The sequence below is a fragment of the Bradyrhizobium daqingense genome (genome assembly GCF_021044685.1).
In the GTDB taxonomy this organism is placed as follows: Bacteria; Pseudomonadota; Alphaproteobacteria; order Rhizobiales; family Xanthobacteraceae; genus Bradyrhizobium; species Bradyrhizobium daqingense.
This window is the reverse complement of sequence record NZ_CP088014.1, coordinates 4623241-4679671: the sequence shown is the minus strand read 5'-3', so window position 1 is coordinate 4679671 and position 56431 is coordinate 4623241. Positions and strand designations below refer to the sequence as shown.

General features: G+C 64.5%; 48 protein-coding genes and 2 pseudogenes (2 of these 50 running past the window's edge). 18 read left to right on the top strand and 32 right to left on the bottom strand.

What is annotated here, in order from left to right; genetic code table 11:
* A protein-coding gene (locus LPJ38_RS21985) for a metallophosphoesterase family protein (protein ID WP_145641076.1) crosses the window boundary here: on the top strand, nt 1-362 show its end. Its footprint begins 481 nt before the window's first position; only the last 362 of its 843 coding nucleotides appear in the window; the start codon falls outside the window, past its left edge; its stop codon occupies nt 360-362.
* A 1-nt stretch (nt 363) separates the two neighbouring features.
* Here LPJ38_RS21985 and LPJ38_RS21980 read toward each other — a convergent pair whose 3' ends face one another.
* From LPJ38_RS21980 to guaB, 3 genes are all read right to left on the bottom strand, one after another.
* Nucleotides 364-660, bottom strand: coding sequence for a hypothetical protein (locus tag LPJ38_RS21980; protein ID WP_145641079.1), 297 nt, complete (start codon nt 658-660; stop codon nt 364-366).
* A gap of 164 nt (nt 661-824) precedes the next feature.
* On the bottom strand, nt 825-1847 hold the full coding sequence (locus LPJ38_RS21975; RefSeq protein WP_145641081.1) for an NADP-dependent oxidoreductase: 1023 nt from the start codon (nt 1845-1847) through the stop codon (nt 825-827).
* A gap of 252 nt (nt 1848-2099) precedes the next feature.
* Nucleotides 2100-3593 (bottom strand): IMP dehydrogenase, encoded by a 1494-nt coding sequence (gene guaB / locus LPJ38_RS21970; RefSeq protein ID WP_145641083.1) that lies wholly within the window; start codon nt 3591-3593, stop codon nt 2100-2102.
* Between the two features lie 468 nt (nt 3594-4061).
* Here guaB and LPJ38_RS21965 point away from each other — a divergent pair, with 468 nt between their 5' ends.
* On the top strand, nt 4062-5552 hold the full coding sequence (locus LPJ38_RS21965; protein WP_145641085.1) for an MDR family MFS transporter: 1491 nt from the start codon (nt 4062-4064) through the stop codon (nt 5550-5552).
* Nucleotides 5553-5917: 365 nt separating this feature from the next.
* On the top strand, nt 5918-7531 hold the full coding sequence (locus tag LPJ38_RS21960; RefSeq protein ID WP_158644800.1) for a calcium-binding protein: 1614 nt from the start codon (nt 5918-5920) through the stop codon (nt 7529-7531).
* 252 nt (nt 7532-7783) lie between these two features.
* On the opposite strand, the gene LPJ38_RS21955 is transcribed toward LPJ38_RS21960, so the two are convergent.
* A complete protein-coding gene (locus tag LPJ38_RS21955) occupies nt 7784-8497 on the bottom strand; it encodes an RlmE family RNA methyltransferase (protein WP_145641089.1) in 714 nt (237 codons plus the stop codon).
* 1 nt (nt 8498) lies between these two features.
* Nucleotides 8499-9572 (bottom strand): Ppx/GppA phosphatase family protein, encoded by a 1074-nt coding sequence (locus tag LPJ38_RS21950; RefSeq protein ID WP_145641092.1) that lies wholly within the window; start codon nt 9570-9572, stop codon nt 8499-8501.
* A 208-nt stretch (nt 9573-9780) separates the two neighbouring features.
* Here LPJ38_RS21950 and LPJ38_RS21945 point away from each other — a divergent pair, with 208 nt between their 5' ends.
* On the top strand, nt 9781-12153 hold the full coding sequence (locus LPJ38_RS21945) for a xanthine dehydrogenase family protein molybdopterin-binding subunit (protein ID WP_145641094.1): 2373 nt from the start codon (nt 9781-9783) through the stop codon (nt 12151-12153).
* Nucleotides 12154-12305: 152 nt separating this feature from the next.
* On the opposite strand, the gene LPJ38_RS21940 is transcribed toward LPJ38_RS21945, so the two are convergent.
* Nucleotides 12306-13106 (bottom strand): hotdog family protein, encoded by an 801-nt coding sequence (locus LPJ38_RS21940; RefSeq protein ID WP_145641096.1) that lies wholly within the window; start codon nt 13104-13106, stop codon nt 12306-12308.
* Nucleotides 13107-13213: 107 nt separating this feature from the next.
* Here LPJ38_RS21940 and LPJ38_RS21935 point away from each other — a divergent pair, with 107 nt between their 5' ends.
* The 3 genes from LPJ38_RS21935 to LPJ38_RS21925 are packed head-to-tail and all read left to right on the top strand — an operon-like array spanning nt 13214 to nt 16605.
* The gene (locus tag LPJ38_RS21935) at nt 13214-13705 is read left to right on the top strand and encodes a YaiI/YqxD family protein (protein ID WP_145641099.1); all 492 of its coding nucleotides are present in this window, start codon (nt 13214-13216) and stop codon (nt 13703-13705) included.
* A 2-nt stretch (nt 13706-13707) separates the two neighbouring features.
* On the top strand, nt 13708-15522 hold the full coding sequence (locus LPJ38_RS21930) for an ABC-F family ATP-binding cassette domain-containing protein (RefSeq protein ID WP_145641101.1): 1815 nt from the start codon (nt 13708-13710) through the stop codon (nt 15520-15522).
* Nucleotides 15523-15525: 3 nt separating this feature from the next.
* The gene (locus LPJ38_RS21925) at nt 15526-16605 is read left to right on the top strand and encodes a D-TA family PLP-dependent enzyme (RefSeq protein WP_145641102.1); all 1080 of its coding nucleotides are present in this window, start codon (nt 15526-15528) and stop codon (nt 16603-16605) included.
* 107 nt (nt 16606-16712) lie between these two features.
* Here the strand turns inward: LPJ38_RS21925 and LPJ38_RS21920 are convergent, their stop codons facing one another.
* The 8 genes from LPJ38_RS21920 to LPJ38_RS21885 form a co-directional block, all read right to left on the bottom strand.
* Complete coding sequence (locus LPJ38_RS21920; RefSeq protein ID WP_404438521.1) at nt 16713-17888, bottom strand: BaiN/RdsA family NAD(P)/FAD-dependent oxidoreductase; 1176 nt, start codon at nt 17886-17888, stop codon at nt 16713-16715.
* A 207-nt stretch (nt 17889-18095) separates the two neighbouring features.
* The gene (locus LPJ38_RS21915) at nt 18096-19013 is read right to left on the bottom strand and encodes an SDR family NAD(P)-dependent oxidoreductase (RefSeq protein ID WP_145641107.1); all 918 of its coding nucleotides are present in this window, start codon (nt 19011-19013) and stop codon (nt 18096-18098) included.
* A gap of 116 nt (nt 19014-19129) precedes the next feature.
* Entirely contained in the window at nt 19130-19609 is a 480-nt protein-coding gene (locus LPJ38_RS21910) for a MaoC family dehydratase (RefSeq protein WP_145641109.1), read from the bottom strand.
* Entirely contained in the window at nt 19610-21328 is a 1719-nt protein-coding gene (locus LPJ38_RS21905; protein WP_145641111.1) for an AMP-binding protein, read from the bottom strand.
* Entirely contained in the window at nt 21328-22218 is an 891-nt protein-coding gene (mmsB, locus tag LPJ38_RS21900) for a 3-hydroxyisobutyrate dehydrogenase (protein WP_145641113.1), read from the bottom strand. The genes LPJ38_RS21905 and mmsB overlap by 1 nt, the downstream gene beginning before the upstream one ends.
* Before the next feature lie 25 nt (nt 22219-22243).
* Nucleotides 22244-23311: an enoyl-CoA hydratase/isomerase family protein gene (locus tag LPJ38_RS21895; protein ID WP_145641115.1), complete on the bottom strand. Its 1068-nt coding sequence runs from the start codon at nt 23309-23311 to the stop codon at nt 22244-22246.
* Entirely contained in the window at nt 23308-24453 is a 1146-nt protein-coding gene (locus tag LPJ38_RS21890; RefSeq protein WP_145641117.1) for an isobutyryl-CoA dehydrogenase, read from the bottom strand. Before LPJ38_RS21890 ends, LPJ38_RS21895 begins: the two co-directional genes overlap by 4 nt.
* 152 nt (nt 24454-24605) lie before the next feature.
* Nucleotides 24606-26102, bottom strand: coding sequence for a CoA-acylating methylmalonate-semialdehyde dehydrogenase (locus tag LPJ38_RS21885; RefSeq protein ID WP_145641119.1), 1497 nt, complete (start codon nt 26100-26102; stop codon nt 24606-24608).
* Nucleotides 26103-26204: 102 nt separating this feature from the next.
* On the opposite strand from LPJ38_RS21885, the gene LPJ38_RS21880 reads away from it, so the two are divergent.
* Nucleotides 26205-27113: a LysR family transcriptional regulator gene (locus LPJ38_RS21880; RefSeq protein ID WP_145641121.1), complete on the top strand. Its 909-nt coding sequence runs from the start codon at nt 26205-26207 to the stop codon at nt 27111-27113.
* A gap of 110 nt (nt 27114-27223) precedes the next feature.
* On the opposite strand, the gene LPJ38_RS21875 is transcribed toward LPJ38_RS21880, so the two are convergent.
* Both LPJ38_RS21875 and LPJ38_RS21870 read right to left on the bottom strand, forming a co-directional pair.
* Entirely contained in the window at nt 27224-27838 is a 615-nt protein-coding gene (locus tag LPJ38_RS21875; RefSeq protein WP_145641123.1) for a TetR/AcrR family transcriptional regulator, read from the bottom strand.
* Between the two features lie 69 nt (nt 27839-27907).
* On the bottom strand, nt 27908-28435 hold the full coding sequence (locus LPJ38_RS21870) for a PaaI family thioesterase (protein ID WP_145641125.1): 528 nt from the start codon (nt 28433-28435) through the stop codon (nt 27908-27910).
* Between the two features lie 155 nt (nt 28436-28590).
* Here LPJ38_RS21870 and LPJ38_RS21865 point away from each other — a divergent pair, with 155 nt between their 5' ends.
* The 3 genes from LPJ38_RS21865 (at nt 28591) to LPJ38_RS21855 (ending at nt 32285) form a co-directional block, all read left to right on the top strand.
* On the top strand, nt 28591-29361 hold the full coding sequence (locus LPJ38_RS21865; RefSeq protein ID WP_145641127.1) for an enoyl-CoA hydratase: 771 nt from the start codon (nt 28591-28593) through the stop codon (nt 29359-29361).
* A 320-nt stretch (nt 29362-29681) separates the two neighbouring features.
* Nucleotides 29682-30878 (top strand): acetyl-CoA C-acyltransferase, encoded by a 1197-nt coding sequence (locus LPJ38_RS21860; protein ID WP_145641130.1) that lies wholly within the window; start codon nt 29682-29684, stop codon nt 30876-30878.
* Nucleotides 30879-30989: 111 nt separating this feature from the next.
* The gene (locus tag LPJ38_RS21855) at nt 30990-32285 is read left to right on the top strand and encodes an MFS transporter (protein ID WP_145641133.1); all 1296 of its coding nucleotides are present in this window, start codon (nt 30990-30992) and stop codon (nt 32283-32285) included.
* A gap of 353 nt (nt 32286-32638) precedes the next feature.
* Here the strand turns inward: LPJ38_RS21855 and LPJ38_RS21850 are convergent, their stop codons facing one another.
* Genes LPJ38_RS21850 through LPJ38_RS21840 form a run of 3 tightly spaced genes read right to left on the bottom strand, consistent with a single transcriptional unit; the run spans nt 32639 to nt 35860 of the window.
* Entirely contained in the window at nt 32639-33634 is a 996-nt protein-coding gene (locus LPJ38_RS21850; protein WP_158644801.1) for a Bug family tripartite tricarboxylate transporter substrate binding protein, read from the bottom strand.
* Nucleotides 33635-33689: 55 nt separating this feature from the next.
* Nucleotides 33690-34904, bottom strand: coding sequence for a CaiB/BaiF CoA transferase family protein (locus LPJ38_RS21845; RefSeq protein WP_145641137.1), 1215 nt, complete (start codon nt 34902-34904; stop codon nt 33690-33692).
* Complete coding sequence (locus LPJ38_RS21840; RefSeq protein WP_145641139.1) at nt 34901-35860, bottom strand: hydroxymethylglutaryl-CoA lyase; 960 nt, start codon at nt 35858-35860, stop codon at nt 34901-34903. The genes LPJ38_RS21845 and LPJ38_RS21840 overlap by 4 nt, the downstream gene beginning before the upstream one ends.
* Before the next feature lie 126 nt (nt 35861-35986).
* Here LPJ38_RS21840 and LPJ38_RS21835 point away from each other — a divergent pair, with 126 nt between their 5' ends.
* Together LPJ38_RS21835 and LPJ38_RS21830 are read left to right on the top strand one after the other, a co-directional pair.
* Complete coding sequence (locus tag LPJ38_RS21835; protein WP_145641141.1) at nt 35987-36949, top strand: LysR family transcriptional regulator; 963 nt, start codon at nt 35987-35989, stop codon at nt 36947-36949.
* A gap of 156 nt (nt 36950-37105) precedes the next feature.
* Nucleotides 37106-38575, top strand: coding sequence for an FAD-binding oxidoreductase (locus LPJ38_RS21830; RefSeq protein ID WP_145641143.1), 1470 nt, complete (start codon nt 37106-37108; stop codon nt 38573-38575).
* Between the two features lie 7 nt (nt 38576-38582).
* On the opposite strand, the gene LPJ38_RS21825 is transcribed toward LPJ38_RS21830, so the two are convergent.
* From LPJ38_RS21825 to LPJ38_RS21815, 3 genes are read right to left on the bottom strand one after another with little or no spacing between them, the layout of a single operon-like run.
* Nucleotides 38583-39236 (bottom strand): TadE/TadG family type IV pilus assembly protein, encoded by a 654-nt coding sequence (locus tag LPJ38_RS21825; protein WP_145641179.1) that lies wholly within the window; start codon nt 39234-39236, stop codon nt 38583-38585.
* Entirely contained in the window at nt 39236-39787 is a 552-nt protein-coding gene (locus LPJ38_RS21820; protein ID WP_061848484.1) for a TadE/TadG family type IV pilus assembly protein, read from the bottom strand. The genes LPJ38_RS21825 and LPJ38_RS21820 overlap by 1 nt, the downstream gene beginning before the upstream one ends.
* A gap of 12 nt (nt 39788-39799) precedes the next feature.
* Nucleotides 39800-41209, bottom strand: coding sequence for a TadE/TadG family type IV pilus assembly protein (locus tag LPJ38_RS21815; protein ID WP_145641145.1), 1410 nt, complete (start codon nt 41207-41209; stop codon nt 39800-39802).
* Between LPJ38_RS21815 and LPJ38_RS37970 the strand changes: the two genes are divergently transcribed.
* Entirely contained in the window at nt 41208-41339 is a 132-nt protein-coding gene (locus LPJ38_RS37970) for a hypothetical protein (protein WP_283811495.1), read from the top strand. The genes LPJ38_RS21815 and LPJ38_RS37970 overlap by 2 nt on opposite strands.
* 234 nt (nt 41340-41573) lie before the next feature.
* Here the strand turns inward: LPJ38_RS37970 and LPJ38_RS21810 are convergent, their stop codons facing one another.
* The 3 genes from LPJ38_RS21810 to LPJ38_RS21800 all read right to left on the bottom strand — a co-directional run bounded on the left by LPJ38_RS21810 (nt 41574) and on the right by LPJ38_RS21800 (nt 45839).
* The gene (locus tag LPJ38_RS21810) at nt 41574-43268 is read right to left on the bottom strand and encodes a GMC family oxidoreductase (protein ID WP_145641147.1); all 1695 of its coding nucleotides are present in this window, start codon (nt 43266-43268) and stop codon (nt 41574-41576) included.
* Between the two features lie 107 nt (nt 43269-43375).
* Nucleotides 43376-44935 (bottom strand): acyl-CoA carboxylase subunit beta, encoded by a 1560-nt coding sequence (locus tag LPJ38_RS21805; RefSeq protein WP_145641150.1) that lies wholly within the window; start codon nt 44933-44935, stop codon nt 43376-43378.
* Nucleotides 44865-45839 carry an IclR family transcriptional regulator gene (locus tag LPJ38_RS21800; protein ID WP_145641152.1) on the bottom strand — a complete coding sequence of 325 codons (975 nt, stop codon included), beginning with the start codon at nt 45837-45839 and terminating at the stop codon, nt 44865-44867. The genes LPJ38_RS21805 and LPJ38_RS21800 overlap by 71 nt, the downstream gene beginning before the upstream one ends.
* A 94-nt stretch (nt 45840-45933) precedes the next feature.
* Here LPJ38_RS21800 and LPJ38_RS21795 point away from each other — a divergent pair, with 94 nt between their 5' ends.
* The 4 genes from LPJ38_RS21795 to glsA all read left to right on the top strand — a co-directional run bounded on the left by LPJ38_RS21795 (nt 45934) and on the right by glsA (nt 51570).
* A complete protein-coding gene (locus LPJ38_RS21795; RefSeq protein ID WP_145641155.1) occupies nt 45934-46155 on the top strand; it encodes an acyl-CoA carboxylase biotin carboxyl carrier protein subunit in 222 nt (73 codons plus the stop codon).
* 167 nt (nt 46156-46322) lie between these two features.
* A complete protein-coding gene (locus LPJ38_RS21790; protein ID WP_145641157.1) occupies nt 46323-47489 on the top strand; it encodes a TAXI family TRAP transporter solute-binding subunit in 1167 nt (388 codons plus the stop codon).
* A gap of 139 nt (nt 47490-47628) precedes the next feature.
* Nucleotides 47629-49701 (top strand): TRAP transporter permease, encoded by a 2073-nt coding sequence (locus LPJ38_RS21785; protein WP_145641160.1) that lies wholly within the window; start codon nt 47629-47631, stop codon nt 49699-49701.
* Nucleotides 49702-49722: 21 nt separating this feature from the next.
* Nucleotides 49723-51570, top strand: a complete 1848-nt coding sequence (gene glsA / locus LPJ38_RS21780) for a glutaminase A (protein ID WP_145641163.1) — start codon at nt 49723-49725, stop codon at nt 51568-51570.
* 95 nt (nt 51571-51665) lie between these two features.
* Here the strand turns inward: glsA and LPJ38_RS21775 are convergent, their stop codons facing one another.
* The 7 genes and pseudogenes from LPJ38_RS21775 to LPJ38_RS21745 form a co-directional block, all read right to left on the bottom strand.
* On the bottom strand, nt 51666-51968 hold the full coding sequence (locus LPJ38_RS21775; RefSeq protein ID WP_167520722.1) for a nucleoside triphosphate pyrophosphohydrolase family protein: 303 nt from the start codon (nt 51966-51968) through the stop codon (nt 51666-51668).
* A gap of 25 nt (nt 51969-51993) precedes the next feature.
* On the bottom strand, nt 51994-52521 hold the full coding sequence (locus tag LPJ38_RS21770; RefSeq protein WP_008552346.1) for a carboxymuconolactone decarboxylase family protein: 528 nt from the start codon (nt 52519-52521) through the stop codon (nt 51994-51996).
* 484 nt (nt 52522-53005) lie between these two features.
* Nucleotides 53006-53365: a Zn-ribbon domain-containing OB-fold protein gene (locus LPJ38_RS21765; RefSeq protein ID WP_145641167.1), complete on the bottom strand. Its 360-nt coding sequence runs from the start codon at nt 53363-53365 to the stop codon at nt 53006-53008.
* Nucleotides 53362-54498 (bottom strand): thiolase family protein, encoded by a 1137-nt coding sequence (locus LPJ38_RS21760; protein ID WP_145641169.1) that lies wholly within the window; start codon nt 54496-54498, stop codon nt 53362-53364. The genes LPJ38_RS21765 and LPJ38_RS21760 overlap by 4 nt, the downstream gene beginning before the upstream one ends.
* A 143-nt stretch (nt 54499-54641) precedes the next feature.
* Nucleotides 54642-54836 (bottom strand): annotated as a pseudogene (locus tag LPJ38_RS21755) (CoA transferase); the annotation flags it as partial.
* A gap of 146 nt (nt 54837-54982) precedes the next feature.
* Nucleotides 54983-56112 (bottom strand): IS3-like element ISRj2 family transposase gene (locus LPJ38_RS21750; RefSeq protein WP_109866565.1). Its coding sequence is split into 2 segments (ribosomal slippage): nt 54983-55860 and nt 55860-56112, totalling 1131 coding nucleotides; the frame shifts between segments, so codons are not numbered across the junction.
* A gap of 85 nt (nt 56113-56197) precedes the next feature.
* Nucleotides 56198-56431, bottom strand: a pseudogene (locus LPJ38_RS21745) (CaiB/BaiF CoA transferase family protein) (its annotated part continues 777 nt past the right edge of the window); the annotation flags it as partial.

Below are 56431 nucleotides of genomic sequence, written 5' to 3'. Positions count from 1 at the left end.
AACCATTGTTTCTCAACCTGCCCGACGATCCCGAGACCCCGGAGACCTCGATCCGCTACGTGCCGCAGCCGGCGCGCGCGCGGCTGATCGAGATGTTTGCGCATGTCGACCTGCGCCTCATCGCCAGCGGCCATGTGCACCAGCGGCGCGACTTCACCTTCCGCCACACCCGGCACGTCTGGGCGCCATCGGCGGGCTTCGTCATCAACGATGCGCGGCAGGACCGGATCGCGATCAAGGAGACCGGCCTCGTCGAGTACCGCTTCCGGACCGACAGTCTCGAGGTCCGCCACGTCAGAGCAGCGGGCCAGCGCGATATCGATGTCGAGGAGATCCTCGCCCAGATGGGCGCCGAGTACTGACCTACGCGACGCTCTTGAGATCCTGCTGGATCGCGGCGAGCAGCGATTGCAGCGCGGCGCTGTTCACCGGCTTCGAGGGAGCGACGTCGGCAGGCGGTTGACCTGCAGGCTGCACAGCCTTCGCGCGCTTCGGGAACGGCGGCGGGGGTGCCGGCATCGAGGGGCGAGCAAAATCGCCCTCCTCCTCGGCGCGGACGAACTTGCCATGGATGACGTCGTCATGGCGACCCATGGCGAACATTGCCACCCAATAGCCGGCGGCCAGCAGAATGACGCAGAAAACACTGATCTCTAACATCGCTACACCTAAAATATGCGCGATGATTCAATGCCTTCACCTTGGCGTCAATGAACCGGCGGTCACACCTGCGGTTTTTGCGAACAGGTGTGGCCGATCGGTGACTCTTTGTTAACCATATCCGCCTCGGCCTTGTGGCCCAGGGTAGTCCCGATCCCGTCGCTCTAGGCCTTATCGGACCCGACCCGCACCAGCTGCTTGCCGAAATTGGCGCCCTTCAACAGGCCCATGAAGGCGCCGGGGGCGCTCTCCAGACCCTCGGTGACGAACTCCTTGTACTTGACCTTGCCCTCGCGGACCCAGCCGGACATGTCGCGCAGAAAATCGCCATGGCGGCCGGCGAAATCAGAGACGATGAAGCCGCGGAAGGTCAGCCGCTTGGTCAGGGTCGCGCGCATCATGGATGCGGCCCATTTCGGCGGCTTGGCCTCGGTGTCGTTGTAATGGGCGATGAGGCCGCAGACCGGCACGCGGGCAAAGGGATTGAGCAGCGGGAACACCGCCTCGAACACGGCGCCGCCGACGTTCTCGAAATAGACGTCGATGCCCTTGGGGCAGGCATCCTTCAGCTTGGCCGCAAGATCAAAATCGCGGTGATCGATGCAGGCATCGAAGCCCAGCTCCTTCACGACATAGTCGCACTTGTCCTTGCCGCCGGCGATGCCGACCGCACGCGCGCCCTTGATCTTGGCGATCTGGCCAACGGCCGAGCCGACCGCGCCCGAGGCACCTGCGACCACGACGGTCTCGCCTTGCTGCGGCTTGCCGATGTCGAGCAGGCCCGTATAGGCCGTCATGCCGGGCATGCCGAGCACGCCGATGGAGGTCGAGATCGGACCGAGCTTCGGGTCGACCTTGATCAGGCCCTTGCCGTTGGAGATCGCATGCGTCTGCCAGCCGGAGCGGATGCGCACGATGTCGCCGACCGCGAAATCAGGGTTGTTGGAGGCCGCGACCTCGCTGACCGCCTCGCCTTCCATCACCCCGCCGATCGGCACCGGCGCGGCATAGGACGGACCATCGCTCATGCGCCCGCGCATATAAGGATCGAGCGAGAGCCAGATCGTGCGCAGCAGCACCTCGCCTGCTCCAGGCGTCGGCACCGCGAATTCCTCCAGGCGAAAATCCGACGGCTTGGGCTCGCCAACGGGACGCGCGGCAAGAACGATGCGTTTTGCTTGGGACATGATGGCTTCCTCCGAATTGTGTTTCGGCGCAAACGGAAGCGGAGGCAGCGCGGCGCGTCAATACAAAAGCGCTGGAGCGGTCAGATGCGGCGCGTACGGCTCTCTTGTCCCGGGCGCGCCGCAACGCGAAAGGTTACTGCGCAGAGCCGGGACCCAGAAGGCAACACGACGAGATGCGAAGAGATGGGCCCCGGCTCTGCAGCGCATCACCAAGGGGTGCTGCGCTGTGTCCGGGGCACGAGGGCGGAGTTACTAACCCCCGCCCGGATAGTTCGGGGCTTCGCGGGTGATGGTGACGTCGTGGACGTGGCTTTCGCGCAGGCCGGCGCCGGTGATGCGGACGAACTGCGCCTTGCTGTGCAGCTCCTTCATGTCGTGCGCACCGACATAGCCCATCGCGGCGCGCAAGCCGCCGGCGAGCTGGTGCATGACGTTGCCGACCGGGCCCTTGTACGGTACCTGGCCCTCGATGCCTTCAGGGACCAGCTTGAGCGTGTCCTTGATGTCCTGCTGGAAGTAGCGATCGGCGGAGCCGCGCGCCATCGCGCCGACCGAGCCCATGCCGCGATAGGCCTTGTAGGAGCGGCCCTGCCACAGGAATACTTCGCCGGGCGTCTCGTCGGTGCCGGCGAGCAGCGACCCGACCATGGCGATATCCGCGCCGGCGGCGAGCGCCTTGGCGAGGTCGCCGGAGAATTTGATGCCGCCGTCGGCGATGACGGGAACGTCGGCCTTCTTCGCCGCTTCCACCGCGTCCATGATTGCGGTGAGCTGGGGAACGCCGACGCCGGCGACGATGCGCGTGGTGCAGATCGAGCCCGGCCCGATGCCGACCTTGATGCAATCCGCGCCGGAATCGATCAGCGCCTGCGCGCCTTCGGTGGTAGCGACGTTGCCGGCAACGACCTGCACCGAGTTGGACAGACGCTTGATGCGGTTGACCGCGTGCAGCACATGGCGGGAATGGCCGTGCGCGGTGTCGACGACGACGAGGTCGACGCCGGCATCGATCAGCCGCTCCGTGCGCTCGAAGCCGCTGTCGCCGACCGTGGTGGCGGCGGCGACGCGGAGACGCCCCTGCGCGTCCTTGCAGGCGAGCGGATGGGCGACCGCCTTCTCCATGTCCTTGACGGTGATGAGGCCGACGCAGCGATACTGATCGTCGACGACGAGCAGCTTCTCGATGCGATGCTGGTGCAGCATCCGCCGCGCCTCGTCCTGGCTGACATTCTCGCGCACCGTGACAAGGCCTTCATGCGTCATCAGCTCGGAGACTTTTTGACGGCGGTCGGTGGCAAAGCGAACGTCGCGGTTGGTGAGGATGCCGACCAGCTTGCCGGGGATGTTCTTGCCGGCGCCGGTGACGACGGGAATGCCGGAGATGCCGTGATCGCTCATCAGCTTGAGCGCATCGTCAAGCGTGGCATCGGGGCTGATGGTGAGCGGGTTCACCACCATGCCCGACTCGTAGCGCTTGACCTGCCGGACCTGGGCGGCCTGCCCCTCGGGATCGAAATTGCGATGGATGACGCCGAGGCCGCCGGCCTGCGCCATGGCGATCGCCATGCGCGCCTCGGTAACGGTGTCCATGGCGGAAGCCATGATCGGGATGTTGAGCGGAATGGCGCGGGTTACGCGGGAGCGAATGTCGACCTCGCCCGGCATGACGTCCGACAGGCCCGGCTTCAACAGCACGTCGTCGAACGTGAAGGCCTCGCGAATGCCTTGAAGTTGCACCGTGGCCATCTGCCAACTCCTTCCTGCGGCCCAGCCGCAAATGCTTATGGATGAGCGCCGCCCTCGGCGTACCTTGCGGCAACGCCTTGAGAATCGGAGCCCATCAGTGGGGTTGACGCGGGTCGATAGCACGCCTGCGTGACGAATCAAAGCAATTCGGACCGCCGGCCAGCCATGCACAGGCTTTTTGAGTAAATTCAGCGTGGATGGCCGGTTCAACGTAGATGGCTGGGCGACCCCACCCACCTTCATTCCGGGGCGCGACGAAGTCGCGAGCCCGGAATTCATCCGGCAGCGGTCTCTGCGGCCAATGGATTCCGGGCTTGCGCCAACGGGCGCGCCCCGGAATGACGAGCGAGCGGGAGCGTCGTCACGCAGGATTTAGGTGCCATGCGTCGATCCGCAATGGTCGCGGCTGAGTGGCGGTGATAAGCCGCAAGTCCACCCGTCCTTTCCGATTTTCATTACCGATCCGTCATGGTCGACAAGCAACGCGTCATCCCGCTGATCGTGGCCACTGCGCTCTTCATGGAGAACATGGACTCCACGGTGATCGCCACCTCGCTGCCGGCGATCGCGGCCGACATCGGCACCAGCCCGCTGACGCTGAAACTCGCGATCACCTCCTACCTGTTGTCGCTCGCGGTGTTCATTCCGGCGAGCGGCTGGACGGCGGACCGCTTCGGCGCGCGCATGGTATTTGCGATCGCGGTCGGCGTGTTCATGGTCGGCTCGGTCGGCTGCGCGCTGTCGACCTCGGTCACCGATTTCGTGTTCGCGCGCATCCTGCAAGGCATGGGCGGGGCAATGATGACGCCGGTCGGGCGTCTCGTGCTGCTGCGCTCGGTCGACAAGAGCGCGCTGGTCAATGCGATGGCCTGGGTGACGGTCCCTGCCCTGATCGGTCCCGTGATCGGGCCACCGCTCGGCGGCTTCATCACCACCTACGCCTCCTGGCACTGGATCTTCCTGATCAACATCCCGATCGGGCTGCTCGGCATCTTCATGGCGCTGCGCTACATCGATCCGATCAAGAGCGAGACGCAGGAGCCGTTCGATCTCTACGGCATGGTGCTCGCGGGCCTCGGGCTGGCCGGCATCGCATTCGGCCTGTCGGTCGCCGGGCTGAATTTGCTGCCCTGGAGCACGGTGGCCGCGCTGGTGGTGGGCGGCGCGATCTCCATGACGCTCTACGTCCTGCACGCACGGCGAACCGGATCGCCGGTCCTGGACTTTTCGCTGCTGACGCTGCCGACGCTGCGCGCGGCCGTGATCGGCGGCTTCCTGTTCCGGCTTGGCATCGGCGCACTGCCCTTCCTGCTGCCGCTTCTGATGCAGATCGGTTTCGGCCTGTCGCCGTTCCATTCCGGCCTCGTCACCTTCGCCTCCTCGCTCGGGGCCATGGGCATGAAGACGCTGGCGGCGCGCCTGATCCGCACCTTTGGTTTCCGCAACCTCATGACGGTGAACGCGGTCGTCAGCGCGTTCTTCCTCGGCATCTGTGCGCTGTTCACGGTGACGACGCCGCTGCTCATCATCATGGTGATCCTGGTGGTCGGCGGCTTCTTCCGCTCGCTTGAGTTCACCGCGATCAACACGGTGGCCTATGCCGAGGTCGAGACCGCGCAGATGAGCCGCGCCACCACCCTCGTCAGCGTCAACCAGCAGCTCGCAGTCTCGGCCGGCGTCGCCGTCGGCGCAGCCTGCGTCGAGACCACGATGTGGTTCAGCCATGTCAGCGAGCTCAACGCCACGGTGTTCGCGCCCGCTTTCGTCGTGGTCGCGCTGACCTCGGCGGCCTCGAGCTGGTTCTTCTGGCAGATGCCGGCCGATGCCGGCCACGAGATCTCCGGCCGCAAGGCGGTGGAGATCGCGAGCCGCAAGGGCGCGGGCAAGGGTGCCGAAAAGGCGGCTGTCAAGGCGGCGAGCGAGGATACGCAGGACGTGCGGGATCAGCGGCTGGGGTAGGCCTCTCTCGGTGTTCGTAGACGGGCAAGCACAGGTTCCCTGCCGATGCGGGCTTACGCGGGCCCACTAGTTGAGTGCGCTCCTATTAAATTGATCGAATCAATTAGGCTCGATTAAATTTGATTAGACATTAATACAACTTATGATTTAATTCCGCCCACCTGCAGAAGTTCGCGGTGCTGCGGTAACGGAAGCCTACCGAAGAATGATGCAGATCGGCGCCGATAAGGCGCGATGGCGCGCCGACACGCTGAATGCGTGAGGCGGCAGCGCGAAGCGCTTATCCGCCGGTTGGGCGCGCTTCGCGGAAGTCAGTCCATGCGCCGAGTTATTGATTTCATTATTTGATGTCGAAGGAGGAAAATATGGCGAATACCATTCAAACAAACAGCCAAGCCGCTCAACAATTGCTTCGAACCAACGGAACTCTCGCAGCAGATTCCCACCTGTTCGACTGGATTTCCCTCCTGGACCCCGTCAACAGTTTGATCATCGGCAGCAGACGCGACGATGTCCTGAGCGCGCACGCCGAGGGCGACATCGTCTTGGGACTTGCCGGCCATGATCATTTGGACAGCGCATTGAACCGGACAGCGTTGATCGGCGGCAGCGGCAACGACGATTTGACGACCAATGTCGTCGTGCTGCAGGACGATATGCCCCAGCATGGACTCGCCATTCAGTTCGGCGGAACAGGCAATGACGACCTCAGCGCAACCGTTACTCTTCAAGGCGGGAACGCGCCTCAGAGCCCGGAACAGTTCGCGGATGTGCTGCTCGATGGCGGCAGCGGAGACGACACCATCAGTGCCACCGCAAATGTGGCGCTTCCTGTGCTCGCAGATGTAACGGTGAGGACCGATTTGATCGGCGGAAGCGGCAACGATACCATCGACGCCGTTGCCGACGGTCGCAACACCCTCGGAAACAGTACCGCCCTGAATTCGATCGACGGCGGCGCGGGCGATGACCGGGTCACCGCTCATACCGAAACGGCATTCTTCGCGCTCCACGGCACAGCCAGCAACGTACTCTTCGGCGGAGCCGGCAACGATGAATTGAATGCACGCGCCGAGGGCGTATCCAATCAGACCGATTTGGTCAGCAATGAGCTGCATGGTGGCCGGGGCAACGACGTCTTGCACGCCTTCAACCTGACCGACTCCAATGCCGGAACTCCAGTAGGCATCAACCAGCTCTGGGGCGATGACGGTGACGACACCCTCGAGGCGACCCACTCCACCGATGGGGAGAACGTCGTCACGGACGTCACGAATTATCTGGATGGCGGGAACGGCAATGACAGTCTGCTCGCAGATTCCACCGCGCTCGGCGGGTTTGTTCACGCACTCAATCAGCTCGAGGGAGGTATTGGACGAGACAATCTCACAGCGCATCTCGACGCTGTAGCCCACGGTGGATTTGGTCCGGAGCAGGCTCTATACGATGTCGCGAACGTCCTGAATGGCGGCGCCGGAGATGACCAGCTCACTGCGTTTCTTTCAGCAACTCCTGATCCTCCGGTGACAGACGATTCTATCGCCGAGAACCGCCTGAACGGCGGCGCTGGAAACGATGTTCTGGCCGCAACCGTTGCGCCAGGTTCACTCGGATCGAGCTTCCTTGCTGGCGGTACGGGCAATGATCAACTCACAGTGTTTGGTGGGTCGGGAAATATCCTCAATGGAGGCGATGGCAACGACACGCTCGTGAGCGGCATCGGAAACGATAGCATGTTTGGCGAATCCGGCGCGGATAGGTTCGTCTTCGCCGCCCAGAACGGGCATGACACGGCCATTTTCGAACAGGGCCAAGATAAGATCGATCTCATGGGCCTCGCCGCGAATGACATCCACGATTTTGACGACTTGAATATCGAGGTGACTGGGGGAGAGACCATCATCCACTTCGATGCAAATAACGACCTCACGATCGCAGGCGTTGTGAATCTCAGCGCGAATGATTTTCTGTTCGCCTAGCCGGCCCGGAATCTGTGAAGATGACCTACGCAAGGGCGCCTCGTGGAGAATCGCTGGTCTCTTAGGCTCCCGCCTCGAGGGCACGCCAGGGCGCGCCATCGATCTCCACGAGGGCGACAATGGCTAAGGGAGAGGGATTGCTCATTTGCGACGTGGGCGGCACTGCGCACGTCCGCGCCAGTGGCTGTTCGCCCGCCGATCTCAGAACAGGCCGAAGCGCGTTGCACGGTGAGAGCGGCCGGAGCGATCGCTCTACCCTGATCGAGAGGGTGTATCCGACTCGCTCCTCGTCCCGCCCCGAAACCCGGTCGCCAGCACGTAGCGCTCCGAGGAATCCTGCCGGCTCGCAGCGGGCTTGACGTGGCGCACGGTCGCGAAATCGCGCTTGAGCTGGGCCAGCAGCTCGGCGTCGGCGCCGCTCTGGAACGTCTTTGCCAGGAACGTGCCGCCGGGCTTGAGCACGTCGCAGGCGAACGCGACCGCGGTCTCGACCAGGCCGACGATGCGGAGCTGGTCGGTCTTGCGGTGGCCGGTGGTGTTGGCGGCCATATCGGACATCACGACGTCGGCCTTGCCGCCGAGCATGGCGGTGAGCTTCTCGGGCGCGTCATTGTCCATGAAGTCGAGCTGCGCGAAATCGACGCCGGGAATCTCCGACATCTCCAGCAAGTCGATCGCGACGACCTTGCCCTTGGCTTCCCTGGAGCCGACGCGCTTGGCCGCGATCTGGCTCCAGCCGCCGGGCGCCGCGCCAAGGTCGACCACGGCCATGCCCGGTTTCAGCAGACGAAACTTGTCGTCGATCTCCAACAACTTGAAGGCCGCGCGCGAGCGATAGCCCGCCGCCTTGGCCTTGGCGACATAGGGGTCGTTGAGCTGCCGCTCCAGCCACAGCTTTGACGAGAGCTTGCGCTTGCCGCCGGTCTTGACCTGGACGTGCAAGCGGCCGGTGGTGTCTTTCGCCATCTCACCAGCTCCTGAGCGCGCCGTCCTCGCGCATCATCTCGACCAGCATGCCCTCGCGCAGGCCGCGGTCGGCGACGCGCAGCCGCGGCAGCGGGAACGCGTGCCTGATGGCATCGAGGATTGCGCAGCCGGCGAGCACGAGATCGGCGCGCTCGACACTGATGCAATTGTTGGCGGCGCGCTCCTCGTAGCTCATGCCGAGCAGCTTGTTGATGGTCACGGTGACGTCGGCATCGTTCATCCAGATGCTGTCAATACGGCGGCGATCGTAGCGCGCGAGGTTGAGATGGATGCCGGCGAGCGTCGTCACGGTGCCCGACGTGCCCAGCAGGTGCATGTCGGCGAGGTCGCGGCCGTGCTCCGCCGCGAACGGCGCGACGTGATTGGCGACCTCCCGCTCCATCGCGGCATAGATCTCCGGCGTGACGTCGCGGCCGCCGAACTGCTCGGCAAGCGTGACCACGCCGAACGGGATCGACATCCAGGCCCGGATCCGCGGCTCCGGATTTTCCGGATCGCGCTCGATCCGCACCAGCTCGGTCGAGCCGCCGCCGATGTCGAACAGGATCGCCCCCCTCCCCCTGGGATCGACCAGCGGCGAGCAGCCGAGCACGGCGAGCGCCGCCTCGGTCTCGCGGTCGATCACCTCGAGCTCGATGCCGGTCTCGGCTGCGACGCGGGTGCGAAAACCTTCCGCATTCGAGGCTGCGCGGCAGGCCTCGGTCGCGATCAGCCGCAGCCGCCGCGCCTTGCGAAGATTGATCTTGTCGCGGCAGATGCTGAGCGCGGCGATGGCGCGCTCGATCGCCGCGTCGCTGATGCAGCCCGTGGCCGAGACGCCCTCGCCGAGCCGGATGATGCGCGAGAAGGAATCGACCACGCGAAAGCCGTCCTGAGTCGGACAGGCGATCAGCAGTCTGCAATTGTTGGTGCCGAGGTCCAGCGCCGCATAGACGCCGGTTCCCGGCGCTTGCACGGGCACGGCCGGCTCAGTGGCCAACGCCACCGCGGCCATCGACCTCTCCAGCTCACCGTGCAGCCCGTGGCCGTCGCGGAGCCGCGTGTGGTCATTCATACAAACTGTCTTTCCGCGGCCCAATGGGCCGATCTGGAATTGCTTTTTCGCCTGAAACATTAGCAGCGCGGTCGGCCTGCGCAACAACGCATCACATGGGACCATGCCCATTCGTGCGTTGTCGTGAACGGGGTGGTGGGTTATCTCAAGGAGACCGGTCCCCCGCTGCCGCGAAAATGCGCAAATGCCGGCTTTTCAGGTCATTCCCATGCAAGAACACACCAAATCGTCCACGCTCGAAAACGCTATTGCACTGCAAAAATATGGCGTCGGGCAGCCCGTCCGCCGCAAGGAGGACGACACGCTGGTGCGCGGCAAGGGCCGCTATACCGACGATTTCAACCTGCCCGGCCAAGCCTATGCCGTGGTCGTCCGTTCCACCCATGCCCATGGCATCATCCGCGGCATCGGCATCGATGCCACCAAGGCGATGCCAGGCGTGCTGGGTGTGTGGACCGGCAAGGATCTCGATGCCGCCGGCTACGGCCCCTTCACCTGCGGCCTGCCGCTGAAGAGCCGCGACGGCTCGCCCCTGCTCCAGACCAACCGCCAGCCGCTGGCGACCGACAAGGTCCGCTTCGTCGGCGATCCCGTTGCCTTCGTGGTGGCCGAGACGCTGGCGCAGGCGCGCGATGCGGCTGAAGCGGTCGAGCTCGACATCGAGCCGTTGCCGGCGGTGACGGACCCCGAGGAAGCCGCCAGGCCCGGCGCGCCGCAGCTCTATGACCATATCCCGAACAATGTCGCGCTCGATTATCACTATGGCGACATGGACAAGGTGAACGCGGCCTTTGCCAGCGCTGCCCATGTCACCAAGATCGACATCGAGAACACGCGCGTCGCCGTGGTCTCGATGGAGCCGCGCGTTGGGCTCGCCTCCTACGACAAAAAGACCGAGCGCTACACGCTTCAGGTGCCGACCCAGGGCGTCGCCGGCAACCGCGCCAATCTCGCCAAGAACCTGAAAGTGCCGAACGAGAAGGTGCGCATCCTCACCGCCAATGTCGGCGGCTCCTTCGGCATGAAGAACATCAACTATCCCGAATATATGTGCATCCTGTATGCGGCGAAGGAGCTCGGCCGTCCCGTGAAGTGGCTGGACGAGCGCTCCACCAGCTTCCTTTCCGACAGCCATGGCCGCGCGCAGAAGATCCATGCCGAGCTCGCGCTCGATGCCGAGGGCCATTTCCTCGCGGCCAAGCTCGAAGGCTACGGCAATCTCGGCGCCTACATCACCGGCGTCGCGCCGGGACCGCTTTCGCTCAACACTGGCAAGAATTTTTCCAGCGTCTATCGCACGCCGCTGATGGGCGTGGACATCAAGGTGGTGCTGACCAACACCACGCTGATGGGCGCCTATCGGGGCGCCGGCCGGCCCGAAGCGAACTATTACATGGAGCGGTTGATCGACCGCGCCGCCGACGAGATGGGCATCAACCGGCTGACCTTGCGCAAGCGCAATTTCATCAAGCCGAACCAGATTCCGTTCCAGGCGTCCTCCGGCGTCACCTATGACAGCGGCGACTTCCAGGCGGTGTTCAACAAGGCGCTGGAGATCTCCGACCACGAGAATTTCGCCAAGCGCAAGAAGGAGAGCAAGAAGGCCGGAAAGCTGCGCGGCATCGCGGTCGGCTCCTATCTCGAGGTCACGGCGCCGCCGAGCCCCGAGCTCGGCAAGATCGTGTTCGATGCCGATGGCACCGTGCAGCTCGTCACCGGTACGCTCGATTACGGCCAGGGTCATGCGACGCCATTCGCGCAGGTGCTGTGCGAGCAGCTCGGCGTCCCCTTCGAGAGCGTGAAGCTCGTGCAGGGCGACAGCGACATCGTTCACACCGGCAACGGCACCGGCGGTTCGCGCTCGATCACCGCGAGCGGCCAGGCCATCGTGGGGGCCGCAAAGCTCGTCATCGAAAAGGGCAAGCGCGCAGCGGCGCATCTGCTCGAAGCGTCCGAAGCCGACATCGAGTTCGCCGATGGCAGCTTCACGATCGCCGGCACCGATCGCAGCATCGACATCATGGAGCTCGCCAAGAAGCTGCATGACGGCAAGGTGCCAGACGGTGTACCAGATAGCCTCGACGTCGATCACACCAGCGAACCGGTCGCCTCGGCGTTCCCGAACGGCTGCCACGTCGCCGAGGTCGAGATCGATCCGGAGACCGGCGTGGTGCAGATCGTGCGCTACAGCGCGGTCAACGATTTCGGCACGGTGATCAACCCGCTGCTGGTCGAAGGCCAGCTCCATGGCGGCGTCGTCCAGGGCATCGGCCAGGCGCTGATGGAGCATATCCGCTACGACGAAAGCGGCCAGCCGATCACGGGCTCGCTGATGGACTATGCCCTGCCCCGCGCCGAGGACGTGCCGAACATGACCGTCGGCGATCACCCGGTGCCGGCGACCACCAATCCGCTCGGCAGCAAGGGCTGCGGCGAAGCCGGCTGCGCCGGCAGCCTGTCGACGGTCGTGAATGCGGTGCTCGATGCGCTCTCCGACCACGGCATCAAGCACATCGACATGCCGCTGACCCCCGAGCGCGTGTGGCGCGCGATCCAGGAGGCGAAGGCCAAGGCGGCGTAGAGGCGCGCGCTCCCCCAGCCTTCCGCTGTCATCGCCCGCGAAGGCGGGCGATCCAGTATTCCAGAGACGGCGCGGCTAGAACCGAGAAGCCGCGGCGTACTGGATTCCCCGCCTTCGCGGGGAATGACAGTCAATGCGAGGAATCACCAGCCCTACGCCGCCGCCTGCTCGCGCGGCTGGTAGATCGCGGTGTGCTGGCAATGCGCCAGCGGCGTCGTACCATTGGCGACGACAAGTGCGTCAAGCTCGACGAAGCGGTGGCCCTTCTTCTCGTAGTTCGCGGTCACCTTCGCCCGTGCGGTGATCTCGTCGCCGGCGCGCGCGGCGGACAAGAGCTGCATGCGGCTGCCGACGTGGATCCACGGGCCCAAAATCGTGTTGTCCACCAGCACGCGGTTCATGACGCGCTGAATCAGGCCGGGATGGCCGAGCCCGTCGCGGGCGAAGATCGGATCGGCTTCCCTGACATCCGCAAGATAATCGGCCGCATCCTGCCCCGCCCAGCGGCGCGGCGCCGTCACGAGCCACTTGCCGATCTCGAACGTTGCGGGACTGACCGGCTTGCGCTCGGCGACAGCGGGGACCTCGACATAGTCGCTCAGTGACACCACAGGCGCCGACGCCGGTAGCGAGGCCGTGCCCGTGGCGCACAGCTCGGTGCGGCTGAACACCTCGATCGTGAGCAGCTCGTTGTGTTCGGTGGCGTCGACATCGGCGATCTCGCCATCATACACCGGCTTGATGAAGCGGGCCTCGACCAGCCCGCGGCTGAGGAAATCGCGGCCCCACCGGGCAATCGGCATGTGCATCATGTAGGCGAAGACATCGACGCCCGGGACGAGCCCGCCGGAAAAGCCGAAGCGGCGCGCCACATTGTCGTCATGCATCTTGTTTTCGGATTGCTTGGCGGTGTTGTAGGCTTCGACGCGGTAGGTTTCGAGCCGGTTCGGCATGACGGGCGTTCCCTTGAATTCTTGTTGGTTGAGGGCCGATCGTAGAGCCCCGGGAACACCGGTCAATCCCCTCGCCTTTGCGGCCCGAATGGGGTACCACGCGGCGAATGAATGACGCCCCCACCCGCATCTATGTCGACGCCGACGCCTGTCCGGTGAAGGACGAGATTTACCGCGTCGCGCTCCGGCATGGCGTGCCCGTAAGCGTCGTCGCCGGCAATTTCATCCGCGTGCCGCAGGATCCGCTGATCGAGCGCATAGCGGCCGGCGCCGGCATGGACGCCGCCGACGACTGGATCGCCGAGCGCGCCCGGCACGGCGACGTCGTCGTGACATCGGACATTCCGCTGGCAAGCCGCTGCGTCAAGGCCGGCGCGGAGGTGATCGCGCCGAACGGAAAGCCGTTCACGGAAGAGTCGATCGGGATGACGCTGGCGGTGCGCAATCTGATGACGGATCTGCGCTCGGCCGGCGAAGTCACCGGCGGCCCGCGCTCGTTCGCGCCGCGCGACCGCTCCGCGTTCCTGTCGGCACTCGACCAGACGCTGCGCCGGATCCAGCGCCGCCGCGCCGACCAGGCCGCCACGAGTCAGGGCTGAGCATGGCGCCGCCGCTGTTCCAACTCAAAGACATCAGGCTGACCTTTGGCGGCACGCCGCTGCTGTCCGGCGTCGAGCTCAACGTCGCGCCCTCCGAGCGCGTCTGCCTGATCGGCCGCAACGGCTCCGGCAAATCGACGCTGCTGAGGATTGCGGCGGGATTGGTCGAGCCCGATGGCGGCACGCGCTTCGTGCAGCCCGGCGCCACGGTCCGCTACCTGCCGCAGGAGCCGGATTTCGGCGACCACAAGACGACGCTCGCCTATGTCGAGGCGGGGCTCGCACCGGGCGATGACCCATACCAGGCGCGCTACCTGGTTGAGCAGCTCGGCCTCACCGGCAACGAGAACCCGGCCAACGTATCCGGCGGTGAGGCCCGTCGTGCCGCGCTCGCCCGCGTGCTGGCGCCCTCGCCAGACATCCTGCTGCTGGACGAGCCGACCAACCATCTCGATCTCTCCACCATCGAGTGGCTGGAACAGGAGCTCGACAGCCGCCGCAGCGCGCTGGTGATCATCAGCCACGACCGCCGCTTCCTCACCAATCTGTCACGTTCGACCGCCTGGCTCGATCGCGGCCGGATCAAGCAGATCGACCGCGGCTTTGGCTCGTTCGAGAGCTGGCGCGACGAGGTGCTGGCCGAGGAAGAGCGCGACCAGCACAAGCTCGACCGCAAGATCGTCGACGAGGAGCATTGGCTCCGCCACGGCGTCTCCGGCCGGCGCAAGCGCAATGTCAAGCGGCTCGCCAATCTGCATGCGCTGCGCGACCAGCGCCGCAATTATCGCGGCACCGCTGGCACCGCCAGTCTCGCCGCGGCCGAGGCCGAGCAATCCGGCAAGCTCGTGATCGAGGCGAAGGGCATCACCAAGGCCTATGGCGATCGCAAGATCGTCGAGAATTTCTCCACCCGCATCCAGCGCGGCGATCGGCTCGGCATCATCGGCCCCAACGGCGCCGGCAAGACCACGCTGGTCAATCTGCTCACAGGCGGCATGCAGCCGGACACCGGCACCGTCCGGCTCGGGGCCAATCTGGAGATCGCGACCCTCGACCAGCACCGTGAAAGCCTCGATCCCAAATCGACGCTGGCCGAAGCACTGACCGGCGGCCGTGGCGACCAGATCATGGTCGGCGGCAAGCCAAAGCATGTCGTGGGCTACATGAAGGACTTCCTGTTCGCGCAGGAGCAGCGCGGCACGCCGGTGGAAGTGCTGTCGGGCGGCGAGCGTGGCCGGCTGATGCTGGCACGCGCGCTGGCGAAACCTTCGAACCTGCTGGTGCTGGACGAGCCGACCAACGATCTCGACCTGGAAACCCTCGACGTGCTCGAGGAGATGCTCGGCGACTACGAGGGCACGGTCATCCTGATCAGCCACGACCGCGACTTCCTCGATCGCGTCGTCACCTCCGTGATCGCACCTGAGGGCAACGGCAAATGGATCGAATATGCCGGCGGCTATAGCGACATGCTGGCGCAGCGCGGCGCCGACCTGAAGCGCGAGACGGCGAAGGCGCAAGCCCCGGCCGAGAAGAAGGAGGAGCGCTCCGCTGCTGCGCCCGCGTCTGTGGCAAAGCGGAAGCTGAGCTTCAACGAGAAGCACGCGCTTGAAACCCTGCCGAAGAAGATGGAAACGCTGCAAGCCGACATCGCCAGGCTGCAGCGCGTGCTCGACGATCCCAACCTTTACTCCAAGGATCGCAGGAAATTCGACGACACCTCGGCCGCCATCGCCAAGGCGCACGAAGAACTGTCCGCCGCTGAAGAGCGCTGGCTCGAACTGGAAATGCTTCGCGAAGAAATAGAGCAGGCTTAGAAAATGACCACTCCCCTCGCCGCCAAGATCGCCCGCGAATACGGCACGCCTTGCGCCGTCATCGACATGGACAGGGTCGAGCGCAACATCGCGCGGATCCAGAAGGCCTGCGATGACGCCGGCGTCGCCAGCCGGCCGCACATCAAGACTCACAAGAACCCGACCATCGCCAGGATGCAGGTCGCGGCGGGTGCGAAAGGCATCACCTGCCAGAAGCTCGGCGAGGCCGAGATCATGGCCAATGCCGGCATCGACGATATCCTGATCAGCTACAATCTGCTCGGCGAGGAGAAGATGGCGCGGCTCGCCGCGCTCCAGGCGAAGGCCAACATGACGGTCGCCGCCGACAACTCGACGGTCGTCGCAGGGTTGCCCAAGGCGGCCGCGGTATCGGGCCGCACGCTCTCGGTCGTGGTCGAATGCGACACGGGCCGCAAGCGCGCGGGCGTCGAAACGCCGGCCGAAGCGATTGCGCTGGCGCGCGAGATCGCCGGCTCCAAGGGACTGGCATTCGCGGGCTTCATGATGTACCCCACGGAGACCGGCTGGGCCGACGCGCAGAAGTTCTACGACGAGGCACTGGCCGGCGTGCGCGCGCACGGCCTCGATGCAAAGATCGTCTCCACCGGCGGCACGCCGAACCTGAAGAATCTTGGCAAGCTCAAGGGCGGCACCGAGCACCGCTTCGGCACCTATATCTACAACGACCGTATGCAGGTCGCCGCCGGCTCGGCCACCTGGGACGATTGCGCGCTGCACATCTATTCGACGGTGGTGAGCCGCGCCGCGCCCGAGCGCGGCATCCTCGACGCCGGCTCGAAGACGCTGACGACCGATACCGGCGGCCTCGACGGCCACGGCCTGATCCTGGAGCATCCGGAAGCCAGAATCGCGAAGTTCGCCGAGGAGCACGGCTTCCTCGACCTCTCCCGCAGCAACACGCGGCCGAATGTCGGCGACATCGTCCGCATCGTGCCCAACCACGTCTGTGTCGTCGTCAACATGATGGACGAGGTCGTGATGGTGCGCGGCGAGGAGATCATCGGCACGCTGCCGGTCGCGGCGCGGGGGAAGCTGAGATAGGGCGTGCTGCCGTAGCCGTCATTGCGAGCGCAGCGAAGCAATCCAGAATCTCTCACCGGAGGCCGTCTGGATTGCTTCGTCGCAAGGGCTCCTCGCAATGACGGTGGTTAGCGCTTGAGCCACTCCAACACGCCCCTGCCCGCGGCAGCCCCCGTCGCGAACGACGCCTGCAGCAGATAGCCGCCGGTCGGCGCCTCCCAGTCCAGCATCTCGCCGGCGGCGAATACGCCCGGCAGCTTGCGGATCATATAATGCGCTTCGAGTTCGTCGAACGAGATTCCGCCCGCACTCGAGATCGCGCGTGCGATCGGCGCGACGCCGGTGAGCTTGACCGGCACGCCATTGATGAGCTCGGCCAATCGCTCCGGCGACATCGCCGACAGCGACTGACCTGCGCTGATCGCGGCTTCCTGAAGCAGGCCAACTGCGACGGGCGAAAGCTGCGCTGCCTTCCGAAGGAAATTCGAGAACGACTGCTTGCCGCGCGATGCGGACAGGCGTTTGGCCAGCTCAACCTGATCGACGTCCGGGCGCAGGGCCACGTGCAGCACCGCCTCGCCCTTCACGGCGATCGCCTCGCGCAGTTCAGCCGATACCGCGTAGATCGCTCCGCCCTCGATGCCGGCTTGCGTGACGATCGCCTCGCCGCGAAGGCTGTGCGGACCGAAGCTCAGCGCAATCCCCTTGAGCGGCTGCCCCTCGAAACGCGCGCGGAAGACATCGGACCAGCGGACTGTAAAGCCGCAATTCGCGGGCCGTAACCGTGAGATCGAGATTCCTTTGTCGGTCAGTATCGTCGTCCAGCTGCCGTCCGATCCCAAGCGCGGCCAGCTTGCACCGCCCAGCGCCAGCACGGTGGCGTCGGCGGCGACGGCAAGCATGCCGTCGGGCGTCTGAAACGTCAGCCGTCCCTCGCCGTCCCAACCGTTCCAGCGATGACGAAATGCGAACCGCACGCCGCTGGCATCGAGCCGCCGCAACCAGGCGCGCAGCAAGGGCGAAGCCTTGAATGCTTTCGGAAACACGCGGCCGCTGGTGCCGACGAAGGTCGGCTCACCCAGCGCCTCGCTCCAGGCGCGCAGCGCATCCGGCGGAAACGCTGCGACCGCCGCCTCCAGCTTCGGCGCCGCCTCGCGATAGCGCGCCACGAACTCGGCGAACTGCTCGCTGTGGGTGAGATTGAGCCCGCCGCGCCCCGCCATCAGGAATTTGCGGCCCGCGGACGGCATCGCGTCGTAGACGGTGACGCGGGCGCCGCCCTGCGCCAGCACCTCCGCCGCCATCAGCCCGGCGGGTCCGGCGCCGATGACGGCGATTTGTGAATCCGTTTTGGTCATGGCGGGAGTTTAGGCCGGGCGGCGAGCCAAACAAAAGATCGTCATGCCCGGGCCTGTCCCGGGCATCCACGAGAGCGACATTCGCGGTGCCAAAGACGCGGATGGCCGGGTCAAGCCCGGCCATGACGGCTGAGAGTGCGCTTATGCTCTCGCTTACAGCTTGATCCCCGCTCGCACCGCGGCTTGGGCAACGTATTTCTGCGTCTGCTCGAACGCTCCGGTCAGGGCCTTGGCCTTCGACATGTCGCTGATCTCGGCGAAGTGTGCGGCGACCGCGTCCGGGGTCCATTCGGATTCCGGCAGGTTGATGCCCTCGCTCTCCAAAATCTTGATCACGGCGAAGGAGCCGGCGCCGGCACCCATGATGGTGCGGGTCGGCGCGTCCTCGCTGAGCATGTACTCGACCGCAGGCGTGATCGCGTTCGGCTTCATCAGCTGCAACGCCTGTGGCGGCAGCAGCTCTTCGGTCATGCGGGTTGCCGCCGTCGGCGAGATGATGTTGACGCGGATGTCGTTCTTGCGGCCTTCCTCGGCCAGCACGTTCATCAAGCCGACCATGCCCGACTTGGCGGCGCCGTAATTGGCCTGGCCGAAATTGCCATAGAGGCCGGAGGACGAGGTGGTCAGCACGATGCGGCCGTAATTGCGGTCGCGCATGCCGGCCCAGGCTGCCTTGCAGCAATAGAAGGTGCCGACGAGATGCACGTCGAGCACCTTCTGGAAATCAGCCGCTTCCATCTTGCCGAAGGACTTGTCGCGCAGGATGCCGGCATTGGCGCACAAGAGGTCGACGCTGCCCCATTCCTTGGTGGCGCGCTCGACCATGGCGGTGACCTGCTCGAAATTCGAGACGTCGGCGCCGTCAGCCATCGCCGTGCCGCCTGCCTTGCGAATCTCCTCGACCACCGCTTCGGCCGGCGACAGTGAGCCGCCCGTGCCGTCACGCGCGCCGCCGAAATCGTTGACGACGACCTTGGCGCCGCGGCTGGCCAATCCCAGCGCATGCGCCTTGCCGAGACCATTGCCCGCGCCGGTAACGATGGCGACGCGTCCGTCGAACCTGATTGCCATGAGTGCTTTCCTACGTGCTGGTCGTCATGGCCGGGCTTGACCCGGTCATCCATCAAATTGACAGGCTTTTGAGCAGCGATGGGTTGCCGGGTCAAGCCCGGCAATGACGGCGGAGTCTACGCGAAATAGATCAGACCCAGCCACTCCGCGACCAGCGCGGGCTTGTCCTCGCCTTCGATCTCGACGGTGACATTGGTGCGGGACTGCAATTCGTTCGGCTTGCGCAGCTTGGCTTCGGCCAGCACGAAGCGGCCGCGAACGCGCTTGCCCGAGCGGACCGGCGAGATGAAGCGCAGCTTGTCGAAGCCGTAGTTCACACCCATCGTGGTGCCCGCGATCACGGGCATCACCTCGTAGGACATGATCGACATCAGCGACATCGTGAGAAAACCGTGCGCGATGGTCGTTCCGAACGCGGTCTCTTTCTTCGCGCGTTCGGGATCGACGTGGATGAACTGGTGATCCTCGATCACGTCGGCATAGGTATCGATGCGGGGCTGGTCGATCAGATGCCACGAGGACAGGCCGATCTCCTTGCCGACCATGGCCTGATAGGCATCCAGGGAAATCGGCGGCTTCTTCCAGACTTCGTTCACTTAGGTCTCACCCCGTGTCTTCGCCAGCTCCGGAAAATCCTCCTCGCGGAATTCCCGGCCGCGTAGCGGATCGTTGCGATCGTCGTCGCGCTCCAGCCTGCGTAGCTGAACACGGCGGATCTTTCCAGAAATCGTCTTCGGCAACTCCGTGACGATTTCGAGGCGGCGGATCCGCTTGAACGGCGCAAGCCGCGTGTGCAGGTGCCGGAAGATCGACAGCGCCGTTTCGGGCGAACGCTCGGCGCCTGACGTCAGCAGCACGAAGGCCTTGGGGATGGCGAGCCGGATCGGATCGGGGCTCGGCACCACGGCAGCTTCCGCCACCAGCTCATGTTCGAGCAGCACGCTCTCCAGCTCGAACGGACTGATGCGGTAGTCGGAGGATTTGAATACGTCGTCGGAACGGCCGACGAAGGTGAGATAGCCGTCCTCATCGGCGAACACGACATCGCCGCTGCGATAGAGCTCGCCTTCGGCACCCGAGAGCCTGCCGTCATCGCCCTGATAGCCCTGCATCAGACCGGCGGGGCGATCGGCGCCCAGCAGCAAGGCCACCTCGCCCTCCCTCGCCGGATGGCCATCGGCATCGCTGACCTGCACGCGATAGCCCGGCAGCGGCCGGCCCATCGAGCCGACCTTGATCGGCTGGCCCGGTGAGTTGCCTGCAAGCGCGGTGGTCTCGGTCTGGCCGTAGCCGTCACGAATGGTCAGGCCCCAGGCGGCCTGCACCTGGTCGATCACTTCGGGATTAAGCGGCTCGCCGGCGCCGCAGACCTCGCGAAGCGCGACCTTGAACGAGGCCAGGTTCTCCTGAATGAACAACCGCCACACCGTCGGCGGCGCGCACAGCGTGGTGACGCCGCAACGGCCGATGGTGACGAGCAGAGCTTTTGCGTCGAAGCGCGGCTGATTGACCACGAACACCGTCGCGCCCGCATTCCACGGCGCGAAAAAACAGCTCCAGGCATGCTTGGCCCAGCCGGGCGATGAGATGTTGAGATGGACGTCGCCGGGTTGCAGTCCGATCCAGTACATCGTCGAGAGATGGCCGACGGGATAGCTGCGCTGACTGTGCCGCACCAGCTTCGGCTTGGCCGTCGTGCCCGAGGTGAAATAGAGCAGCATCGGGTCGTCGGCGTTGGTCGGGCCGTCGGCTGCAAAGCTCTCCGAAGCCTTCGCCGCCTCGTCGTAGGCCAGCCAGCCATCGGATGCCGCGCCGACCACGATGCGAACGACATTCTCGGCGCCAAGGCTGGCGAATTTCGCGACCTGGTCCTCGGCGGCCACCACCGCCTTGGCCCTGCCGCGATCGAGCCGGTCGCGCAGTTCTTCGGCGGTCAGCAGCGTCGTCGCGGGTATCACGACGACGCCGAGCTTCATCGCCGCCAGCATCGTCTCCCACAGCGGAACCACATTGCCGAGCAGCAGCAAAAGGTGGTCGCCACGCTTCAAGCCCTGCGCACGAAGAAAATTTGCGACCTGGTTCGAACGCCTCGAGAGCGCCGCGAAGGAGAGCTTTGTCTGCTTGTCCTGTGCGGCATCGACGATCCAGAGCGCGGGGCGATCCTTGCTGTCCGCATTCGCCGCGAGCTCGGCGTCGAACCAGTCGAGCGCCCAGTTGAAGGGAACCGGATCGGGCCAGCGAAAACCTTCGACCGCTGTCGCGTAATCCGTGCGGTGCTTTAGCAGAAACGCGCGCGCTTCCTGAAATGTCGTCATCAAGCTTTCCCGGCTAGACTCCTAACGTGCTTGATAATTCCGGAAAAATCCACCCCGCCTTGCCCGGCTGCGTCGAAAGACTGATAGATCTCCTGCGCATGCTTGCCGAGGGGTGTCGCCGCGCCGGCGGCCTTCGCCGCGTCCTGCGCCAGGGTCAGATCCTTCACCATCAGGGCCGAGGCGAAGCCCGGCTTGTAGTCGTTGTTCGCCGGCGAGGTCGGCACCGGACCCGGAACCGGGCAATAGGTCGTCAGCGACCAGCACTGGCCCGACGAGGTCGAGGCGACGTCGAACAGCGCCTGATGCGAGAGGCCGAGCTTCTCGCCGAGCGCAAAAGCCTCGCTCACCGCAATCATGGAAATGCCGAGGATCATGTTGTTGCAGATCTTGGCCGCCTGTCCTGCACCGGCGCCGCCGCAATGCACGATCTTCTTGCCCATCTTCTCCAGCACGGGCTTGGCCGCCGCAAACGCACTCTCCTCGCCGCCGCACATGAAGGTCAACGTTGCGCCCTTGGCACCACCGGTGCCGCCGGAGACCGGCGCGTCGACCGAGAGCACGCCGTGCTTGGCGGCCAGCGCATGGGCCTGCCGCGCGCTCTCGACGTCGATGGTGGAGCTATCGATGATCAGCGTGCCTTTGGTCATGGCAGGCACGACCTCGTTCCAGACGCCGAGCACGTGCTTGCCGGCCGGCAGCATGGTGACCACGACATCGGCGCCCGTCACCGCGCCCGCTGCGCTGTCGGCGATATCAGCGCCATCGGCCTTGGCCTGCGCGCGCGAGGCTTCGACGAGGTCGAAGGCAACCACCGTGTGGCCGCCCTTGACCAGGTTGGCGGCCATCGGGCCGCCCATATTGCCGAGCCCGATGAATGCGATCGTGGCCATTGTCGTTTCCTCCGCTGTCGCGTTGTTAGTTGAACTTCAGTTCATCGGCGCCGATCTCGGCGAGATACGGCGCAAGCATCTCCGGCGTCACATCCTCGATCCGCGGCGGCGACCACGTCGGGTTGCGGTCCTTGTCGATCACGGCCGCGCGCACGCCCTCGCGGAAATCGTCGCTGCGGAAGACCTCCAGCGCGGCGCGGTATTCTCGCACCAGGCACTCCTCCAGGCTCGACGCGGTGCGCGCAAGGCGCCGCAGCTTCAGCGTCACCACCATGCCGCGAGGCGATTTTTCGTTGAGCGTCTTCAGTGTGGCCATTGCGAATTCGGAGCCGTCGCGCGTAAGCGCAGCGAAGATGTCCTCCATCCGGTCGAACCCGAACAGCGCATCGATGATCGCCTGTTTGGCGGCGACCGGTCCGGCCGTCTCGCCCGTCGCAAAGCCATCGATGAGCTTGCTGACCTCGGCCGCGGTCGCGCCCTGACGAACCCTGGTCAACGCCTCGCGCAACTCCGGCCATTTGGCCGCCGGCACCACGGCGTCCGCGAATTTGGCATGGACCGCATCCGGACCATTCATGGTCTGGCCGGTCAGGCCGAAATAGGTGCCGATTTCGCCGGGCGCGCGAGAGAGCAGCCAGGTGCCGCCGACATCCGGGAAGAAGCCGAGCCCGACCTCGGGCATTGCGAGCTTGGTGCGATCGGTGACGACACGATGGCTCGCATGGCCGGAGAGACCAACGCCGCCGCCCATCACGAGGCCGTCCATGAATGCGACATAGGGCTTCGGATATTTCGCGATCCGCGCGTTCATGACGTATTCCTGGCGCCAGAACCGCGCGCCGAGGTCGCCGCCTGCGTGCGAACTCTCCCAGAGGCCCCTGATATCGCCGCCGGCACAAAGGCCGCGCTCGCCTGCGCCTTCCAGCACGATGACGGCAACGTCCGGATCGGCCTCGAACCGGTCGAGCGCCGCATCGATGCCGATGGACATCTCCAGCGTCATGGCGTTGAGCGCCTTGGGCCGGTTGAGCCGGATCACGCCCGCCGCGCCCTCGCGGCGGACGATGAGATCGCCCTCTTCCACTGAACTCATCGCGCGCCCTCGATCAGTTTGCGCGCCACGATGAGCCGCATGATTTCGTTGGTGCCTTCGAGGATCTGGTGCACGCGCAGATCGCGCACGATCTTCTCGATGCCATATTCGCTGAGGTAGCCGTAGCCGCCGTGAAGCTGCAGCGCGTGGTTTGCGACCTCGAAACCGACATCGGTCCCGAAGCGCTTGGCCATCGCGCAGAGCATGGTGGCATCAGGGTCTTTCCGGTCCAGCGCCGCAGCAGCACGCCACAGGAAGGTGCGCGCGGCCTCGAGCTCGATCGCCATGTCGGCAAGGCGGAATTGCAGCGCCTGAAATTCGTCGAGACGCTTTCCGAACGCCTTGCGTTCCTTCATGTAGCTGCGCGCCTTGTCGAGCGCGGTCTGCGCACCGCCGAGCGAGCACGCCGTGATGTTGAGGCGGCCGCCGTCGAGGCCAGCCATCGCGATCTTGAAGCCTGTGCCTTCCTCGCTCAAGAGATTGGCCACCGGCACGCGGGCGTTCTCGAACATCACGGCGCGGGTCGGCTGTGCGTTCCAGCCCATCTTGCGCTCATTGGCGCCGAAGGAGACGCCCGGCGTCTTGCCGTCGATGACGAGGGTCGAGATGCCGCCGGGACCGTCACCGCCGGTCCTGACCATCGCGACCAGAAGATCGGTACCGCCTGCGCCGGAAATGAACTGCTTCTGGCCGTTGAGGACGTAATGATCGCCATCGCGCACCGCGCGGGTGCGCAAGGCTGCCGCGTCCGAACCGGCGCCCGGCTCGGTCAGGCAGTAGCTCGCGATCAGCTCCATCGAGCAGAGCTTCGGCAACCACTTCTGGCGCTGGGTGTCGCTGCCGAAGGCATCGATCATCCAGCTCGCCATGTTGTGGATGGAGATGAAGGCCGAGGTGGTCGGGCATCCCGTCGCCAGCGCCTCGAAGATCAGCGCGGCGTCGAACCGCAACATGGCGGAGCCCCCGACGTCGTCGCGGATGTAGATGCCGCCCATGCCGAGCGTTGCCGCCTCGCGCATCACCTCGACGGGGAAATGCTTCTCCTCGTCCCAGCGCAGCGCGTGCGGCGCGATCTTCTCGGCCGCGAAAGCTAGCGCCATGTCGCGGATTGCGATCTGATCCTCGTTCAGAGCGAACTGCATGCGGGGCTCCTCACCTTCCTCGTCATCGCGAGGAGCTCGTGACAAAATTGCGGAGCAATTTTGCACTGAAAGCGACGAAACAATCCAGGCTGTCTCCGGGAAAGATTCTGGATTGCTTCGCTGCGCTCGCAATGACGGGCTAGGCTACAGCCTTACTTCATCAGCGGGATCGAGAACTCCGCACCTTCCTTGACGCCGGACGGCCAGCGCGAGGTCACCGTCTTGGTCTTGGTGTAGAAGCGGACCGAGTCCGGGCCGTGCTGGTTGAGATCGCCGAAGCCCGACTTCTTCCAGCCGCCGAAGGTGTAATAGGCGATCGGCACGGGGATCGGCACGTTGATGCCGACCATGCCGACATTGACCTTGGCCGCGAAGTCGCGCGCGGCGTCACCGTCGCGGGTGAAGATGGCAACGCCGTTGCCGTAGTCGTGATCCGACGGCAGCGCCAGCGCTTCCTTGTAGTCATGCGCACGGACGACCGAGAGCACGGGGCCGAAGATCTCTTCCTTGTAGATCCGCATGTCCTTGGTGACGTTGTCGAACAGCGAACCGCCGAGATAGAAGCCCTTCTCGTAGCCCTGCATCTTGAAGCCGCGGCCGTCGACGGCCAGCGTCGCGCCTTCCTTGATGCCGATGTCGATGTAGCTCTTGACCTTCTCGACCGCCTCGCGCGTGACCAGCGGACCGTAATCGGCCGACGGGTCGATCGAGGTGCCGATCTTGAGGCTCTCGACGCGCGGGATCAGCTTCTCCATCAGGCGGTCGGCGGTAGACTTGCCGACGGGGACTGCGACGGACACGGCCATGCAGCGCTCGCCCGCCGAGCCGTAGCCAGCACCGATCAGCGCGTCGACGGCCTGATCCATATCCGCATCGGGCATGATGATGGCGTGGTTCTTGGCACCACCGAAGCACTGGCAGCGCTTGCCGGTCTGCGCCGCGCGCTCATAGATGTACTGCGCGATCGGCGTGGAGCCGACGAAGCCCACGGCCTTGATATCGGGATCGTCGAGAATGGCGTCGACCGCCTCCTTGTCGCCATTGACGACGTTGAGGATGCCGGCCGGCAGGCCCGCTTCCATCATCAGCTCGGCGAGCAGCATCGGCACGCCGGGGTCGCGCTCGGACGGCTTGAGGATGAAGGCGTTGCCGCAGGCGATCGCGGGCGCGAACTTCCACATCGGGATCATGGCGGGGAAGTTGAACGGCGTGATGCCGGCGACGACGCCGAGAGGCTGGCGCATGGAATAGATGTCGATGCCGGGGCCGGCGCCTTCAGTGTACTCGCCCTTCATCAGATGCGGGATGCCGCAGGCGAATTCAGCGACTTCGAGGCCGCGCTGGATGTCGCCCTTGGCGTCCGGCACGGTCTTGCCATGCTCGCGGGCGAGCAGTTCGGCCAGCTTGTCATAGTCGCGCTGAACCAGCTCGAGGAATTTCATCATGACGCGGGCGCGGCGCTGCGGGTTGGTCGCGGCCCATTCCGGCTGCGCGGCGCGCGCGTTCTCGACGGCGGCGCGGACCTCGGCCTTGGAGGCCAGCGCGACCTTGGCCTGGACGTCGCCGGTCATCGGCTCAAAGACGTCTGCCGTCCGGCCCGACGTGCCCTTCACTTCCTTGCCACCGATGAAATGTCCGACTGAACGCATGGAATGATCTCCTTGAGGCCGAGCGTGAACGCTTTGACAAATCCTATCGACCTGCATTTATTGGGATTCAAGTCTGAGATATTGCACCATAGATGTGCGAAAATGCTGGATCAAGGTAGCATCGACTGGGACGACTTTCGCTTCGTGCTGGCCATCGTGCGGGGCGGCTCGGTGTCGGCTGCGGCAAAACAGCTCGGGGTCGACCATGCCACGGTGATCCGCCGCGTCGACCGGCTGGAGAAGCACCTGTCTGCCAAGCTGTTTGACCGGCGCAAGACCGGTTATCTCCTCACCGAGGCCGGCCAGCGCGTCGCCGACAGCGCGGAAGCGATGGAATCGACCATCGTCGCCAACCAGGAGCAGGTCGGCGGCTCGGTGGCGCGGTTGACCGGCACCGTGCGGATCGGCGCACCCGACGGCTTCGGCACCGCCTTCCTGGCGCCGCGGCTGGCCCCCTTCGCGGACCGCTATCCCGATCTCGACCTGCAACTCGTGGCCACCGCGCGACTTTTCAGCCTGTCCAAACGCGAGGCCGATATCGCCATCAGCCTGACCATGCCGAAGGAGGGCCGCATCGTCGGCCGCAAGCTGCTCGACTACCGCCTCGGGCTCTATGCCGCGCCCGCCTATCTCGACCGCTTCCCAAAGATCGCGTCCCGGCAGGACCTGCCGCAGCACCGCTTCGTCGGTTATATCGAGGAACTCTTGTTCACGCCGGAGCTAGACTATCTGCCGCAGGTGTCGCCGAAGATTTCCGCACGCTTCCGCAGCGCCAATTTGATCGCGCAGCTCAATGCCACGCTCTCCGGTTTCGGCATCGCGGTGCTGCCGCATTTCATGGCGAGCGACTATCCGCAGCTCGTGGCGGTGCTGCCGGAGGAGATCTCGATCACGCGGACGTTCTGGATGCTGATGCACGCCGACAGCAAGGATCTCGCGCGGATCCGGGCGGTGGCGGATTACATCGGCGAGATCGTGGACCGCGAACGGGCGTTGTTTGCGGGGCGGTAAAACCGCTATCGTAAGGTGAGCAAAGCGAAGCGTGCCCACCAATCTCTGCAATCACGGAAAGGACGTGGGCACGGCGCTGCCGCGCCTTTGCCCACCCTACGGCACCTCGCCTAGTTCTTCGTCTTCTTCACCGCGACCTTCGGCTCGCGCTTGGCGCCCTCGAGCGCGCTGTCCCTGCCCGCCTTCAGCACCTCGTCCGACAGTTCGCTGGAGCCGGCAATGCGCGCCAGCAGCATGGTGCCGGCCATCGTCGCCAATGTCGCGATCGCCTGCTTGCGCGCCGCCTTGCGCGGCAGGTTGGGAATGTAGTCGGTCATCATCTCGATCATTTCGTCGAGCTTGCCGGCAAAGGCCTTGCGCGTCTTCGGGCTTTCGCGCGCAATCTCCGCGCCGAGCGCCGGGATCGAGCAGCCATGGCCGGGATTGTCGCGATGCAGCGCCGAGAGATAGCTCTCCGCGACCAAGGCCAACCGCTTCTCGGGCGTGGCCTCATCGGTGAGCTTGCGCCAGTGGTCCATGGAGCGATCCATGGCATAGGCGAAGGCCTCGATCACCAGCGCCTCGCGGGAATCGAAATGTGCGTAGAAGCCGCCATGGGTCAGGCCCGCCTCCTTCATGAGGTCGGCGACACCGATGCCATGGGCGCCCTTCTCGCGCAGCCGCACCGAGGCCTTCTTCACGATCCGGTCGTGGGTTTCCTGCTTGTGTTCTCGGGAATAACGCATGCGGGTCTCATTGGATGTCGGAGATCATCTCATAACACGCAAATGCCGAGATGGGTGCATTAATTCATGTTAAGTTATGCCGATCATGGAGAAGGTTGCAGTTGCATGGACCGCGAGCGCGCCCTTGCCGTCGCGCACAAAGCCTTCGGTATAGCTGGTCTGGCGTCCCAGCTTGATCACCTTGCCCTCGGCCGAGATCAACCCCGAGCGGACCGAGAGCGGACGCAGGAAGGTCATCTTCAGGTCGAGCGTCACGGACGATTGCCCTGCTTCCAACCGGGTCGAGATAGCGCATCCCATCGCGGTATCGATCAGCGCCGCCGCGGTCGCGCCGTGCAGGAGACCGATGGTATTTTCGAGATCCTCGCGCGGCTCCAGTTCCATGACGATCCGGCCCGGCTCGACCACGGCCATGGTGAAGCCGATCAGCTTTGCGAACGGCGGCGGCGGCAGCCGCCCGTCGCGGATGCCCAGCATGGCGTCCATGCCCGACAGGCCCATCGCCACCTTCGCGACCGGCGCGGGCACCTGCCAGTCCACCACGCGCTCGCGGCGCTGTTCGGGCGAAAACAGGTCGAGTTGGACGACGTCGCTCATAGGCACCTCGTTATATGATCATCGTCATACTATACGACGGACTTCGCACTTGCAACAACGCGACGTGCCCGCTTGACAAAGGACTCGTTTCAGCACGGAACTGATCCGGACACCCATAGGCGGCCCAACACCACCAAATCTTTCGAGATCAAACGATGGAAATGCTCAATCAACACTGCGGCATCACGCGTGATGCCCGCGGCGTCGTTCATGTCGCGATCTGCAATGCCGGCTCGCTCAACATTCTCGGCTCGCCCGTCACCGATGCCGTGCGCGAAGGCCTGCAGCAGCTCGCATCTGACCGCAGCATCCGCGTCGTGGTGCTGCGCGGCCAGAGCGAGAAGAGCATGATCGGCGGTGCCGATATCAAGGAGATGGCCAAGCTCGACCGAAGATCAGCCGAGGCCTTCATCAGCCGCCTGCGCGATCTCTGCGAGGCGGTGCGCCAGTTCCCCGCCCCCGTCATCGCACGCATGCCGGGCTGGTGCCTCGGCGGCGGGCTCGAGGTCGCCGCCGCCTGCGACTTCCGCATCGCCGCCCATGATGCGCATTTCGGCATGCCGGAGGTCCGCGTCGGCATCCCCTCGGTGATCCACGCCGCGCTCTTGCCGCGCCTGATCGGCTGGGCCCGCGCGCGCTGGCTGGTCATGACGGCGGAGAACATCGACGCACCGACGGCGCTGGCCTGGGGCCTGGTCGACAAGGTCGCGCCGGAAGGCGGGCTCGATGCCGAGGTCGAGCACCTCGTGAAAGCGCTGCTCGCTTGCGGCCCCGAAGCGTTGCGGTCGCAGAAGGCGCTGCTGCGGCAATGGGAGGAACTGCCGCTGACGGAGTCGGTGAATTTGAGCGTCAAGGTGTTCGGCGAGTCGTTTCTGACGGATGAGCCGACGCGGTTGATGCAGGCGTTCGTGAACCGGAAGCGGTAGGCCTATCGCCTCTGCGCCAATGGGGCGCCCTCCAAGCGAAAGGTGTCATGCCCCGGCTTGACCGGGGCATCCAGTACGCCGCGGCTTCGGCTTAAACACGACGGCCTCTGGAATACTGGATTGCCCGCCTTCGCGGGCAATGACAGGGTCGTGTGGGACGACGGTTGTACCCACAGGAGCAGCCCATTTGCTCACCTCCTCAATCGAACGAACAAATCTCATCCGACCCACGACATTTTCTCATCCCGAGCGTGGTTGCATTTTTTGCGCCGCATCATATGATGATCATAATCTTATTCGTTACCGCACGGAGTTCCGTCATGGCCGAAGCCGCCGATCCCGTCGTCATCGTCTCCGCCGCCCGCACCCCGCTTGGCCGCTTCATGGGCGAGTTGTCGCCGCTCCCCGCGCACAAGCTCGGCTCGCACGTGATCGGCGCTGCGCTGGAGCGCGCCAAGCTTGCCCCCGAGAAGATCGACGAAGTCTTCATGGGCTGCGTGCTGCCGGCCGGACAGGGCCAGGCACCCGCGCGGCAGGCGGCGCGCGCGGCGGGCCTGCCCGATGCCACCGGCGCGACCACGGTGAACAAAGTCTGCGGCTCCGGCATGAAGGCGACCATGCTGGCGCACGACATCATCCGCGCCGGCTCGGCCGAGATCGTCGTCTCCGGCGGCATGGAGAGCATGAGCAACGCGCCCTATCTGCTCGCCAAGGCACGCGGCGGCTATCGCGCCGGCCACGACCGCATCATCGACCACATGATGATGGACGGGCTGGAGGACGCCTACGAGACCGGCCGCTCCATGGGCGATTTCGGCGAGGCCACCGCGGAAGCCTACCAGTTCACCCGCAAGGACCAGGACGCCTATGCGATGGAGACGCTCAGCCGCGCGCGCAAGGCCGTCGACGGCGGCGCGTTCAAGGCCGAGATCGCGCCGATCACCCTGACGGAGAAAGCAGGTCCCCGCGTCATCGCCAATGACGAGCATCCGCTGAAGGTCGATCCCGCGAAGATCCCCGGGTTGAAGCCGGCATTCCGTGCCAACGGCACCATCACGCCGGCGGCCTCCTCTGCCAATGCCGACGGCGCCGCCGCGCTGGTACTGTCCAGACGCTCGCTCGCCGATCGCAGCGGGCTGCCGGTTCTGGCCGAGATCAAGGGCCACGCTACCCACAGCCAGGAGCCGCAATGGTTTACCACTGCGCCGATTCCGGCGATCCGCAAGCTGCTCGACAAGGTCGGCTGGGCTGCCTCCGATGTTGACCTGTTCGAGATCAACGAGGCGTTCGCCGTCGTCGCGATGGCGGCGCAGCGTGATCTCGGCATTCCCCGCGACAAGCTCAACGTCAATGGCGGCGCTTGCGCCCTCGGCCACCCCATCGGCGCGACCGGCGCACGGCTGATCGTGACGCTGCTGCATGCGCTCGAAGCGCAGAACCTCAGGCGCGGAATCGCGGCGCTCTGCATCGGTGGCGGCGAAGCCACGGCGATTGCGGTCGAGCGGCCGGCGCACTGACGCGAAAAGTCCGTAAACGAGGGAACTCTGTCATTTGCGACAGACACGTCCCGTGCCATTCTTCAAACTGACGCAGGCCTGTTGCGGCCTGCTTATCAATACCGAGGCCCAATGATCTCGAACTGGCTCGCGGCTGCGCTTTCCCGCCGCAATATCCATTACGGCTGGGTGATGGTCGGCGTCACCTTCCTCACCGCACTGATCAGCGCCGGAACGGTCGGTGCGCCCGGCGTGTTCATCGTTCCCCTGCAGAAGGAGTTCGGCTGGAGCACGGCGGAGATCTCCTCCGCGCTGTCGATCCGCTTCATCCTGTTCGGGCTGATGGCGCCGTTCGCGGCCGCCCTGCTCAACCGCTACGGCCTGCGCAATGTCACGTTGGCGGCACAGCTCATCGTGGTCTCGGCGCTCGTGCTCTCGCTCGGCATGACCGAGGTCTGGCAGCTCATCGCGCTGTGGGGTGTGGTGATCGGGATCGGCACCGGCATGACAGCGCTGGTGCTCGGTGCGACGATCGCCACGCGCTGGTTCGCCGCACGACGCGGTCTCGTCGTCGGCATCATGACCGCGAGCGTTGCGACGGGCCAGCTAGTGTTCCTGCCGCTGCTGGCAAGCCTCACCGAACGCTATGGCTGGCGTCTCGCGCTTGGTCTGGTCTGCATCATGCTCGTCATCTCGTCGCTGGCGGTGCTGCTTGCGATGCGCGACCGGCCGAGCGATGTCGGGCTGCGCCCGTTCGGCGACGAGGGCACCGCGCCCCTGCCCGCCCCGCCGGTCAGCCACGGGTCGATCACGGGCGTTGCGCTCGGTACCTTGCGTGACGCCTCGAAGTCGGGTGCGTTCTGGATCCTGTTTGCGACCTTCTTCGTCTGCGGTGCCTCGACCAACGGCCTCGTCCAGGTGCACCTGATCCCGATGTGCCTCGATTTCGGCATCCCGCAGGTGCAGGCGGCGAGCCTCTTGGCTGCGATGGGCATCTTCGACTTCTTTGGCACCATCATGTCGGGCTGGCTGTCGGACCGCTACGACAATCGCTGGCTGCTATTCTGGTACTACGGCCTGCGCGGGCTCTCGCTGGTCTTCCTGCCGTTCAGCGATTTCTCGTTCTACGGCCTCTCGGTTTTCGCGATGTTCTACGGGCTCGACTGGATCGCCACGGTGCCGCCGACAGTGCGGCTCACCGCGCATAAATTCGGGCCCGAGCGCGCCAATCTGGTGTTCGGCTGGATCTTTGCCGGCCACCAGCTCGGTGCTGGCGCAGCCGCCTTCGGCGCCGGCTTCTCGCGGACGGTCTATCAGAGCTATCTGCCCGCCTTCTTCATCGCCGGTGCGCTGTGCGTGTTCGCCGCGCTGATCGTGCTGGCGCTGTCGCGGCAACCCAAGGCCGAGCCGAAGCCAGCGATGGCCTAATACCGGATCGTCGTGGTGGTGACGCCGAACACCGCGGCGTCACCGATCCTGGAGATGCATCCATGATCGCACGTTGACGGCTGCAGCCGCAACCATCGGCAGGCTCATCAGATGGTGATTGATCCCGGGCCTTGCCGGTTCTCGAAGTTCCGGTTCGACGTGAAGGCACGGCGCTTGCCGCGGCCGACGACGCGGGCCCGAGCGCCGCACAGAGGGAGCACCCGGACTCGTGCCATTCGAAGCCCGCGCGGCGGAACACCCGGTCGACCCTCTCGGAGAAGCGCGAGATGATCGACAGCGCAACGTCCTTTCCGCTGATTGCCAGATTTCTCAAACAGCGTCCGCGGCATGGGCTACTCGCCCGTGATGCCAAGCGCGCGGACAAGCTCGCCCCGCGCCTTGTAGTCGATGTCGATCTGACGCTTGAAATCGTCCTGGGTGCCACCCGTTGCAACCATGCCCTGCTTGTCGAGCCATCCACGCATCGTCTCGGTCGCGAGGATCGCATTGATCTCCTTGTTGAGGGTCGCGATCACCGGCGCCGGCGTCTGCTTCGGAAGCATCAAGCCGATATAACTGATGATCTTGAAGCCGGGGTACGTCTCGCTGATGGCCGGCACGCCAGGCAACATTGGGTAGCGCTGCTCGGACGTGACGCCGAGCAGCTTGACCTGTCCTGCCGTCGCCAGCGGCTCCACGGCCGTCGGCGCGCCGAAGATCAACGGAATCTGTCCCGCAAGGAGATCGCTGACCGACGCCGCCGTCCCCTTGTAAGGAATGTGGATCATCGTGAACCCGCCGGATTTCTGCAACATCTCGCCGGCGAGGCGATGCGGCGTTGAAGCGCCGGAGCTGCCAAAGCTCAGCGCCTGCGGCTTCTGCTTGCCGAGAGCCACGAGGTCTGCGACGGAACTGGCAGGCAAATCTTTCGCCGCGGCCAGCAACAGAGGCGACCAGGCGACGCTGACGACGGGCTCCATCGCCTTCGAAAGATCGAAATGATTGCTGGACGCAAGATGCGGGTCGATAGTGAGCATCGCATCCGTCACCATCAGCACCGTGTATCCGTCCGGCTCGGCCCGCGCCGCCGCCTGCGCAGCGATCATGCCGTTGGCGCCAGTCTTGTTCTCGATCACGACGGAGACCTTGAAGGTCTCGCCGAGCTGCTTGCCGATGATCCGCGCGAGCGCGTCGGCCTGGCCTCCCGCGGAATAGCCGACCAGAATCGTGATCGTCCGCGCAGGATAGGCTTGCGCCCTCACGGGCCCCGCCACCGCACTCAGCCCAAGCAGCGCGATCGCGCCTGCCGCAATAAGCCCCTTCCATTGAACCAGTTTGCGCGACACCATGGTCCGTTCCCTCCTGTTGCAGATGGTGGCTCCGCCCACTCTTCTTTTCCGTTTTCTATGCAGGCACGTTCGTGGGCGCTCCCAATATGCCGGCGGCATGGAAATCGCCGATCTCACGCGCCGAGTATCCGGCCGCGGCCAGGATCTCATCGCTATGCTCGCCAACGCGAGGCGGCTGACGTTCGAGGCCCGGCCGCTCGCGCGCGTCGCCGAACTCGACCGGAAGCGCCGGAATTCCGACCAGCGGCCCGCCGCCAAACCCGGCGATGGCCGTCGCAAGCAGTCCGCCATTGACGAGCAAATGCGGGTCGACCGACAGTTCATCCGGCCGTCCTACCCGCGAATACGCCACTCGGGCGGCTTCGCATTTGGCAAGAATCTCGTCGAGGGGCAGTCGCGCGATTCGTTGCTCCAGTTCGGGAAGCATCCATTCGCGCGCCTCGCATCGATTGGCGTTGCCGATCAGTCTCGGATCGTCGCGCCAGTCGGCGAAACCGAATGCGTCGCAGAAGCGTTGCCAATGCCCGTCGGAGGTGCATCCGATGAAGATCTGACCGCCATCGGATGCCGAGAAGACGTCGTATACTCCCCAGGCATTCTTCCGGGCCGGCATTGGCGGCATCGGACCGCCGATGACGGCACTGCCGACGACGACTGCACCAAGCATGAAGGTCGCGCTCTCGAACAGCGAACTCGATACCTTCTGTCCGATGCCTGTGACATCGCGCTCGCGCAGCGCAGATAATGCTGCCACCACCCCGAAAACGCCGCCGAGGATGTCGATTACGGGCGCGCCCGCGCGCAACGGCCGGCCGGGCGGTCCCGTCATATAGGCGAGACCGGATTGCATCTGCACCACTTCGTCGAGTGCGCCCCGGTTCTCGTAAGGACCTTTCAGGAAGCCCTTCATCGACAGGTAAACGAGCCGCGGATTGACCTTGCGCAGATCGTCCCAGCCGCACTTCAGCCGCTCGATCGTCCCAGGTCCGAAGTTCTCCAACACGATATCGGCGTCCTTCACCAGCCGATGGACGATGGCCTGTCCCTCCGCCCGCTTCAGATCGATCGCAATCGAGCGCTTGTTGCGGTTGTAGGTCGCGAAGAAACCGGCTGCGAAGCCCGGCAACTGGCGGGTCGGGTCGCCGTTGGCAGGCTCGATCTTCACCACGTCCGCGCCGAGATCGGCGAACAGAACGCCCGCGCAGGGCCCCATGATGGTGTGGCCGAAATCCAGCACCTTCAATCCGGCGAGCGGCTTCGCGGACGTCATGGCCCAACTTTCCTTCGCAATGAGGCGAGCGTGCCCGACCGCAACGCTGCGCTCGGCAGGCGGCGTCCGACGATCCGCTCGGCAAGGCGTCCGGCTTCGATCAGCGCCTCGATGTCGAGGCCTGTGGCGATGCCCATTTCCTCGCACAGCAGCGCCAGCTCCTCGGTGGCGATGTTGCCGGGTGCGCCCGGTTGGCCAGCGAACGGACAGCCGCCCAGCCCGGCCACCGCGGCATCGAAGGCGGTCACGCCGAGCCGCAGCCCCTCATAGGCGCAGGCGATGCCCTGACCGCGGGTGTCATGCAAGTGCAGCGCGATCCGCAGATCCTCCCAGCGATCGCGTACGGCGCCGACGGCGGCGGCGACCCGCCGCGGCGTGGCCCAACCCATCGAATCCGCAAGCGAAACCTCGCGCACCTCGATGCCGGCTTCGCGCGCGATCGAGAGTCCGTCAGACACGGTCTCGACCACCTTCGCCGCAGGCACGTCCCCGCCGAAATTGCAGCCGAACGCGGCCATGACGATGATCTTGGCAATTGGAACACCCGCCTGCCAGTGCAGGCGCGCATAGTTCTGCATGGCCTCGATCTGCCCGGCGCGGTCACGATTGAGATTACGAAGTGCGAACGGTTCGGAGGCGCTCAGCGAGATGAACCCAGCAAGCGTGAGCTTTCCCCTGAACGCCAAGGCGCGCTGCAATCCGCTGTCGTTGAACCAGAGCGCCGTGTAGGAGACGCCCACGCGCGGAGCGAAGCCCGCGACGACCAGCTCGGCGTCGGCCCAGCCCGGCACGTGCTTGGGATTGACGAAGGACGCAACCTGGATCTGCGAAAGACCGGTCACCGACAAAGCATCGATCAAGGCGATCTTGTCCGCGGTCGTGATCGGCCCAGGCTCGATCTGAAAGCCCTCGCGCGGTCCCTCCTCAGTGATGACGATCCTGCTCGGCAAGTCCATGCCGCGACACTCCCGACGCCGCTCTTGTAGGCTCTTTGCAGGAGCTTGCCGATGGCAATGACATCTGACAAATATAATATGAAGATCATTGTGATCTGATAATTAGATCGACAGGGAGCAGGCGCGATGGCGCTCGGATTGCGACAGATCAGATACTTCATCGCGATTGCCGACGCGGGCGTGCTGTCGCGGGCCGCCGAGACCCTCAACATCGCGCAGTCCGCGCTCAGCCACCACGTTGCGGCTCTCGAAGCCGACCTCGGCGTAAAGCTGCTGGAACGGCGGCCGCGCGGCGTCGCCTTGACCGCGGCGGGTCGCCGTCTCTACGAGCACGGCAGCGCGTTGCTCGCGAGCCTCGGCAAGGCCGAGGAGGACGTGCGGACCTATAACGAGGCAGCAACGGGACCGGTGAGCCTCGGCCTCAGCCACACTGCGATCTCCATGGTCGCACTCGATCTCATGAAGGCGGTCCGCAAGCACTCCCCCGCGGTGCACCTGACGGTCGTCGAAGCGCTGTCACCGGCGCTGATCGAGCGCGTCTTCTCTGGCACGATCGATCTCGCGCTGGCGTATAATCCGCCGCGCGATGCCCGCCTGGACGTGGCGTGGCTGCACGAGGAAGACCTTTACCTCGTGGGACGTCCGAGCCTGATCGGCCGATCCAGCAGTCCGATCGCCTTTTCCGCCATTCCACGGAATAGCGTGCTCGGACTGACGCCCCTGCCGGCATCGCGCGCCATCATCCAGACTCAGGTTCTCCGTAATCAGATTGTCCCGAGCGAAACGCTCGAGGTCGATTCTCTTTCGGCGCTGCGAATGGCGCTCGAAGCCGGCCTGGGATGCGCAATCCTCTCCCGCGCGACGGTTCTTGCAGACATCGCGGCGGAGAAATATCACGCGCGCCGCATCGTCGATCCCCCTCTCTCGCGTTCGCTTGCGCTGGTGGCTCTCGCAGACCGGCCGCAAACCAAGGCGTTCCTCGAGGTACGAAAGACCGTGACGGAAGTGGTCCGCGCGGCCGTCGACGAACGACGATGGCCCGCGAAAAAGATCGAACGACACAAGAGACGCTCCGGCGCGGCGGCCTGATCGTCATTGCTTCCTCTGCGGCTCGGATTGGCAGCCGCCGCACCGGTCCACAAGTTCAGGCGATTTTGCCGTTAGACTCCAAGCTCCAAACGTGAACAATGGTCCGACGCACGTCACGTGCGCAGTACACGCCAAGATGTACCCAGGGGAAAACAAATGCCTGCTCCGTCCTCCGACCCGATCATTCCGACCACACCCTTGAGCGCCGAGATGCGCGACGCGCTGCGTGCGATCGTGGGCGAGAAAGGCCTGATTGAGGACGAGCACGGCAAGCAGCCGTTCGTGACGGATTGGCGGGGACTGCTGGTCGGCGGTGCCGGAGCCGTCGTTCGTCCCGGCAGCACCGAGGAAGTATCGAGAGTGGTCCGGCTCTGTCATGAGCACGGCGTTGCCATCGTGCCGCAGGGCGGCAACACCGGACTGATGGGAGGCGCGACGCCCTGGCCGGCGCACACCGGCATCGTGCTGTCGCTGGGCCGCATGAACCGGGTGCTGAATGTCGATCCCGTCGGCTATTCGATGACGGTCGAGGCCGGCTGTGTGCTGCAGACGCTCCAGGAGACGGCGGCGGGGCACGACAGGTTCCTGCCGCTCAGCCTCGGCGCCCAGGGCTCCTGCATGATCGGCGGCAATCTGTCGACCAACGCCGGCGGCGTGCAGGTGCTGCGTTATGGCAATGCCCGCAATCTCGTGCTGGGGCTCGAGGTCGTCCTGCCCAATGGCGATGTCTGGGATGGATTGCGCGCCCTCAAGAAGGACAATACCGGCTACGACCTCAAGCACCTGTTCATGGGCGCCGAGGGCACGCTCGGCATCATCACCAAGGCGGTGCTCAAGCTGTGGCCGGCACCGAAGGATGTCAGCACCGCGTGGCTGGCGATCCGCGATCCGCGTGCGGCTCTGGAGATCCTGTCCGAGGCGCACGCGGCATCCGAAGACAATGTTAGCTCCTGCGAGCTGATGAGCCGCGCCGCCATCGACATGGTGCTGCGCCACATTCCCGGCACGCAGGATCCGCTGAAGGCGGACACGCCGTGGTATCTCCTGCTTGAATGGTCGTCCGTGCGCCCACGCCGGGACGGGGCCGAGGGCATGTCCGAGAAGCTGGAGCAGTTCCTTGCCGATCAGCTCGAGGCCGGCCGCGTGCTCGATGCCGCGATCGCGCAAACGGTCAGCCAGTCCCGCAACATGTGGCGCATCCGCGAGGGTGTCGCCGAGGCTTCCCGGGCCGAGGGGCCGGGACTGAGCTACGATGTCTCGGTGGCAATCTCCAAAATACCTGTCTTCATCGACAAGGGGCTTGCGGCCGTGCTCGATATTCTCCCGACCATCCGCCCCTACCCCCTTGGACACATCGGCGACGGCAATCTGCACTTCTCGTTCATGGGGCCGGTGGGCATGGATCAGCAGACCCTGACCCAGTACAAGGGCGCCATCACGCGGGCCGTGAACGACCTCATCACGTCCATGGGCGGCTCGATCTCGGCGGAGCACGGCATCGGCATCGACAAGCTCGACGAGCTCGGCCACTACCGCTCCAAGACCGAGCTCGACATCATGCGCACCATCAAGCGCGCGCTCGATCCGCAGAACATCATGAATCCCGGCAAGGTGCTGCGGCTGTGACCTGGGATCAACAGGTCTTCTGCTGCAAATGCTGGACGCAGGTGCAGGTGGAGGTCGCCGGATACTTTACGTCGTAATAGGGAAAGCTCGAGGTGGCCGGTCCGTTCGTCGAGCAGCGCGGGAATAGATAGTAGCTGTCCGACAGCTTTACGGTCCCGGCGATGGTGAAGCCCAGATTTGGCGTATAGTCGTAGGACACCTCGCTCAGAACCAGCGAGATATTGGCGTTGCTGGTGCCACTCGGCCCGGTGAAGTTCGACAAGGTCATCTGCTGACCGACGGCTCGCGCCCCCGTGGAGCTTGTGGATTTGCTCCATTGCACGGTTGCTTTGCCGCTGCTGTCGGTCGACACGCCCGAGACCGTGATCGTCATCAAGGAGGTGCTACCCTTTTTGATTGGATAGGGAGCCATGATGGCGCTCGACGCCGCGAGAATGCCTTCCATCTGAGACGTGGTGACAGCCGTGTTCTGCGTGATCATGTCGGCGACGCTGTGCGCGGTTGAGCTGACCTTGACGTTCATGGCAAGGCCGTTGCCGAGCTCGACGCCACCGACATAGAGCACCAGCATGAACGGCACCACCATGGCGAACTCCGTCGCTGCGACGGCGCGGTTATCGGCGAACAGGTGCCGGGCGCGAGACGATAGGGCGGACATCATCATGATGGCTCGTTCTGGAACGCGGCGGTCGACATGATCAGCCGATTGCCATTGCTGAGGTTCGAGAGGTTGAAACCGAGCGGCCCGAGGACGACCGGCCACTCATACATGACGCGGAGCACAACGATATCGCCGCGGTCGCCGTAGTTGTACTGCCAGGTATTGCTGACCTTGCCCGAGCCGTCGTAAGTCAGGCTGGGCATTCCCGTGTTCGCCGAGGTCCACGAAGTCGCGACCTGCATATCGACCATCAAGCCGTTGCAATTGAACAGGATCACAATCTGGTCGCAAACCTTCTGCTTGAAAACCGCCTGGCTCATCTGCGCAGATCGAACCTGCCCTGTCATGACGAGGCGGCCCGACTGGCGCACGACGGACTCGAGCATCTGCTGGGCAAAGAAGACCAGGAACGTCTGGATCAGCGCGATGATGAGCGCGAGGAACGGCGCAGCGACCAGCGCGAACTCCACGGCCGTCGCGCCCCTGCTGTCTCGCGCAAAGGCGGCACAGCGGTCGCGGCGTCTCTTGGTCGTTGCGGCGTGGCCGATCATGACGCGTGTTCTCTACTTCACAAGGCTGGCCGTGCTGGATGCGACCTTGAGGAACAGGTCCGTCAGTGCCGCGGAGATGTCGTCACCGGTCTTGACGCTCTTGTACAAACCCGGCGAAGCACATGATTGCAGCCGTTGCGCGATCTGGCCCGTGGATGAGGACGGATTGTTGAACTGCGCGATACGGCTGTTGTACCAACCATCCGTCGGCAACTGCAGGTACTCAGTGTAGAGCACCGCGATGCGAATGCCCCGGTTCTTGATCGTCGTGCAGGCCGCCGTATTGAGCGGCTGCTGGCATCGCACTTGCGTGCTGCCGACCGTCGGAAGCGGATAGGTGGCGTTCGGATCGCAGCTTGCCGACTTCAGGATCAGCTTGTCTTCGACACCGTCGGTGACGAGGAACACCACCTCCTGCGGCGTGTCGCCGGACTGATTGGTACCGCCGCCCGGCGCGGGCATGATGTTGTTCACGCTCGTCAGCCCGCCGGCAATGTCCGAGCCGTAGTCGGTAGAACATTGGTTGATGATGACGCAATTCTGGTGATCGACCGGCATGAGCTTAATGTTGCTGATCTGCGTGCCCGCGGTCGTCGGTGTGGTCAGCGTCTGGACCGTGTTCAACTTGTAATCGAAAGTGTAGATAGCAGCCTTGTACGTCGTGTTGTTGAGCGCGGCCATGCATTGCATGACACCGCCCGAAACACCCGACTGGGGACACGTCCAGGGCCCCACGATCAACTGCTTGACGGCATTGGTCACGAGATCGATGCGCAGCGTGATGTTGTTGGCGCGCGCGACGGTGAGATTGTCCTTGTTCGATGAGCTCGGGTTCTGGTTGTTGGGATGAATCTCATGGCAGGCGAACGCACAGTTCCTCGCGTAAGCCGGCTGACTGCTCGTCGCCGTAATCATCTTGTCGATGTCGCCCTGCGTTGCCCCAAGCGCCATCGACGGAGACACGTCCAGCAGCAAATAGAAGTTCATGTTGGGCGCGCTGGACGCCTGCGCCGTGGCGGAACCGTTGACCTGCCAGGTCTGCTTGCCGAGAACGCCGGGAAAATTGTTGATGGACTGTGCGGTGTAGGCAACCGTGATGGTCCGTGCGAGACCGGAATCCGTGATCGTGACCGTGGGCGTCGGCACCGACGACAAGCCGGGAAGGTTCGCCTTCGCAGCGAACACGGCTTCCGCGGTCGCCCTGACGGCGGCCGCGTCGGTCTGCGTCAGCATCGAGGGTCGCACGGCTGCGATCGCGGCTGCGTCAGCGGCGGCGTCCAATTGCTCGCGCTTGCGCAAGGCAAGCGTGTAGTCGAGCGTCATGCCCAGAAGAAAGATGATCGGCACCATCATGAGCGCGAAGATAATGGCGACGTTGGCCTTCCGATCTCTCGCGAAATGGCGCACTACGCGGCGGAGCATGACCTTCATCCTGATTGCCGGCTTTGCGGCAAAAACACTTCCTGAAATCTCAAGACACGACGGGGGCGCAGCTATCCTGCTGCCGATCCTCCGCGTATCGCCGACCGAAATATGGGTGTGGCCTTCTTAATCAACGCTTACGGCAACCCGACAAACATGGACTGCAGCGGGGCGCGATCTATCGCATTGAGAAGGCATCATTAACGTCGCCTAAAGGCGATCATAGAGACTGCGGCAAGGCCGAACCGGCCACAGGCCAAGCTGCCGGCAGCCTGTCCTGACTTAGGACATCCTGGCTTGAACGGCGGTGGGATCGGAGCTGCACCGGCGAACCGGCCGCTGATCACCCAGGACCGCTTGCCCTTCACTGCATCGCAGCAGCGACCTTTTCCGCCGACATCAGGACCGGGAAGTTGGTGTTGGCGCACGGCACCACCGGGAAGATCGAGGCGTCGACGACGCGCAGGCCCTGCACGCCCTTGACCCGACCCTGGTTGTCGACCACGGCCATCGGGTCGTCGGCCCGGCCCATGCGGCACGAGCACGAGGCGTGCCACACGCCGATGGTCGCCTTGCGCACGAAGGCCTCCAGCGCCTCGTCGTCGTTCATCACCTGATCGAAGGTGAAGCCTTCGACCACGAAATTGTCGATCATATAGTGACGCAGCACTGCCGGTCCGTCCATCAACGTTGCGGCAATCTTGGTCAGGATCTTGTTCCTGGTGTTGACCACGCCGATCTTGCGGACCTTGTCGGTATAGGCCGCCGGGAATGGCTTGTCCGTCACCTTCTTCACGATGTCGCTCATTTGAATGGCCGCCATCTTGCGGAAGCCGCTCATCAGGCGATCGAGGTCGCGCCGGTCGGACAGCAGGTTGAACTCGACGATCGGCTCTGCTGACGGATCGCGCGAAGCAAGCTTGACCTGTCCGGTTTCGGAATAGGTCTTGTTGACGAAGGTCAAGAGCGAGCCGATCTGCTCGCCGACCGCATGCCAGGCCGACTTAGAGAGCAGCACGACGAACATGTCACCCTTCGGCACACCCGCAAGGCCCGACGAGTAGCGAAGGCCGAGCTGCATGTGGCGCCTGGTGTGCGCGTTCATGCGCGCGCCGCGGCGAACGAACGACGACAGCGAGATCGAGGGATGATCCATCAGGCGCTGGCCGACACCTTGCAGCCCCATCCGCACGGGAATGCCGAGATCCTTGAGATGGCCGACCGGCCCGATCCCGGCGCGCAAGAGATGCGCCGGGGAGTGGATCGCGCCGCTGGAGAGAATGATCTCGCGTCCGCGGAATTCCTGCTCGCGCCCGTCGACCATCGCCTTCACGCCGACGCATTGCGTGCCCTCGAACAGCAACTCGCGGACTTGGGTGTTGGTGGAGATCGTGAGGTTGGCGCGCTTGCGGGTGTCGCGATCGAGATAGCCCATCGCGGCCGAGACGCGCTGTTCGGCCTGGTTGGAATGCGTCACCGGGAAATAGCCGTCGATGAACTCGCCGTTCTGGTCGGGCACGAATTGATGGCCGGCCTGCTCGAAGGCTTGCGCGAACGCCTCCGAATGCCGCGTCCAGTGCTCCCGCGGGATGCGGCGGACCGGGATCCGGCCGTCCTTGCCGTGATACGGCCCGTCGAAATCGAGATCGCGCTCGACCTTCTTGAAGAAGGGCAGCACGTCGGCCCACGACCAGCCCTCGGCGCCGCGCGCCTGCCATTCGTCGTAATCGGTCGGCGCGCCGCGATTGGCCATCTGGCCGTTGATGGAGGAGCCGCCGCCGAGCACCCGCGCCTGCTCGTATTTGCGCAAAGGCGGACGGCCTTCATTCGGATTGTTGTGGCTGACGATCTGGGTGGTGACCTTGAGCTCGGTCCAGTGGAAGCGCGGATCGAAATAGGCCGTGCCCGGATAGCTGTCCCTGATCTCGGCCGGCTCGTTGCCGGGTGGCGTGTCCTGTCCGGCTTCGCACAGCAGGACCTTGTTGGCGCTCTTTGCGGAGAGCCGGTGGGCCAGCACGGAGCCCGCCGAGCCGCCGCCCACGATGATGAAGTCAAACACGATTGGCGCGTCCTCTTGTTCTAATTGGGGGAACGTAGCGCGTACTTGTTTCGCGGTCACGCCATCGCGGCCGCGAAGATCGTCGCAGCCGCGATGATGGCTGAACATCACGGCCTGATCGAAAAATTCTCCGGCGGGCCGGCCTTGCGCAGCGGCTCGGCGAGGCGCGCGAACTCGCACAACAGCGACCGCGTCTTCCTGGGGTCGATGATCTCCTCGACCCAGAATTTCTCGGCCGAGCGGAACGGCGAGCGCAGCTTGTTGAGGCGATCCTCGATCTCCCTGAGCTTGCCCGCCTTGTCCTCGGCCGCGTCGATGTCGGCGCGGTAGGCAGCTTCAATGCCGCCTTCCAGCGGCAACGAGCCCCAATAGGCGGACGGCCAAGCGTAGCGTATCGAGAAGCGGTCGGCCGGCTGATGCACGACGCCGGCGACGCCGAAAGCGTTTCGCAGGATCACTGTGCACCAGGGCACGGTGGTCTGGTTCACCGCGGCCATGGCACGGACGCCGTGGCGGATGGTGGCGGCTTTCTCCGCATCGAGGCCGATCATGAAGCCGGGGCAATCCATGAGATAGACGACCGGCAGATGGAAGGTCTCGGCGAAATCGACCCAGCGCACCACCTTCTGGCACGCATCCGCCGTCCAGGAGCCGCCGTAGTGGAAGCTGTCGCTGGCGAGCACCAGCACCGCCCTGCCCTCGAGCCGGGCGAGACCGACAATGATCGGCTTGCCGAAATTCTTGGCGACCTCGAAGAACGAGCCCTTGTCGACGACGGCCTCGATGATGGGCCGCATCTTGTAGACCTGCTTGCGGTTGCGCGGCACCGCGCTCAACAGCGCTTCTTCACCACGCTCCGGATCGTCCCTGCACGGCAGGGTCGGCGGCAGCTCATAGACCGAGGACGGCAGATACGACAGGAATCGCCGCGCGCAGGCGAACGCCTCTTCTTCGGTGTCGACGGCATGATCGACCGCGCCGGCGCGGGTCTGGATGTCGGCACCGCCGAGTTCTTCCTTCGAAAGGTCCTGCCCCAGCGCCTTCACCACCGGAGGCCCTGCGACGAACATCGCGGACTTCCTCGTCATGATGGAATAATGGCTGGCAGCCAGCCGCGCGGCCCCCAGGCCCGCCACCGAGCCGAGGCCGAGTGCTACGACCGGCACGCGCGACAAATTCTCCGTCGTGAAGCGATACCAGCGCGTGCCGCCGATTCCGCCGGGCAGATTCGCCGCCCCCTTGGTCTCGATGGTCTTGACCGAACCGCCGCCACCGGAGCCTTCGATGATGCGGACGATGGGCAGGCGGAAGTCGTGCGCCATCTCCTCCGCCATCAGCGGCTTTGCGGAAATGGACGCATCGGCCGAGCCGCCGCGCACGGTGAAATCATCGCCGACCACGACAATCGTGCGGCTGTCGACGCGCGCCCGGCCGAACACGCAGTTGGCCGGTGTCAGCTTCTTCAGCTCGCCGCTGGAATCGTACTCGCCGATGCCGGAGACGGCACCGATCTCGTGAAAGCTTCCCTTGTCGATCAGTCCGTCGATGCGCTCCCGAACAGTCAGCCGGCCCTGGTCATGCTGTCGCTTGACCTTTTCAACGCCGCCCATCTCCCGCGCGAAGGCTTCGCGCCGGGCGAGCTCGTCGAGTTCCGGCTTCCAGTTCATTCACTCCCTCCGAATTGATCGGCTTGTTATTGTTGTGCACGGCCATTGCGACCGGCTTACGCGAGATACGGTTGTTGAAGACGTCGCCTTCGGCGCCTTCCATCAGACTGCCGAGCGAGCGGCCGAGCGTGAGCATCAGGGGCGCGACTTCGTCGTGCAGGCGCTGCTCGTCATACATCGCCGAGAGCAGGCCGATCGTGATGACCACGAAGGTCTGATATTGCGGCGACCAGATCGGCACCGCGAGCCCGTTGATATGCGGGCTCCACAAGCCGCAGGCCACGACATAGCCGCGCTCGCGCAGCGACTGCCGATTGGCCTCGATGCGGGGCTTGAGAATCTTCGCAGCCTCGGGGGCTTCCCTCTCCATGTCGGCGATGAAGGCATCGCCGATCTCAGGCGCCAGTGCTGCGGTGTAGGCCGCGCCTGCCGCGGTCGAGGCCATCGAGATGCGGCTGCCAGTGCCCTCGTGCAGGCCGAGCGCGCTCGCCGAGCGCGCAAACTGGAGATAGACGAGATGGAAACGATCGGGCACGACGAAGCCCACCGTGCCGGGAAGCTGCTCGGCGACCTCCTGCAACCGCTGGCGGATCATGCTGCGCAGCTGCGCGCCCTTCATCATCGAGGCGCTCATCGCCACCGCGCTCGGGCCGATTCGATATTTTTGATCGCGCGGCAGATAGACGAGCTGACCCATGCGGGTCAGCGTGTGCGTGAGCCGCGACACCGTCGAGCGCGGCAGACCGCAGCGATTTGAGATCTCGAGATTGCCGAGTCGCGCCTCGTGGCCCTCGAAGCATCGCAACACGTCGAACGCGCGCGACACCACCTGGATGACATCACCTTCACCGGCGTCGCCAGCGAGCGCGCCTTGCCTACTCAACCGCTCCGATCGTCGTCCCATGTTCCCCACCGCTTGTTCCGCTCTGCGGAATTAAATTCCACTTGCAGACGACGCTACCTCAGGCATTTTGCGACGACAACAAAAAGGCGATGGCATGCCAGAAATTAAGATCGTCACGGAGGTCGCGGGTCGCATCTGCGCAACTCTCGTGCAAGTTGGAGGAACCGTGGCGGATGGCGATGAGATTGTAGTGGTCGAAGCGATGAAGATGGAGATACCGGTGCCCTCGCCTGCGAGCGGCACCATCACATCGCTTCTGGTGAAGCTCGACGACGTCGTCGCGGAGGGCCAGGCGATCGCGATCGTCGCGAGCTGACTGCATGATCCGCTGATTCCGCGACATTCTGTCAGCGCCGTTTCTGCATTCGCGGTCCGGCGTTGCCATCGCTCGATCGCGGTGACATGATCTGCTGCAAACAAAACGTTGTTTCAAACAAAGAATGAAATTCTTCGCGGCAAACGCGAGGATTGATGGAGGGAAACATGCTTCGTGGGCTGCTCGTGCTCGCGCCTGCCTTGGTGGTTGGCATTTCTTTTGTGTCTACTCGCTACGCGTTCGCCGAGGATCTCAAGTTGCCGGCGACGTTGACGTTCACCGCCTATGACACCGGCACCGCCGGCTTCAACATCGCGGTCGGCGTCGGCAAGATGATGAAGGACAAGTACGGCACCGATGTGCGCGTGCTGCCTGCAGGCAACGACGTCGCACGTCTCGCGCCGCTTCGTGCCAAGCGCGCGGTCTCATCCGCGATGGGATCGGGCACCTATTTCGCGCAGGAGGGCGTGTTCGAATTCGGATCGAAGGAATGGGGACCGCAGCCGCTCCAGATCCTGCTCTCGTCCGTCGACTGCAATTGCGGCTCGCTCGGCGTTGCCGCCGACACCGGTGTGAAGGAGCTGAAAGACCTGAAGGGCAAGCGCGTCGGCTTCGTCGTCGGCTCGCCCGCGCTGAACCAGAACTCGCTCGCGGTGCTGGCTTTCGCCGGCCTCACGCAGAAGGACGTCAAGGCCGTCGAGTTCGCCAGCTACGGCGCGATGTGGAAGGGGCTGATCAACAACGACGTCGATGCCGCCTTCGGCACCACCATCACCGGCCCGGCCAAGGAAGCGGAGACCTCACCGCGCGGCCTGATCTGGCCGCCGCTGCCCGCCAAGGACAAGGAAGGCTGGGCGCGGATGCAGAAGGTCGGCTCGTTCTTCTTCCCGCAGTTGGCGACCTGTGGCGCCGGCATCACGCCGGAGAAGCCGGTCGAGCTCGGCAACTACCCCTACCCGATCTTCGTCGCCTATGCCACGCAACCGGCCGACCAGATCTATGCGATCACCAAGTCGATGATCGTGAATTACGACGCCTACAAGGATTCTGCGCCCGGCGCCGGCGGCCTCGGCGCCGACCGCCAGACCAAGAACTGGGTGGTGCCGGTGCATCCCGGCGCGGTGAAGGCGCTGAAGGAAGCCGGCCATTGGAGCGACGCGCAGGAGGCGCACAACAACAAACTGATCAAGCGCCAGGAGGTGCTCGGCGCGGCGTGGACGGACTATGGCAAGTCGAATCCGCCGTCCGACGACAAAGCGTTCCTCGACGGCTGGATGAAGGCGCGCGCCGCGGCGCTTGCCAAGGCCGACATGCCGAACGGGTTCGAGGAATAGACGAATGGCGTCACGCTCGGCGCTAAGAGGCAAGTGTGCGACCTCTCCCGCACGCGGGAGAGGTTGAGCCCGCGGCGCGAGCGTTCGACCAATAGTCATTGGCTTAATCTGCTTTCAGTAGCCCACAAGCGGGGTCGCTATGTCTTCTTCCACCTCCACCGCCCCGCAAGACGTGACCAAGCGAGTCGTGTTCGACGATCCCCACGGCGCCGCAGGCAACATGCAGGAGGCGGAAGTCACGCGCGTGCGCACGTTGCGCGGCACCTGGCGCTGGACGCTGGTGGTCGCGACGGCCGCGACCATCCTGCTCTGCATCAACCAGCAATTCTCGCTGCGCTTCTTCGTCGGCTACACCCAGCTGAACACGGAGTATTTCTATCTCCTGATCGCGTTGATGCTGCCCTTCACCTTCCTGATCTTTCCGGGCGCTGAACGCGCCCCGCTCGACCGGATTCCCTGGTACGACCTCGTCCTGTTCGTGGCGACATTCGCTGCGGCCATCATGCTGATGTCGAACGTGCGCAAGGCCGCTGAGGCAGGCTGGGAATTCGGCGGCGCGCCGAACAGCGTGATCGCCGCAGGTCTCGTGATGTGGGCAATGCTGATGGAGGCGCTGCGCCGCACCGGCGGCTGGAGCCTGCTCCTGAGCGTGATGCCCTTCACCGTCTATCCGCTGTTCGCCGAGGCCCGGTGGCTCGGGCCGTTCCGCGGCACGCAGTCGACGCTGGAACAGGCGACGGCCTATCACGTGCTTTCCGGCGAAAGCCTGCTCGGCATTCCCATCCAGGCCTTTGCCGACACCGTGATCGGCTTCCTGGTGTTCGGAACCGCACTGATGATGACGGGCGCCGGCAAATTCTTCATCAACCTCTCTTTCGCGATGTGCGGCACCTTCCGCGGCGGTGCCGCGAAGGTCTGCATCTTTGCCAGCGGTCTGCTCGGCATGATGTCGGGCTCGATCATCTCCAACGTGCTCACCGCGGGCACCATGACCATCCCCGTCATGAAGAAGAGCGGCTTCCGCGCCTCCTATGCCGCCGCGATCGAGGCCTGCGCCTCCACAGGCGCGGTGCTGGCGCCGCCGGTGATGGGCGCGACCGCCTTCGTGATCGCACAGTTCCTTAACGTCAGTTACGCGGAAGTCGCCGTGGCCGCGATCATACCGGCCGCGCTCTATTACGTCGGCCTGTTCATGCAGGTCGACACCTACGCCGCGCGTCACGGGCTGAAGGGCATCCCGCGCGCCGACCTGCCGCGGGTCATGGATACGATCAAGGACGGCTGGTACTACGTATTCGTCATCGCGCTACTGATCGTGATGCTGCTCTACTTCAAGCGCGAGAGCCACGCTCCATTCTACGCGACCGCGCTGCTGCTGGTCCTCAACCAGCTCTTCTCCAAGGACACGCGCTGGACGTTCGCGACGATCGGAAAATTCCTGGAGGTCAACGGACGCACCTTCGTCGAGTTGGTCGGCATCCTCGCCGGCTGCGGCCTTCTGATCGGTGCGTTCTCGATGACCGGCGTCGTGTCGAGCTTGGCCAACGATCTGTTGCACATTGCCGGCGACAATGCCTTCCTGCTGCTCGGCATGTGCGCCCTCACCAGCCTCATTCTCGGCCTCGGGCTGACGACGACGGCCTGCTACATCTTCCTCGCCATCCTGGTCGCGCCCGCGCTGGAGAAGCTCGGGCTGAACCGGATGGCCGTGCACATGTTCATCTTCTATTGGGGCATGCTGTCATCGATCACCCCACCGGTCGCGATCGCCTCCTTCGCCGCCGCGGGCATAGCCGGCTCGCCGGCGATGAAGACCGGCTGGGAATCGATGTGGGTCGGCAGCATCATCTATTTCATCCCATTCTTCTTCGTGCTCAATCCGGCGCTGGTGCTCCAAGGGCCGAGCCCCTACCTCGCCGGCCTCGGCCTGATGGGCCTTGCTGCGTTCGGCACATTGTTCATCTGCGGCGGCATCCAGGGCTACCAGCCTTTCGTCGGCGACTTGCGCGGCACGGGTGCGCTGGAATGGCCCATCCGTGTGCTCCTGGTGATCGGCGGGTTCGTGGTGGCGACCCCGGGCGGCGGGATCATGCCGCTGTCGCAGCTGCAGGTGACGCTGCTCGGCCTTGCGATCCTCGTGCCCACGACCTTGCTCGCCCTGCTCCTGGTCCGCCGTCACACCATGGAGCCGGACGGGTTGCGCGCACCCTGATTGCGTTGCACAAGTGAGGCGATGAAACCGCTATCGCCTCTCGCCTCCGCCTGGACCCGCTCGAAACCGCCTTTGCTGCGGTTTCTGGACAATTGCCTCAACGAGTTCTCGGCGGAAACCTCGGGCAGCGTCGCCGACTACATCCCCGAGCTTGGTAAGGCGGACCCTGCCTATTTCGGCATCAGCCTCGCAACGCTGGACGGCCATGTCTACGAAGTCGGCGACTCCAGGGTGCCCTTCACCATCCAGTCGATGTCCAAGCCCTTCGTGTTCGCGCTGGCGCTGGACCTTTTGGGCGCAGGCAAGGTCGAAAGCACCATCGGCGTCGAGCCCTCCGGGGATCCCTTCAACTCGATCCGGCTCAATTCAGACAACCGTCCGTTCAACCCGATGGTCAATGCCGGCGCAATCGCCTGCACCGGGCTGATCTATGACAGCAAAGGCGCGGACGCTTTCGAGCACATCCGTCTCGCGCTCAGTCGTTTTGCCGGACGCGACCTCGCCATAGACGAGGCCGTCTACACATCCGAAAGCCAGACCGGCGACCGCAACCGCGCCATCGGCTACCTGCTCAAGACCAATTCCGTGATCTCCGACAATGTCGCCGGCGTCCTCGACGTCTATTTCCGGCAATGCGCGGTGCTGGTCACCGCGCGCGACATTGCGGTGATGGCGGCGACGCTCGCCAATCGCGGCGTCAATCCGGTGACCGGCGAGCAGGTGCTGACGCCATACGCGATCTCGCGCACGCTCTCGGTCATGACCTCGTCGGGCATGTACGACTATGCCGGCGAATGGATCTACCGGATCGGCCTTCCCGCCAAGAGCGGCGTCGGCGGCGGCATTTTGGCAGCGCTCCCGGCCCGGCTCGGGCTCGGCAGCTACTCGCCGAGACTCGACAAGCATGGCAACAGCGTGCGCGGCATCAAGGTCTGCGAGGCGCTGTCCTCGCATTACGATCTGCACATGCTCAACCGCAGCGACGACGCGCGCAACGCGGTTATAGCGGACTACGACATCGGCAAGAGCCCGTCCCGCCGCGTGCGCCGGCCACAGGAGCGCGAGATCCTGGCCACGCACGAGCAGGAGGTGCGGATCATCGAGCTGGTCGGCACGCTGTCGCTGTCGGCCGTCGACTACGTCTCGCGCCGGCTCGCAGGCCGGCCGCGACCGCAATTCGTGATCTTCGATCTGCACCGCGTGACCTCGACCACCCGCGCCGGCGCGCGGCTCGTTGCCGAGGCCTTCGAGGAGCTGGCCGCGCTGAACGTCACCGTCGTGATCTCCGGCGTTCGGCGCGCCTCCAAGGAATGGGACAGCTTGCGGGAATGGACCGCGGAGCTGAAGAACGTCCGCGATTTCTATCTTCTGGATGCCGCCATCGAATGGGCGGAGGACCAGATCGTCTACCGCTATGGCGGCTCGATCGACTTCCACGAGACCACCGAGCTCTCGGAGCAGCCGCTGCTCGCCGGGCTGAGCGACGACGAGCTGTCCCATCTCTCAGAGCTTTGCACCGTCAAAAGCTATCCTTCCGGCGCGAAGATCGTGACGACCGGCGATGCCGCCGATACCGTGTTCTTCCTCCGAAGCGGCGCGGTCCATGTCACGCTGCCTGACGGCGTCAGGCTGGCAACGCTCACCGCCGGCATGGCCTTCGGCGAGATGGCACTGCTGGAGGCAACGCGCTCCGCCGACGTGTTCGCCGACATGGCCGCGACCGTGTTCGAAGTGCCGCTGAAGGATTTCGAACGCTTCCGCGAACAGCACCCGCGCGCCAGCGAGCGCATCATGCGCAATCTGGCGCAGCTGTTGGCCGACCGCCTGATCGTCGCCAACGCGAAGGTGGATATTCTGACGTCGACCTGAACGGTGGGCATTCACTCCCAAGAGATCGTGATGGTCAGGACAAGCCTGGCCATGACGCTGTGGAGGCTCTGAGCTGTCAACATAGAACTTTTGCCTCAGCGGCTCGCGGCCTCGCCCAGCCGTCGCTTGATCTTGGCGGCGCTGGCCTCGAGCAGTTCGGACGGCTTCTGGCCGGTCGCAGCGCACAGGCAGGCCCAGTAGTAGATGACGTCGCCGAGCTCATCGACCAGGCCTGCCTTGTCGAGCCAATCATCGCGCAGCAGCTTCTTGATGTGATCGGCAACCTCGCCGGCTTCGCTGGCGAGGCCGAGACCGAGATAGGACAGCCGCTCGTGGGACGGATGCTCCTCGACTTTCGCAATGGTTGCGGCCCAGGCCGCATATTCGTCGATCGTCATCGGCATCCCTCGCCGCTTTTGTCGATCAGCCCACCACTTCCGTGACCGGCTGAAGATCGATCTCGAAGGTTTCCAGGAACTTCGACGTCATGATGTAGAAGCCGACCGAGAGCTGCAGCTCGACCAGCGCGGCTGGCGTCAGCTTCGATGCGATCGCCTTGAAGGTGGCGTCCGTCGGCTTGTTCAGCTTCACGATCTCGTCGGTGAAAGCGAGCGCCGCGCGCTGCGTCTCGTCAAAACACTTGGCGGCTTGCCAGTTCTCGAGCGCCTCGTTCTGCTCGTCGGTGACGCCGACATTCTTGCCGATGCGCTTGTGCGCAACGATCTCGTACGGCGCCTCGCACAAGATGCCGGTGCGGGTGATCGCGAGCTCCCGCACGATTGGATCGAGCTCGCCCTTGTGGCGGATGGCGCCGCCCAGGCGGCAATACTGCTCGAAGTAGCTCGGCGAGTGCGCCATCATGCGGAAAATGTTGGCGTTGCGGTTCTTGTCGAGGATTTCGCGGGTGCGGTCGGAGGCCTTGGACGGGTCGCTGTACTGAATGCGGGCCATGATCTTCCTGAAGTTTTCCCTGAGTTTTTGATGCTTTTTGTCGTTGTCGGCGAGAGTTCCTCAAAACTCTATTCTCGCGCCGACGCAGGAGCAACATCATCGAGTCAAATTGCCGCCGCATTGCTGATCGACCCTGACACAGTCGATACTCGCCGCGTGGGGACAATTCGCGGTGAGTACTCGCAAGTGGGGTGTTCCGAGTAAAAACAATTGACCGTCTTTGCGCATCAACCGCGCAACGATGAGTCACGCCCAAGTCTAGGGAGAAATAGGCATGAAGGAAGCCATCAAGGGGGCGGCCTCGGGAGCGCTTGCGCACATGCTGGCGGTGACGGCAATGCTCGTCATCGCCAGCATCTTGTTCTACGGGCGCTAGTTCAGAGTTCCAAAGTTTTCGTCATTCCGGGGTGGCTCTCGCACAAGCCAGGCCCAGAATACCCGTTCCAGGTTCGGTCGTAAGACCGCCCCCGAATGACGAATCCCTTTACGTGGTCTTCGCGAAGAACGGCACGAGCTTCCCGGCAAACGGCTTGAAGCTCGCGCTGACCGAATCGCCGATGGCGAGGTCATTCGCGCCGTGGGCCATCATGCGAAACCCCTCGGCACAATCGACCAGCAGGATGTTGTACGGCACGTGCGCACGCGTCTCCGGCGTGGCGGCGCGGCAGACAAGCGACGTCGCGTACACCCTGCCCTTGCCGCTGGCGCGAGCTTCGGACAGATCGGACGCGCCGCAGGCAGAGCAGAAGGCGCGGTAAAAATATTGCACATGGCCGCAGGCGGCGCAGGTCTGATAGGTGATGGCAGGGTCGCCCTTGGTCCAGTCCGCCAGTCGCTCGCTCATCGGACCCGCTCCAGGAACATGCTGACATGCGACGACAGCACACCGCCGTCGCCGTGCAGCAGCGCGATCGAGGCATCGCGCACCTGCCGATTCGCCGCTCGCCCCGTCATCTGCAAATGCGCTTCGACCATATGCGCCATGGCGCCGCCGACGCCGCAATGGCCGTAGCTGAGCAGGCCGCCATGGGTGTTGAGCGGCATCGCGCCGTCACGGCTGAAATGGCCTGATCGGACGCGGGCTGCGGCCTCGCCGCGGCCGGCAAGGCCCAGGTCTTCCAGCAGCATCGCCAGGGTGATGGTGAAACTGTCGTAGATGGCGGCATAGCGGACGTCGGAGATCGCAAGGCCCGTGGCATCCCTGGCGCGCGCAACGGAGATCTCGGCGCCGAGCTCGCTGAGTGCGGGCGCGGCCGTGACATGCTGATGGGTATGAGCCTGCGCGCAGCCGCGGATGCGCACGCCCGTCTCGCCGGTCCGCTCACGGCTGATGACGAATGCCGCGCCGCCGTCGGACACCGGGCAGCAGTCGAGCAATTTCAGCGGCATCGCCACCGGCTTCGAGGCCATGACGTCAGCGACCGTGATGGGGTCGTGGAATTGCGCACCGGGATGGCTGCAGGCGTGTGCGCGCATGAGCACCGCGAATTCAGCGAGGTCTTCTTCGGTCACCCCGTATTCGTGCATGTAGCGCGTGGCGACGAGGCCGTAATAGGCGGGAATGGTCGGGCCGAGCGGCACCTCGTAATCCGGGTGACCGACCTGCGCCAGCGCCTGGATCGAGGCATCGCGGCTCTGCCCGGTGAGGCGGTTCTCGCCGGCGACGACGAGGACGTTGCGCGCGACGCCTGCTTCGACGAGGTGGTGGGCAAGCATCGTCATCGCGAGCCCTGTGGCACCGCCGACCTGCACGGCGTGGGCATAAGCAGGACGGATGCCGAAATGCTCGGCGAAGACGGTGGCCAGCATGATGTGCGGCGAGACGGTTGAATAGCCGCAGAGGATGCCGTCGATGTCCGAACGTTTCAGCCCGGCATCGTCGAGCGCGGCTTGGGCGGCCATGCTCATCAGGTCGAGCGAGGATGAGCCGTCGTGCTTGCCGAACGGCGTGAGGCCGACGCCGGTGATGAAGCTCATGCTCTCTCCACTTCGTCATTCCGGGGGGCGCCCCTTGGCGCGAGCCCGGAATCCATACTCCCGATGGTGGTTATGGATTCCGGGCTCGCGACTTCGTCGCGCCCCGGAATGACGGATGAGAGGGTTTGCGCCATGACTTCCCCCTACTCCGGCGCGGGGCGCGTGACGCCGTCGCGGACCATGGCGGCGATCTCGTCCTGGGAATAGCCGATCTGGCGCAAGATCTCCGCGCCGTGCTCGTTAAGGCGCGGCGCCAGCCGCACCGGCTCGGCTTCGGTCTCGGACCAGGTCGCCGTCACCTTCATGCTGCGGATCGGCCCTTCCGTCGGATGGTTCACAGAGCTGGCCCCGGTTGTTTGGACAGCGCCCCGCTGGATTTAAGTGGATTCCTGCCGGGTTATGCTGAACGCGGGGCTTTACGATTTTGTCGTTGCGTCGGGAGGGCGTAGCCCGACCAGAGCGACGACAAAATCGTCGGCGACGGTCATGCGGCCATCACCATAGCTTGCGTGCCGAAGTAAGCCTCGTCGGGCGTGCGCCCGTCAAGGCTCGAGTGAGGGCGTCCCTGATTGTAGAAGGCCAGATACTTGGCAATTGACGCTCGCGCCTCGGACACGCTGTCGTAGGCGCGGAGATAAACTTCTTCGTATTTGACCGTGCGCCAGAGCCGCTCGACAAACACGTTGTCGCGCCAGGCGCCCTTGCCATCCATGCTGATGGCGATCTTCGCGTCCAGCAGCACATCGGTGAACTCGAGGCTGGTGAACTGGCTGCCCTGGTCCGTGTTGAAAATCGCGGGCCTGCCGTGCTTCGCCAACGCCTCCTGGACCGCTTCGACGCAGAAGGCCGCCTCCATTGTGATCGAGACGCGATGGGCCAGGACCCGTCGGCTGAACACATCGACGACCGCCGCGAGATAGACGAAGCCACGCCGCATCGGAATGTAGGTGATGTCCATTGCCCACGCATGGTCGGGCCGCTCGATCTTCAATCCGCGCAACAGGTACGGGTAGATCTTGTGACCCGGAGCCGGCTTGCTCGTGTTCGGGCGACGATAGACCGCCTCGATCCCCATGCGCTTCATCAGCGTCGCGATGTGGCGGCGACCGGCGTATACCCCCTCCCGCCGCAGCAACGATCGCAGCATACGCGCTCCCGCGAAGGGATAATCGAGATGCAGCTCATCGAGCCGACGCATCAAGGCAAGGTCCTCGGCCGAAACTGGCCGAGGTTCATAGTAGACCGTGCTGCGAGCCAGCTTCAGGACCTTCGCCTGGCGCACGATAGAAAGATCATGACCGCGGTCGATCATCGCTTTGCGCTCAGCAGGCCCGCCTTGGTGAGCGCGCCGGACAAAAAATCGTTTTCCAACGCCAGCTCGCCGATCTTGGCATGCAACGCCTTCAAATCGACCGGCGTCTCGGCCGATGTCTTGTCATGCCCAAACACGCCGGCGGCGCCTTCCAGGAGCTGGTTTTTCCAGATCGTGATCTGGTTCGGATGAACATCAAACAGTTGCGCCAGCTCCGCCAGTGTCTTGTCTCCTTTGACCGCAGCCAAAGCAACCTTCGCCTTGAATGCCGGAGAATGCGTCCGGCGGCTCTTCTTCGTCATCTTCGCTCCTGATTCGCAGCAAGAATCCTCGCCGCTGTCAGGCAGAAAATCCACTCAAGCTACTGTCCGAATTTGCGGGGCCAGCTCTCACCACCGGGAAGAAGCCAGTCGCCTCGAGATGCTCATCGTGCAGGATCGTTTGCAGATCGTGCATGGGCATGACCGGCACGTCGGCCTTGGTGAGCAGGTCGATCCACTCCGCCGTCGTGCGCGTCTCGAAGATCCGCGCGAGCTCGGCATAGACGACGTCGATATTGGCCGCCCGGCCTGCGAAGGTCGCGAATTTGGGATCGGCGCGCAGATCATCGCGTGCCGTGGC

What these genes read in the sequence shown, in the direction of transcription:
- LPJ38_RS21980 (WP_145641079.1), bottom strand. Translation starts at nt 660, where the DNA reads ATGTTAGAGATCAGTGTTTTCTGCGTCATTCTGCTGGCCGCCGGCTAT.
- LPJ38_RS21975 (WP_145641081.1), bottom strand. Translation starts at nt 1,847, where the DNA reads ATGTCCCAAGCAAAACGCATCGTTCTTGCCGCGCGTCCCGTTGGCGAG.
- guaB (WP_145641083.1), bottom strand. Translation starts at nt 3,593, where the DNA reads ATGGCCACGGTGCAACTTCAAGGCATTCGCGAGGCCTTCACGTTCGAC.
- LPJ38_RS21965 (WP_145641085.1), top strand. Translation starts at nt 4,062, where the DNA reads ATGGTCGACAAGCAACGCGTCATCCCGCTGATCGTGGCCACTGCGCTC.
- LPJ38_RS21960 (WP_158644800.1), top strand. Translation starts at nt 5,918, where the DNA reads ATGGCGAATACCATTCAAACAAACAGCCAAGCCGCTCAACAATTGCTT.
- LPJ38_RS21955 (WP_145641089.1), bottom strand. Translation starts at nt 8,497, where the DNA reads ATGGCGAAAGACACCACCGGCCGCTTGCACGTCCAGGTCAAGACCGGC.
- LPJ38_RS21950 (WP_145641092.1), bottom strand. Translation starts at nt 9,572, where the DNA reads ATGAATGACCACACGCGGCTCCGCGACGGCCACGGGCTGCACGGTGAG.
- LPJ38_RS21945 (WP_145641094.1), top strand. Translation starts at nt 9,781, where the DNA reads ATGCAAGAACACACCAAATCGTCCACGCTCGAAAACGCTATTGCACTG.
- LPJ38_RS21940 (WP_145641096.1), bottom strand. Translation starts at nt 13,106, where the DNA reads ATGCCGAACCGGCTCGAAACCTACCGCGTCGAAGCCTACAACACCGCC.
- LPJ38_RS21935 (WP_145641099.1), top strand. Translation starts at nt 13,214, where the DNA reads ATGAATGACGCCCCCACCCGCATCTATGTCGACGCCGACGCCTGTCCG.
- LPJ38_RS21930 (WP_145641101.1), top strand. Translation starts at nt 13,708, where the DNA reads ATGGCGCCGCCGCTGTTCCAACTCAAAGACATCAGGCTGACCTTTGGC.
- LPJ38_RS21925 (WP_145641102.1), top strand. Translation starts at nt 15,526, where the DNA reads ATGACCACTCCCCTCGCCGCCAAGATCGCCCGCGAATACGGCACGCCT.
- LPJ38_RS21920 (WP_404438521.1), bottom strand. Translation starts at nt 17,888, where the DNA reads ATGGCGGCGGAGGTGCTGGCGCAGGGCGGCGCCCGCGTCACCGTCTAC.
- LPJ38_RS21915 (WP_145641107.1), bottom strand. Translation starts at nt 19,013, where the DNA reads ATGGCAATCAGGTTCGACGGACGCGTCGCCATCGTTACCGGCGCGGGC.
- LPJ38_RS21905 (WP_145641111.1), bottom strand. Translation starts at nt 21,328, where the DNA reads ATGACGACATTTCAGGAAGCGCGCGCGTTTCTGCTAAAGCACCGCACG.
- mmsB (WP_145641113.1), bottom strand. Translation starts at nt 22,218, where the DNA reads ATGGCCACGATCGCATTCATCGGGCTCGGCAATATGGGCGGCCCGATG.
- LPJ38_RS21895 (WP_145641115.1), bottom strand. Translation starts at nt 23,311, where the DNA reads ATGAGTTCAGTGGAAGAGGGCGATCTCATCGTCCGCCGCGAGGGCGCG.
- LPJ38_RS21890 (WP_145641117.1), bottom strand. Translation starts at nt 24,453, where the DNA reads ATGCAGTTCGCTCTGAACGAGGATCAGATCGCAATCCGCGACATGGCG.
- LPJ38_RS21885 (WP_145641119.1), bottom strand. Translation starts at nt 26,102, where the DNA reads ATGCGTTCAGTCGGACATTTCATCGGTGGCAAGGAAGTGAAGGGCACG.
- LPJ38_RS21880 (WP_145641121.1), top strand. Translation starts at nt 26,205, where the DNA reads ATGCTGGATCAAGGTAGCATCGACTGGGACGACTTTCGCTTCGTGCTG.
- LPJ38_RS21875 (WP_145641123.1), bottom strand. Translation starts at nt 27,838, where the DNA reads ATGCGTTATTCCCGAGAACACAAGCAGGAAACCCACGACCGGATCGTG.
- LPJ38_RS21870 (WP_145641125.1), bottom strand. Translation starts at nt 28,435, where the DNA reads ATGAGCGACGTCGTCCAACTCGACCTGTTTTCGCCCGAACAGCGCCGC.
- LPJ38_RS21865 (WP_145641127.1), top strand. Translation starts at nt 28,591, where the DNA reads ATGGAAATGCTCAATCAACACTGCGGCATCACGCGTGATGCCCGCGGC.
- LPJ38_RS21860 (WP_145641130.1), top strand. Translation starts at nt 29,682, where the DNA reads ATGGCCGAAGCCGCCGATCCCGTCGTCATCGTCTCCGCCGCCCGCACC.
- LPJ38_RS21855 (WP_145641133.1), top strand. Translation starts at nt 30,990, where the DNA reads ATGATCTCGAACTGGCTCGCGGCTGCGCTTTCCCGCCGCAATATCCAT.
- LPJ38_RS21850 (WP_158644801.1), bottom strand. Translation starts at nt 33,634, where the DNA reads ATGGTGTCGCGCAAACTGGTTCAATGGAAGGGGCTTATTGCGGCAGGC.
- LPJ38_RS21845 (WP_145641137.1), bottom strand. Translation starts at nt 34,904, where the DNA reads ATGACGTCCGCGAAGCCGCTCGCCGGATTGAAGGTGCTGGATTTCGGC.
- LPJ38_RS21840 (WP_145641139.1), bottom strand. Translation starts at nt 35,860, where the DNA reads ATGGACTTGCCGAGCAGGATCGTCATCACTGAGGAGGGACCGCGCGAG.
- LPJ38_RS21835 (WP_145641141.1), top strand. Translation starts at nt 35,987, where the DNA reads ATGGCGCTCGGATTGCGACAGATCAGATACTTCATCGCGATTGCCGAC.
- LPJ38_RS21830 (WP_145641143.1), top strand. Translation starts at nt 37,106, where the DNA reads ATGCCTGCTCCGTCCTCCGACCCGATCATTCCGACCACACCCTTGAGC.
- LPJ38_RS21825 (WP_145641179.1), bottom strand. Translation starts at nt 39,236, where the DNA reads ATGATGTCCGCCCTATCGTCTCGCGCCCGGCACCTGTTCGCCGATAAC.
- LPJ38_RS21820 (WP_061848484.1), bottom strand. Translation starts at nt 39,787, where the DNA reads ATGATCGGCCACGCCGCAACGACCAAGAGACGCCGCGACCGCTGTGCC.
- LPJ38_RS37970 (WP_283811495.1), top strand. Translation starts at nt 41,208, where the DNA reads ATGACCTTCATCCTGATTGCCGGCTTTGCGGCAAAAACACTTCCTGAA.
- LPJ38_RS21815 (WP_145641145.1), bottom strand. Translation starts at nt 41,209, where the DNA reads ATGCTCCGCCGCGTAGTGCGCCATTTCGCGAGAGATCGGAAGGCCAAC.
- LPJ38_RS21805 (WP_145641150.1), bottom strand. Translation starts at nt 44,935, where the DNA reads ATGAACTGGAAGCCGGAACTCGACGAGCTCGCCCGGCGCGAAGCCTTC.
- LPJ38_RS21800 (WP_145641152.1), bottom strand. Translation starts at nt 45,839, where the DNA reads ATGGGACGACGATCGGAGCGGTTGAGTAGGCAAGGCGCGCTCGCTGGC.
- LPJ38_RS21795 (WP_145641155.1), top strand. Translation starts at nt 45,934, where the DNA reads ATGCCAGAAATTAAGATCGTCACGGAGGTCGCGGGTCGCATCTGCGCA.
- LPJ38_RS21790 (WP_145641157.1), top strand. Translation starts at nt 46,323, where the DNA reads ATGCTTCGTGGGCTGCTCGTGCTCGCGCCTGCCTTGGTGGTTGGCATT.
- LPJ38_RS21785 (WP_145641160.1), top strand. Translation starts at nt 47,629, where the DNA reads ATGTCTTCTTCCACCTCCACCGCCCCGCAAGACGTGACCAAGCGAGTC.
- glsA (WP_145641163.1), top strand. Translation starts at nt 49,723, where the DNA reads ATGAAACCGCTATCGCCTCTCGCCTCCGCCTGGACCCGCTCGAAACCG.
- LPJ38_RS21775 (WP_167520722.1), bottom strand. Translation starts at nt 51,968, where the DNA reads ATGACGATCGACGAATATGCGGCCTGGGCCGCAACCATTGCGAAAGTC.
- LPJ38_RS21770 (WP_008552346.1), bottom strand. Translation starts at nt 52,521, where the DNA reads ATGGCCCGCATTCAGTACAGCGACCCGTCCAAGGCCTCCGACCGCACC.
- LPJ38_RS21765 (WP_145641167.1), bottom strand. Translation starts at nt 53,365, where the DNA reads ATGAGCGAGCGACTGGCGGACTGGACCAAGGGCGACCCTGCCATCACC.
- LPJ38_RS21760 (WP_145641169.1), bottom strand. Translation starts at nt 54,498, where the DNA reads ATGAGCTTCATCACCGGCGTCGGCCTCACGCCGTTCGGCAAGCACGAC.